General features: G+C 60.7%; 55 protein-coding genes (2 of these 55 running past the window's edge). 28 read left to right on the top strand and 27 right to left on the bottom strand.

Annotation, left to right across the window (positions count from 1 at the left end; translation table 11 throughout):
* Positions 1-24, top strand: partial view of a cell wall hydrolase gene (locus J2Y90_RS21450; protein WP_253502922.1) — the 3' end only. The gene continues 597 nt to the left of window position 1, outside the view; only the last 24 of its 621 coding nucleotides appear in the window; the start codon falls outside the window, past its left edge; the stop codon is at positions 22-24.
* Here J2Y90_RS21450 and J2Y90_RS21445 read toward each other — a convergent pair.
* Entirely contained in the window at positions 21-734 is a 714-nt protein-coding gene (locus J2Y90_RS21445; RefSeq protein WP_064363540.1) for a murein L,D-transpeptidase catalytic domain family protein, read from the bottom strand. The genes J2Y90_RS21450 and J2Y90_RS21445 overlap by 4 nt on opposite strands.
* Positions 735-887: 153 nt before the next feature.
* Between J2Y90_RS21445 and J2Y90_RS21440 the strand changes: the two genes are divergently transcribed.
* Complete coding sequence (locus J2Y90_RS21440) at positions 888-2,504, top strand: L,D-transpeptidase family protein (protein ID WP_253502919.1); 1,617 nt, start codon at positions 888-890, stop codon at positions 2,502-2,504.
* An 86-nt stretch (positions 2,505-2,590) separates the two neighbouring features.
* Here the strand turns inward: J2Y90_RS21440 and J2Y90_RS21435 are convergent, their stop codons facing one another.
* The 4 genes from J2Y90_RS21435 to J2Y90_RS21420 all read right to left on the bottom strand — a co-directional run bounded on the left by J2Y90_RS21435 (position 2,591) and on the right by J2Y90_RS21420 (position 6,732).
* Positions 2,591-3,433: an NAD-dependent protein deacetylase gene (locus tag J2Y90_RS21435; protein WP_253502917.1), complete on the bottom strand. Its 843-nt coding sequence runs from the start codon at positions 3,431-3,433 to the stop codon at positions 2,591-2,593.
* Positions 3,434-3,487: 54 nt separating this feature from the next.
* Positions 3,488-4,534 carry a class I SAM-dependent methyltransferase gene (locus tag J2Y90_RS21430; protein ID WP_253502914.1) on the bottom strand — a complete coding sequence of 349 codons (1,047 nt, stop codon included), beginning with the start codon at positions 4,532-4,534 and terminating at the stop codon, positions 3,488-3,490.
* 150 nt (positions 4,535-4,684) lie between these two features.
* The gene (locus tag J2Y90_RS21425) at positions 4,685-5,995 is read right to left on the bottom strand and encodes an ATP-binding protein (RefSeq protein WP_253502911.1); all 1,311 of its coding nucleotides are present in this window, start codon (positions 5,993-5,995) and stop codon (positions 4,685-4,687) included.
* Entirely contained in the window at positions 5,992-6,732 is a 741-nt protein-coding gene (locus tag J2Y90_RS21420; protein WP_253502908.1) for a response regulator, read from the bottom strand. The genes J2Y90_RS21425 and J2Y90_RS21420 overlap by 4 nt, the downstream gene beginning before the upstream one ends.
* Positions 6,733-7,029: 297 nt before the next feature.
* On the opposite strand from J2Y90_RS21420, the gene J2Y90_RS21415 reads away from it, so the two are divergent.
* The 3 genes from J2Y90_RS21415 to J2Y90_RS21405 all read left to right on the top strand — a co-directional run bounded on the left by J2Y90_RS21415 (position 7,030) and on the right by J2Y90_RS21405 (position 9,010).
* Positions 7,030-7,293: a DUF2790 domain-containing protein gene (locus J2Y90_RS21415; RefSeq protein ID WP_016775158.1), complete on the top strand. Its 264-nt coding sequence runs from the start codon at positions 7,030-7,032 to the stop codon at positions 7,291-7,293.
* Between the two features lie 33 nt (positions 7,294-7,326).
* Positions 7,327-7,707, top strand: a complete 381-nt coding sequence (locus J2Y90_RS21410; RefSeq protein ID WP_253502905.1) for a hypothetical protein — start codon at positions 7,327-7,329, stop codon at positions 7,705-7,707.
* 91 nt (positions 7,708-7,798) lie between these two features.
* Positions 7,799-9,010: a cytochrome c biogenesis protein DipZ gene (locus J2Y90_RS21405; RefSeq protein WP_253502902.1), complete on the top strand. Its 1,212-nt coding sequence runs from the start codon at positions 7,799-7,801 to the stop codon at positions 9,008-9,010.
* Positions 9,011-9,026: 16 nt separating this feature from the next.
* On the opposite strand, the gene J2Y90_RS21400 is transcribed toward J2Y90_RS21405, so the two are convergent.
* Positions 9,027-9,488: a GNAT family N-acetyltransferase gene (locus J2Y90_RS21400; RefSeq protein ID WP_253502899.1), complete on the bottom strand. Its 462-nt coding sequence runs from the start codon at positions 9,486-9,488 to the stop codon at positions 9,027-9,029.
* Positions 9,489-9,718: 230 nt separating this feature from the next.
* On the opposite strand from J2Y90_RS21400, the gene J2Y90_RS21395 reads away from it, so the two are divergent.
* A complete protein-coding gene (locus J2Y90_RS21395) occupies positions 9,719-10,531 on the top strand; it encodes a class I SAM-dependent methyltransferase (protein WP_253502896.1) in 813 nt (270 codons plus the stop codon).
* A 127-nt stretch (positions 10,532-10,658) separates the two neighbouring features.
* Here the strand turns inward: J2Y90_RS21395 and pcsA are convergent, their stop codons facing one another.
* Complete coding sequence (gene pcsA, locus J2Y90_RS21390) at positions 10,659-11,375, bottom strand: phosphatidylcholine synthase (protein ID WP_253502893.1); 717 nt, start codon at positions 11,373-11,375, stop codon at positions 10,659-10,661.
* A 259-nt stretch (positions 11,376-11,634) separates the two neighbouring features.
* Between pcsA and J2Y90_RS21385 the strand changes: the two genes are divergently transcribed.
* The gene (locus J2Y90_RS21385; RefSeq protein WP_253502891.1) at positions 11,635-12,372 is read left to right on the top strand and encodes a tellurite resistance TerB family protein; all 738 of its coding nucleotides are present in this window, start codon (positions 11,635-11,637) and stop codon (positions 12,370-12,372) included.
* Positions 12,373-13,022: 650 nt separating this feature from the next.
* Here J2Y90_RS21385 and J2Y90_RS21380 read toward each other — a convergent pair.
* Entirely contained in the window at positions 13,023-13,481 is a 459-nt protein-coding gene (locus J2Y90_RS21380; RefSeq protein WP_253502888.1) for an REP-associated tyrosine transposase, read from the bottom strand.
* A gap of 194 nt (positions 13,482-13,675) precedes the next feature.
* Between J2Y90_RS21380 and ligD the strand changes: the two genes are divergently transcribed.
* Complete coding sequence (gene ligD / locus J2Y90_RS21375) at positions 13,676-16,297, top strand: DNA ligase D (RefSeq protein ID WP_253502885.1); 2,622 nt, start codon at positions 13,676-13,678, stop codon at positions 16,295-16,297.
* Here the strand turns inward: ligD and J2Y90_RS21370 are convergent, their stop codons facing one another.
* The 3 genes from J2Y90_RS21370 to sodC all read right to left on the bottom strand — a co-directional run bounded on the left by J2Y90_RS21370 (position 16,298) and on the right by sodC (position 17,742).
* The gene (locus tag J2Y90_RS21370) at positions 16,298-16,699 is read right to left on the bottom strand and encodes a hypothetical protein (RefSeq protein ID WP_253502883.1); all 402 of its coding nucleotides are present in this window, start codon (positions 16,697-16,699) and stop codon (positions 16,298-16,300) included.
* Between the two features lie 80 nt (positions 16,700-16,779).
* Complete coding sequence (locus J2Y90_RS21365; protein WP_039762352.1) at positions 16,780-17,094, bottom strand: DUF2388 domain-containing protein; 315 nt, start codon at positions 17,092-17,094, stop codon at positions 16,780-16,782.
* 126 nt (positions 17,095-17,220) lie between these two features.
* On the bottom strand, positions 17,221-17,742 hold the full coding sequence (sodC, locus tag J2Y90_RS21360) for a superoxide dismutase [Cu-Zn] SodC (protein WP_253502880.1): 522 nt from the start codon (positions 17,740-17,742) through the stop codon (positions 17,221-17,223).
* A 244-nt stretch (positions 17,743-17,986) separates the two neighbouring features.
* Here sodC and J2Y90_RS21355 point away from each other — a divergent pair, with 244 nt between their 5' ends.
* Positions 17,987-19,600, top strand: a complete 1,614-nt coding sequence (locus J2Y90_RS21355) for a methyl-accepting chemotaxis protein (protein ID WP_253502877.1) — start codon at positions 17,987-17,989, stop codon at positions 19,598-19,600.
* A 153-nt stretch (positions 19,601-19,753) separates the two neighbouring features.
* Here J2Y90_RS21355 and J2Y90_RS21350 read toward each other — a convergent pair whose 3' ends face one another.
* Positions 19,754-20,185, bottom strand: coding sequence for a nuclear transport factor 2 family protein (locus tag J2Y90_RS21350; RefSeq protein WP_253502874.1), 432 nt, complete (start codon positions 20,183-20,185; stop codon positions 19,754-19,756).
* A gap of 523 nt (positions 20,186-20,708) precedes the next feature.
* On the opposite strand from J2Y90_RS21350, the gene mqo reads away from it, so the two are divergent.
* Complete coding sequence (gene mqo, locus J2Y90_RS21345; protein WP_064363529.1) at positions 20,709-22,355, top strand: malate dehydrogenase (quinone); 1,647 nt, start codon at positions 20,709-20,711, stop codon at positions 22,353-22,355.
* Positions 22,356-22,448: 93 nt separating this feature from the next.
* Here mqo and J2Y90_RS21340 read toward each other — a convergent pair whose 3' ends face one another.
* A complete protein-coding gene (locus J2Y90_RS21340; protein WP_253502871.1) occupies positions 22,449-22,877 on the bottom strand; it encodes a nuclear transport factor 2 family protein in 429 nt (142 codons plus the stop codon).
* A 32-nt stretch (positions 22,878-22,909) separates the two neighbouring features.
* Here J2Y90_RS21340 and J2Y90_RS21335 point away from each other — a divergent pair, with 32 nt between their 5' ends.
* The gene (locus tag J2Y90_RS21335) at positions 22,910-23,221 is read left to right on the top strand and encodes a hypothetical protein (protein ID WP_253502869.1); all 312 of its coding nucleotides are present in this window, start codon (positions 22,910-22,912) and stop codon (positions 23,219-23,221) included.
* A 93-nt stretch (positions 23,222-23,314) separates the two neighbouring features.
* Entirely contained in the window at positions 23,315-24,124 is an 810-nt protein-coding gene (locus J2Y90_RS21330) for an OBAP family protein (RefSeq protein ID WP_429461780.1), read from the top strand.
* 133 nt (positions 24,125-24,257) lie between these two features.
* Here the strand turns inward: J2Y90_RS21330 and J2Y90_RS21325 are convergent, their stop codons facing one another.
* Entirely contained in the window at positions 24,258-25,028 is a 771-nt protein-coding gene (locus tag J2Y90_RS21325; RefSeq protein ID WP_253502866.1) for an alpha/beta hydrolase, read from the bottom strand.
* A 112-nt stretch (positions 25,029-25,140) separates the two neighbouring features.
* On the opposite strand from J2Y90_RS21325, the gene J2Y90_RS21320 reads away from it, so the two are divergent.
* A complete protein-coding gene (locus tag J2Y90_RS21320) occupies positions 25,141-26,100 on the top strand; it encodes an aldo/keto reductase (protein ID WP_253502862.1) in 960 nt (319 codons plus the stop codon).
* 6 nt (positions 26,101-26,106) lie between these two features.
* Here J2Y90_RS21320 and J2Y90_RS21315 read toward each other — a convergent pair whose 3' ends face one another.
* Positions 26,107-27,000 carry a LysR family transcriptional regulator gene (locus J2Y90_RS21315; protein WP_253502858.1) on the bottom strand — a complete coding sequence of 298 codons (894 nt, stop codon included), beginning with the start codon at positions 26,998-27,000 and terminating at the stop codon, positions 26,107-26,109.
* Between the two features lie 97 nt (positions 27,001-27,097).
* On the opposite strand from J2Y90_RS21315, the gene J2Y90_RS21310 reads away from it, so the two are divergent.
* Positions 27,098-27,574, top strand: a complete 477-nt coding sequence (locus J2Y90_RS21310) for a (R)-mandelonitrile lyase (protein WP_253502855.1) — start codon at positions 27,098-27,100, stop codon at positions 27,572-27,574.
* Between the two features lie 209 nt (positions 27,575-27,783).
* On the opposite strand, the gene paoC is transcribed toward J2Y90_RS21310, so the two are convergent.
* The 4 genes from paoC to J2Y90_RS21290 all read right to left on the bottom strand — a co-directional run bounded on the left by paoC (position 27,784) and on the right by J2Y90_RS21290 (position 33,596).
* Positions 27,784-29,982: an aldehyde oxidoreductase molybdenum-binding subunit PaoC gene (gene paoC, locus J2Y90_RS21305; protein WP_253502852.1), complete on the bottom strand. Its 2,199-nt coding sequence runs from the start codon at positions 29,980-29,982 to the stop codon at positions 27,784-27,786.
* Positions 29,979-30,935 (bottom strand): FAD binding domain-containing protein, encoded by a 957-nt coding sequence (locus J2Y90_RS21300; RefSeq protein ID WP_253502849.1) that lies wholly within the window; start codon positions 30,933-30,935, stop codon positions 29,979-29,981. The genes paoC and J2Y90_RS21300 overlap by 4 nt, the downstream gene beginning before the upstream one ends.
* Complete coding sequence (paoA, locus tag J2Y90_RS21295; protein ID WP_253502795.1) at positions 30,932-31,555, bottom strand: aldehyde dehydrogenase iron-sulfur subunit PaoA; 624 nt, start codon at positions 31,553-31,555, stop codon at positions 30,932-30,934. The genes J2Y90_RS21300 and paoA overlap by 4 nt, the downstream gene beginning before the upstream one ends.
* A 286-nt stretch (positions 31,556-31,841) precedes the next feature.
* Positions 31,842-33,596 carry an L-lactate permease gene (locus tag J2Y90_RS21290; RefSeq protein WP_253502792.1) on the bottom strand — a complete coding sequence of 585 codons (1,755 nt, stop codon included), beginning with the start codon at positions 33,594-33,596 and terminating at the stop codon, positions 31,842-31,844.
* Positions 33,597-33,840: 244 nt separating this feature from the next.
* On the opposite strand from J2Y90_RS21290, the gene J2Y90_RS21285 reads away from it, so the two are divergent.
* On the top strand, positions 33,841-34,047 hold the full coding sequence (locus tag J2Y90_RS21285; protein ID WP_253502789.1) for a hypothetical protein: 207 nt from the start codon (positions 33,841-33,843) through the stop codon (positions 34,045-34,047).
* A 53-nt stretch (positions 34,048-34,100) separates the two neighbouring features.
* Here the strand turns inward: J2Y90_RS21285 and J2Y90_RS21280 are convergent, their stop codons facing one another.
* Positions 34,101-34,382: a hypothetical protein gene (locus J2Y90_RS21280; RefSeq protein ID WP_253502786.1), complete on the bottom strand. Its 282-nt coding sequence runs from the start codon at positions 34,380-34,382 to the stop codon at positions 34,101-34,103.
* A 237-nt stretch (positions 34,383-34,619) separates the two neighbouring features.
* Here J2Y90_RS21280 and J2Y90_RS21275 point away from each other — a divergent pair, with 237 nt between their 5' ends.
* The 4 genes from J2Y90_RS21275 to J2Y90_RS21260 all read left to right on the top strand — a co-directional run bounded on the left by J2Y90_RS21275 (position 34,620) and on the right by J2Y90_RS21260 (position 38,093).
* Positions 34,620-35,702: a hypothetical protein gene (locus J2Y90_RS21275; protein WP_253502783.1), complete on the top strand. Its 1,083-nt coding sequence runs from the start codon at positions 34,620-34,622 to the stop codon at positions 35,700-35,702.
* Between the two features lie 2 nt (positions 35,703-35,704).
* Positions 35,705-36,076 (top strand): DUF1428 domain-containing protein, encoded by a 372-nt coding sequence (locus J2Y90_RS21270; protein WP_253502782.1) that lies wholly within the window; start codon positions 35,705-35,707, stop codon positions 36,074-36,076.
* Positions 36,077-36,200: 124 nt separating this feature from the next.
* Positions 36,201-37,697 carry a helix-turn-helix transcriptional regulator gene (locus tag J2Y90_RS21265; protein ID WP_253502779.1) on the top strand — a complete coding sequence of 499 codons (1,497 nt, stop codon included), beginning with the start codon at positions 36,201-36,203 and terminating at the stop codon, positions 37,695-37,697.
* A gap of 138 nt (positions 37,698-37,835) precedes the next feature.
* A complete protein-coding gene (locus J2Y90_RS21260) occupies positions 37,836-38,093 on the top strand; it encodes a DUF1652 domain-containing protein (protein ID WP_253502776.1) in 258 nt (85 codons plus the stop codon).
* Positions 38,094-39,165: 1,072 nt separating this feature from the next.
* Here the strand turns inward: J2Y90_RS21260 and J2Y90_RS21255 are convergent.
* The 4 genes from J2Y90_RS21255 to J2Y90_RS21240 form a co-directional block, all read right to left on the bottom strand.
* A complete protein-coding gene (locus J2Y90_RS21255) occupies positions 39,166-39,933 on the bottom strand; it encodes an SDR family oxidoreductase (RefSeq protein ID WP_024013283.1) in 768 nt (255 codons plus the stop codon).
* Positions 39,934-39,970: 37 nt separating this feature from the next.
* A complete protein-coding gene (locus J2Y90_RS21250; protein WP_253502772.1) occupies positions 39,971-41,038 on the bottom strand; it encodes a phosphotransferase family protein in 1,068 nt (355 codons plus the stop codon).
* 163 nt (positions 41,039-41,201) lie between these two features.
* A complete protein-coding gene (locus tag J2Y90_RS21245) occupies positions 41,202-42,170 on the bottom strand; it encodes a 2-hydroxyacid dehydrogenase (RefSeq protein ID WP_039763156.1) in 969 nt (322 codons plus the stop codon).
* 156 nt (positions 42,171-42,326) lie between these two features.
* On the bottom strand, positions 42,327-42,710 hold the full coding sequence (locus J2Y90_RS21240; RefSeq protein WP_253502769.1) for a tautomerase family protein: 384 nt from the start codon (positions 42,708-42,710) through the stop codon (positions 42,327-42,329).
* Between the two features lie 249 nt (positions 42,711-42,959).
* On the opposite strand from J2Y90_RS21240, the gene J2Y90_RS21235 reads away from it, so the two are divergent.
* From J2Y90_RS21235 to J2Y90_RS21225, 3 genes are all read left to right on the top strand, one after another.
* The gene (locus J2Y90_RS21235; RefSeq protein ID WP_253502766.1) at positions 42,960-43,154 is read left to right on the top strand and encodes a hypothetical protein; all 195 of its coding nucleotides are present in this window, start codon (positions 42,960-42,962) and stop codon (positions 43,152-43,154) included.
* A gap of 50 nt (positions 43,155-43,204) precedes the next feature.
* On the top strand, positions 43,205-43,375 hold the full coding sequence (locus J2Y90_RS21230) for a hypothetical protein (protein ID WP_253502763.1): 171 nt from the start codon (positions 43,205-43,207) through the stop codon (positions 43,373-43,375).
* Between the two features lie 254 nt (positions 43,376-43,629).
* On the top strand, positions 43,630-44,910 hold the full coding sequence (locus tag J2Y90_RS21225; protein ID WP_253502760.1) for an HAAAP family serine/threonine permease: 1,281 nt from the start codon (positions 43,630-43,632) through the stop codon (positions 44,908-44,910).
* 171 nt (positions 44,911-45,081) lie between these two features.
* Here J2Y90_RS21225 and acnB read toward each other — a convergent pair whose 3' ends face one another.
* The gene (gene acnB / locus J2Y90_RS21220; protein ID WP_253505285.1) at positions 45,082-47,691 is read right to left on the bottom strand and encodes a bifunctional aconitate hydratase 2/2-methylisocitrate dehydratase; all 2,610 of its coding nucleotides are present in this window, start codon (positions 47,689-47,691) and stop codon (positions 45,082-45,084) included.
* Positions 47,692-48,159: 468 nt separating this feature from the next.
* On the opposite strand from acnB, the gene J2Y90_RS21215 reads away from it, so the two are divergent.
* Positions 48,160-48,630 carry a DUF1289 domain-containing protein gene (locus tag J2Y90_RS21215; RefSeq protein WP_217849210.1) on the top strand — a complete coding sequence of 157 codons (471 nt, stop codon included), beginning with the start codon at positions 48,160-48,162 and terminating at the stop codon, positions 48,628-48,630.
* A 104-nt stretch (positions 48,631-48,734) separates the two neighbouring features.
* On the opposite strand, the gene J2Y90_RS21210 is transcribed toward J2Y90_RS21215, so the two are convergent.
* Positions 48,735-49,598, bottom strand: a complete 864-nt coding sequence (locus J2Y90_RS21210) for a universal stress protein (RefSeq protein ID WP_253502757.1) — start codon at positions 49,596-49,598, stop codon at positions 48,735-48,737.
* 160 nt (positions 49,599-49,758) lie between these two features.
* Here J2Y90_RS21210 and J2Y90_RS21205 point away from each other — a divergent pair, with 160 nt between their 5' ends.
* The 3 genes from J2Y90_RS21205 to J2Y90_RS21195 all read left to right on the top strand — a co-directional run bounded on the left by J2Y90_RS21205 (position 49,759) and on the right by J2Y90_RS21195 (position 52,628).
* Positions 49,759-50,367, top strand: a complete 609-nt coding sequence (locus tag J2Y90_RS21205) for a tRNA-(ms[2]io[6]A)-hydroxylase (protein ID WP_122612531.1) — start codon at positions 49,759-49,761, stop codon at positions 50,365-50,367.
* 266 nt (positions 50,368-50,633) lie between these two features.
* Complete coding sequence (locus J2Y90_RS21200) at positions 50,634-51,341, top strand: response regulator (RefSeq protein WP_253502754.1); 708 nt, start codon at positions 50,634-50,636, stop codon at positions 51,339-51,341.
* Positions 51,342-52,628 carry an ATP-binding protein gene (locus J2Y90_RS21195; RefSeq protein WP_253502751.1) on the top strand — a complete coding sequence of 429 codons (1,287 nt, stop codon included), beginning with the start codon at positions 51,342-51,344 and terminating at the stop codon, positions 52,626-52,628.
* A gap of 123 nt (positions 52,629-52,751) precedes the next feature.
* Here the strand turns inward: J2Y90_RS21195 and J2Y90_RS21190 are convergent, their stop codons facing one another.
* On the bottom strand, positions 52,752-53,240 hold the full coding sequence (locus J2Y90_RS21190) for a GFA family protein (protein WP_253502748.1): 489 nt from the start codon (positions 53,238-53,240) through the stop codon (positions 52,752-52,754).
* Positions 53,241-53,379: 139 nt separating this feature from the next.
* Between J2Y90_RS21190 and glsB the strand changes: the two genes are divergently transcribed.
* Positions 53,380-54,288, top strand: coding sequence for a glutaminase B (glsB, locus tag J2Y90_RS21185; protein WP_042609378.1), 909 nt, complete (start codon positions 53,380-53,382; stop codon positions 54,286-54,288).
* A gap of 182 nt (positions 54,289-54,470) precedes the next feature.
* Positions 54,471-55,426: the 5' portion of an aldehyde dehydrogenase family protein gene (locus J2Y90_RS21180; protein ID WP_253502745.1), read on the top strand. Its footprint extends 547 nt past the window's final position; only the first 956 of its 1,503 coding nucleotides appear in the window; the start codon lies at positions 54,471-54,473; its stop codon lies off the right edge, out of view.

The raw sequence follows: 55,426 nt of genomic DNA, 5'->3' as shown, positions 1-55,426 counted from the left end.
CCTGCCGGCGGCGACGCGCGTTAACTGGCGTGGGTGTTGAGAATGCTCGCCACCTGCTGCGGCTGGCAGTTCAGGTACGGTGACTTTTGCAGCCAGCGCTGATCCGGGTACCAGGAAAACATGAACTGGCCGTTCTTCAGGCGATCGATCACCTGTTTGGCGATCTGCGGCCGCACGGCGGGGCAACCCTGACTGCGGCCGATGCGGCCCTGACGCTTGCTCCACAACGGGTTCACGTAACTGGCGGCATGAATCACGATCGCGCGATCGCGGGCCAGATCATTGAAGCCGGGCTCGAGGCCGTCCATGCGCAGCGAATAACCGTGGGTGCCTTCGTAGCTTTCCTGGGTGCGGAACAGGCCGAGGCTGGACTGATAACTGCCTTCGCGGTTGGAAAACTGCGTGGCGAAGTTTTCCCCGGAATTCGAACCATGGGCAACCAGATCGCGCAGCACCAGCTTCTGTTTGCTCAGGTCAAAGATCCACAGTCGACGTTCGGTGGACGGTTGCGAATAGTCGATGATCGCCAGATGCCGCGAGGGCTTTGCGCCGTTGTTGACCGCGCACTGCATGGCGTTCAATGCGCCTTTGAGCGCTTGGGGATTGAGTTCCGGCGCGGCGTGGGCGAGGCTGTTGTAGAGAACCGGCGATGGCTTGCCGGCGGCAAATACTGGGCTGGTCACGGCGACAAGGGTCGCGGTGCTCAACAGAAGTCGGCGCAAAAACGTCAACATTTTATAAAGTGTCCTCAACTTGCTACATAAACGGCACTTTGGCTCCTGACTCCCAGTCAATACCCGCAGGCTCCGAGGCTGGAGCCTGACTGTTCAGCGCACCTGATGTAAGGTTGGCCGTCATCTGGACGGCCATGGATTGGAGTAAAGCAGTTGTTCAAAAAGTACGCATGCTACTTGAGCATTTGTTTGCTCGCTGCGCCGTTTGTCGCTTGCGCCGATGAGCCGCTGCCCCCGCTGGAAACCCTGCCGACGCCTGAAACGCAACTGCCGGTAGAGCCGCGCAGCCCGTTGCAGGCCGTGTTGATCAGCCTGGCGCAGTCGTGCCCGACGATTGCTCCGCGCCTCAACGGCCCGGCGCTGAGTCAATTGCAGGCCTTCTATGAGCAGCACGACTGGATGCCGGTGTGGGCGGGCGAGTCTGCACGATTGCCGGCATTGCGCGCGCAATTGCAGCTGTTGGCGGATGATGGGTTGAATCCGAGTCGCTACGCCGTGGCCACAACACCGCCGCAGGATGGCGAGTTGTGCGCCGACATCGACATCAGCCGCAACTACCTGCAGGCCTTGCAGGATCTGCATTACGGCCGTCTGTTGCAATCGCATTTCGAGCCGCTGTGGCGTGTCGACGGCCCGCCGACCGATCGTCAGGCGCAATTGCTCAGCATTGCCGTGCCGGGCATGAACGATATTGCTGCGGCGTTCGACCTGGCGCGTCCGCATCTGCCGCAATATCAAAGTCTGCGTCAGCTGTATGCCGCGCAACGCTTGCAGGCCTTGCCGCAATGGCAACCGGTGGGCAATGGTCCGCTGCTGCGCCCGGCGATGGAAGACCCGCGCGTGCCGGAACTGGCGCAGCGTCTGTACAGCGAAGGCTATCTGGCCCACGCGCTGGTGACGCCGGACAACGCCTACGATGACGTCCTGGTGGAGGCGGTGAAGCATTTTCAGGCCAGTCACTCGTTGCAGGCTGACGGCGTGGTCGGACCGGGCACGATTGCCGAGCTGAACATCAGCCCGCTGACCCGCCGCGATCAGTTGCGCGTCAATCTCGAACGTTTCCGCTGGATGGCCCAGGACTTGGAGCCCAGTGGGCTGGTGGTCAATGTCGCGGCCGCTGAGCTGACGCTGTATCAGGGCGGTCAATCGGTCTGGCAGACTCGCACCCAGGTCGGCCGCGCGGAACGCCAGACACCGCTGCTCAAGTCCCGTGTCACTCGACTGACGCTGAACCCGACCTGGACCGTGCCGCCGACCATCTGGAAAGAAGACAAACTGCCGGAAATCCGCAAGGACCAGACCTTCCTCAGCCGCCAGAACCTGCAAGTCCTCGACGCCAACGGCCAGCCCCTGGCGGCAGCGGACATCGACTGGGACAATCCCGGCAACATCCTCCTGCGCCAGGACGCCGGCCCGCGCAATCCGCTGGGGCAAATGGTCATCCGTTTCCCCAACCCGTTCTCGGTGTACCTGCACGACACGCCGAGCAAGGCGCTGTTTGACAAAGGCCCAAGGGCGTTCAGCTCCGGTTGCGTGCGGGTCGAGCACCCGCTGCAACTGCGCGATCTGCTGCTGTCCCCGGCAGAAAAGACCCGCACCGATACTTTGCTGGCAACCGGTACCACTCATGAATTTCGCTTGTCGGCACCGGTGCCGATCCTGATGACCTACTGGACGGCGCAGGTCGACAGCAGCGGCCATGTGCGTTACGCGCCGGACATCTACAGCCGCGACAGCGCGTTGCTGGCGGGGCTGGATCGGGCGCATTGAGTCAGAACACCTCGGTCAGTCCCCTCTCCCTCGGGAGAGGGCTAGGGTGAGGGGCCGATTTCAAGCCGAACCCAATACACAAAATTTCACCGCCCCAGCTTCTCCACCAACCAAGGCAAAAGCGCCTCACACGACCCTTCAATCTTCAAATCCAGCAAATCATCCGCCCGGGTCTTGCCCAGATTGATCGCCATCAACGGCTTGCCACGCTCGGCAATCACCCGGCACAAACGAAACGCCGAATACGCCATCAACGATGATCCCACCACCAGCAACCCCGCCGCATTCTCGGCAGCGGCCATGGCCCGCGCCGCCGTCGCTTGCGCCACGTTCTCGCCGAAAAACACCACATCCGGTTTCATCCGCTCACCCGCGCAATGCGGGCACTGCGGCACCAGGAAGCGCGCTTCGAAGGCAGGGTCGAGCAAGGTATCGCCATCCGGCGCCTGCACCGCATCAACGCCACTCAGATAGGGATTCTGTGCCTCCATCTGGCGCTGGATCTCGTCGCGCTCGCTGCGTTGCCCGCAATCCAGGCACAGCACTCGATGCAGGCTGCCGTGCAGTTCGATCACATCGTGGCTGCCGGCCTGATCGTGCAAGGTGTCGACGTTCTGCGTGATCAAGTCGCTGATCCGGTCACGCTGCTGCAATGTCGCCAGCGCCTCATGCGCTGCATTCGGCCGGGCCTGACGCACGCGCGGCCAGCCGAGCATGGCCCGCGCCCAATAGCGACGGCGCGATTGTGGGGCAGAAAGGAATTCCTGATACATCATCGGTTGCCGCCCGCGACGTACGCCGTCGCTGTCGCGGTAGTCCGGAATTCCCGATGGCGTGCTGATGCCGGCGCCGGTCAGGACGAGAAACTTATCCTCGGCCATGGCCTGCAACAGCGTATCGAGGTGTTCGCGGATCGGACTATCGAGCATGCTCAGCACTCCAGAATGGGCAGTGCTCGCAGGTTAGCACGCGATCCGCGCGGGTTACTTGCGCGCCTCCAGTATCAGGTTGAACGGTGTCTGCGTGGCGCGACGGAACTGCTTGAACCCGGCCTCGGTGAAGACTTTGCGCAGGCGCAGTTCACCGGCCTGTGCACCGAGTCCGAGGCCGACTTCCTGTGACAGCGAATTGGGTGTGCAGATAAACGTCGAAGCCGCATAGAACAGGCGCCCGACAGCGTTGAGATTGTCGTCGAGTTTGTCGTTGGCGAACGGTTCGACCAGCAACACCGTGCCGTCGTCTTTCAGTGACGCATAAGCGTGGCGGGCGGCGCCGACCGGGTCGCCCATGTCGTGCAGGCAGTCGAAAAAGCAGATCAGGTCGTAGTCGCCGCCGGGATAGTTTTTTGCCGTGCCCTCGAAAAATCTGGCGCGGTTGCCCACGCCACCTTCTTCGGCGCGTTGCGTGGCGACGGTGACGGAGGGCGCGTGGAAGTCAAAGCCGACAAACTGCGACCTGGGAAACGCCTGGGCCATGATCACCGTCGAGGCGCCGTGGCCGCAGCCGATGTCGGCAACCTTGGCGCCGCGCTCCAGTTTGGCTACCACGCCGTCCAGCGCCGGCAGCCATTCGGCTATCAGGTGACCTTTGTAGCCGGGGCGGAAAAAACGTTCGGTGCCGCTGAACATGCACGGATGGTGATCGCCCCAGGACAGCGCGCCATTGCCGCGCATGGCCTTGACCAGTTTGTCCTTGTCATGGAAAAACGATGCGACCACGCCGAGTCCGCCGGCGACATACACCGGCGAATCCTCCACGGCCAGCGCCAAGGCCTGTTCTTCCGGCAAGCGAAACTGACCGTCAAGGTGCTCCATGTAGCCGGACGCGGCGTGGGCGCTGAGCCATTCGCGCACCAGGCGGGGATTGCAGGTGGTTTTTGCTGCAAGGGCTTCGGGGCTGATCGGTTGGCTGTCGGCCATCGCGCGGTACAGACCGAGTTCTTCACCGACGATGACATTGGCCAGCATCGCCGCGCCGCCCATGTCGTTGACCAGTTTGCCCATGAATTCGTTGAGCTTCGCCTCATTCATCACGTGTGCTCCTGAAACAGGATCACCGTCCGGCGGCGTTGAATGTCGAGGCAGGCGCCACCGGGCGGTGGTCACGGATAGGGGCAGGGCACAGCAGAAGTCCTGCGGCCCCCTCGACTGGGTAATGAATGAGTCTAGTCGGTGTTTTTCTCAGCGTGGCAGCGGCAACCTCAGTTCCGCGCACAACCCGCCGCCTTCACGATTGCTCAACAGCAGCGAGCCACCCAGCGCCAGCGCCAATTGCTGGGCGATCGCCAGCCCGAGCCCGGTGCCGCCGGTGTCGCGGTTGCGCGAATTTTCTACGCGGTAGAACGGTTCCAGCACCTGCGCCAGTTCGGCCTCGGCGATGCCCGGGCCGCGATCGAGGACTTTCACCGACAGGCTGTTGCCCTGCGCTTCGACCTGCAGCTGCGCGGCACCGGCGAATTTCAGGGCGTTGTCGGTCAGGTTCACCAGGACCCGGCGCAGCGCTTGCGGACGGGTTTCGATCACCGCCTTGCTCTTGCCGCCGAGCTGCACGTCCTTGCCCATGTCCTGATAGTCGAAGACCAGGCTGTCGAGGAACGAGTCAAGATCGGTGCGCCGGCTCTCTTCGGTGGCGCCGTGCACGCTGCGGGCATACGCCACACCTTCGCGCACCAGATGTTCGATCTCGCCGAGGTCGCTGCTCAGTTTGTCTTTCTCCACCGAGTCGTCCATGAACTCTGCGCGCAATTTCATCCGCGTGATCGGCGTTTGCAGGTCGTGGGAAATCGCGGCGAGCAGTTGCATGCGTTCTTTCAGGTAGGCGGCGATGCGCGTTTGCATGGCGTTGAACGCCCGTGCGGCGTGGACGACTTCGGTCGGCCCTTGCTCGTCGAGTTTGATCGGGTGGGCGTTGGGGTCGAGGGTTTCCACCGCATTGGCCAGGCGGGTGAGGGGACGAATGGCGATGCGCACGGCCAGCCAGGTGCAGAGGATCAGCAGCGCCAGTTGGCCCAGCAGCACCACCGGCAACCACGGTGACAGTGGCACCATCGCCGGACGGATGTCGATGGTCACCGGGCTACCGTCGCTCAGGCGCAGATGGCCCTGGAAATGTCGTCTCGGACCGCCGGGAACCTCGGTAAACACTAATGGATAAGTGTCGCCGATGGCCGCGGTAATCGAGGCAATGGCAACGGACTCTTCAGCCGAGGTCACCGGCATGCCCGGTTCGCCCTCATTGAGCAGGTAGCCGTAATTGCGCCGGGCCAGGCGCGGTAACCAGGCCTCGCGCTCGGCGGCGGGCAGGCGATCGAGGATCGCCATCGAGGTCGAGACGTCGGTTTCGAGGTTACCGAGCATGGTGGTTTTGGCACTTTGATAACGCTCGTAATACTGCGCGCCGAACGACAGGCCCTGCGCGAGGATCAGCCCGATCAGGAAAATCAGCGACAGGCGCGAGGCGAGGGTGCGCGGCCATTGCAGTTTGAGTTTCATGCCGGCGCCCCGAGCAGCTCGACCGGCAGCGAAAACACATAACCTTCACTGCGCACGGTCTTGATATAGGCCGGCTCGCGGGCATCATCCAGCAGGCGTTGGCGCAAGCGGCTGACCAGCAGATCGATGGAGCGGTCGAACAGATCGGCCTCGCGGCCCTGGGTCAGATTGAGCAGCTGATCGCGGCTGAGCACCCGTTGCGGATGGTCGAGAAACACCCGCAGCAAGCGGTATTCGGCGCCGCTGAGGGCGACCATGGTGCCGTCGCTGTCGAGCAGATGCCGGGCCGAGGTGTCCAGTTGCCAACGACCGAAGGCCAGCAGGCGTCCGGCTTCGGTGACCACCAGGTTCGGCGGCAACATGCGGGTGCGGCGCAACACCGCGTTGATCCGCGCCAGCAACTCACGTGCGGCGAAGGGTTTGCTCAGGTAATCGTCGGCGCCCATTTCCAGACCGATGATGCGGTCGGTCTCATCGTTGCGCGCGGTGAGCATCAGCACCGGCGTCGCCTTGTGTTTGCCCACGCGCAATTCGCGGCACAGCTGCAGGCCATCGTCGCCAGGCATCATGATGTCGAGCACGATCAGGTCGACCGTATTGGCATCCAGGAAGCTGCGCATCTGCCGGCCATCGGCGACCACTGTCGTGCGCAGGCCGTTTTTCTTCAGGTAGTTGCCTACCAGTTCACGGATCTCGCGGTCGTCATCGACGATGAGAATGTGATCGACATGTTCCATCGGTTCAAGCCTCTGTCAAAGGGGGAATGCCGTGCAGTCTATAGCGCCGTTGACCGCACGCCTGCCTGCCTTTGTATTGCAGTGTATCTGCCCTGACGGCGGATACACGCCGACGCAAAAACGCGATTTTCTGCGGGTTTTGTATCGCTGTGTATCTACACAAGGCGTGGATACACAACGAGTGATTCTCGTCGTTTCCTGACACAGACGCGATACCTCGGGGGCCTCAAATAGGCTCCATCGAGGCACACACAGATCGCCTCGGCTCAAACCCACTGAAGCCTTGAGGACACCACCATGAACAACAAATCCGTATTCGCCGCCTGCCTGTTCGCCGCTCTGAACATCTGCACCCTGTCGGCCCACGCCGAAGCTGACGTCAGCCGGCAAACCTACACCTACGGCACCCATCTGGATATCCAGAAAGTGCTGTCGATGACTGAAGACACTTCAGTGACCTGCGGCATCACCGAGGCGCGCATGACCTACCTCGATTCCGCTGGCAAAACCCGCGAGCTGGATTACAGCAAATTCGCTGACGGCTGCAACAACCAGAACTGAGTCATCCTCACTTTTTCTGCAAGGAGTTTTGCCATGAACAACGTCTCGCGCTTTCTGACCGCAGCAGCCTTTGCTTTCACCGGTGCCGCCGCCCACGCCAACAGTGCCGTGGAGCAGAGCAGTTGCGCCAGCAGCACCTGCTTCCAGCTGAGCACAGTGGCGAAGGAGGGCAGCGATGCACTGATCGCCGCTGACGGCTCCAGCCGCACGCCGCAGGGCCAGACCCTCGCCGCTGACGGATCGAGCCGTACACCGCAAGGCCAGATGGTTGCCGCTGACGGCTCCAGCCGTACACCGCAGGGCCAGACGCTTGCCGCTGACGGTTCCAGCCGCACGCCGCAGGGCCAACTGGTCGCGGAAAACGGTGCCAGTCGCACGCCACAAGCGCAGTTGCTGGACGGCCAGAACGCATGAGCCACGGCGTAAATAAAGCAGGCTAGCGAGGGCGCGTTTCCCTCGCTGCCTGGTTGCGTGCCCAGCCCCCCACATTCAAGGTGACCCCGTCATGTACCTCATCGCATTTCTCGGCGGTCTGCTGACCGTCCTCAGTCCGTGCATCCTGCCGGTGGTGCCGTTTCTGTTCGCTGGCGCCAACCGTACACGTTCCTCGATCCTGCTCACCCTCGCCGGCATGGCGCTGACCTTTGCGCTGATCTCCAGCCTAGCCGTGGTCAGCAGCGAGTGGGTGATTCAGGCCAGCAACACCGGCCGCCACGTTGCTTTGTTCGTCATGGTGCTGTTCGCCCTGTCGCTGATCTCGGCCCGCGTCGGTGACTGGCTGACCAAGCCCTTCGTGGCGCTGGGCAATCGTCTTGATCCGGACACCCGTAAACGTGCGGGACCGATGGGCTCGATCATGCTCGGCGTCGCCACCGGTCTTTTGTGGGCGCCGTGTGCCGGGCCGATCCTTGGAGTGATTCTCACCGGCGCGATGCTGCAAGGTGCCAATGCGCAGACCAGTCTGTTGCTGCTGGCTTACGGCGCTGGCAGTGCGTTGTCGCTGGGCACGTTGATCTTCGCCGGGCGCGGTCTGGTCAATCGGCTGAAACCATCGATCCCGTTCAGTGGCTGGTTGCGCCGTGGTGCCGGAGTTGCGGTGCTCGCTACAGTCGCGGTGATAGCAACGGGCGTCGACAAGACTTTGCTTGCCAGCACCTCTTCGGAAGGCGTGGCCAGCGTCGAGAAAAACGTCCTGGAGAACGTGCCGAAAGTGGTCGACTACTTTGTCAGCAAGGTCCGCGCCGATTCGATGACGGACCAGGCTCAAGGCACAATGCCTTCGCTGTCAGGCGCTGTGCAGTGGCTCAACTCACCGGAGCTGAACGCCGAATCCCTGCGCGGCAAAGTGGTGCTGGTGGACTTCTGGACCTACGACTGCATCAATTGCCAGCACACCCTGCCGTACGTCAAGGACTGGGCGCAGAAATACGAGAAGGACGGCCTGGTGGTGATCGGCGTGCATACGCCGGAGTATGGCTACGAGCGGATCATCGACAACGTCAGGGATCAGGTGAAAAAACTCGGCATCACCTACCCGGTAGCGATCGACAACGACTATGCGATCTGGCGCAACTTCGACAACCAATACTGGCCGGCGCATTACCTGATCGATGCCAAGGGGCAGGTGCGTTACAGCCACTTCGGTGAAGGTCGCTATGCGGAGCAGGAGCAGATGATCAAGCAGTTGCTGGAGGAGGCGAAAGCACCTGCAGCCTGATCAAAAAAACAATGGCTCACAGGTCGCGGACCATGAGCCATTGTTGTTTTTCCCACGCGTGGAAACGCTCCAATAGCTGCCAACCGCGTTTGCCGTAGTAGTCGTGTTTGTCTTGCGTGTGCAAGTACAAACGCGACACCCCACGCTGCTTTGCTGCGTCGCAAATCCCTTCAATCAGTTGCTCAGCCAGGCCTTGCCCGCGCGCCTCAGGGTCGACGAATACGCAGGCAAGCCATGGGCCGAGATCGGCGCGATCGGCCAAGTCGTTGCGAGCGAGTGCAGCACCACCGAGCAGTCGTTCGCCGTCCATGGCAATCAGGCACGACCATTCGCCGTTGCTTTGGCCTTCGGCAAATTCGCGCTGCCATTGAGCCAGGGGCTGGTCGGCGTACTCGTAGTGGAATTGTTGGTGAATCCACGCCGCGTAGCGATCGCTGTGTTGCATGTGCGCGGCGAGCCAGTCGAGGTGCAGTGACATCGGTCGAGTCCTTTGCGTAGGCGAGCCCGCATCAGAAACCAATCCCGCGACGCTGGCAATGCGCAAGGTGTATCAGGGGCTTGACAGATTCCCGCCGCTCATCGGCAAAGTGCCCGGTTTACGGGGTTGCCGGACGATTGACAGGGACGCCGGGCAGCCTCGGCGCGATAGTGAGCAAGCACGGTCCGCGTCGCAGCCTGTGCATTCTCTCTGCCACGGAGCTCGCTGTCATGAGTACCCCGATTGATCTCACTGCCCTGAAGGAACGTCAGAAAGTCGCTTGGGCCAGTGGCGACTACGCCGTGATCGGCACCACATTGCAAATCGTCGGCGAAAGCCTCGCCGAGGCCTGCGATCTGCGCTGCGATGAACAGGTGTTGGATGTCGCTGCTGGCAACGGCAATGCAACCCTGGCAGCGGCGCGGCGCGGGTGTGTAGTGACCTCGACCGATTACGTGGCGGCGCTGCTGGAGCGTGGTCAGGATCGCGCCCGGGCCGAGCATCTGGAGGTGATTTTTCAGGTGGCCGATGCCGAGGCGCTGCCGTTTCCCGATGAAAGCTACGACGCCGTGTTGTCGACGTTCGGCGTGATGTTCGCGCCTGACCAGGTCACCGCCGCTGCCGAGCTGGGGCGGGTCTGTCGTCGGGGCGGGCGGATCGGTATGGCGAACTGGACGCCGGAGGGCTTCGTCGGGCAGATGTTCAAGATCCTCGGTCAGCATCTGCCACCGCCTGCGGTTGCACAGCCTCCCTCGAATTGGGGCTCGGATGCGTGGCTGCACAAGCAGTTCGATGATCGCGATTTTGTCGTACGCGTGACGCGCAACCACTTCAACTTCCGTTACCGCTCGGCAGCGCATTTCATTGACATCTTTCGGCACTGGTACGGGCCGGTGCACAAGGCTTTTGCGGTGTTGTCGCCGGAGGCTGGGCAGGCGCTGGAGGATGATCTGATGGAGTTGCTCAATCGCTCGAATCGGGCGGGGGACGAGTCGCTGGTGGTGCCGAGTGAATATCTGGAAGTGGTGATTACCAAACGTTAGTTCTGGAGAAATGAACATCCCCTGCAGGAGTGAGCCTGCTCGCGATAGCGGTGTGTCAGCTGAACATCATTCGACTGACACACCGCTATCGCGAGCAGGCTCACTCCTACAGGGGGAGGTGTTTATTTCAATGGCCGCGATCAAACCACTCCAGCGCCGTGCGCCAGATGCAGATCCCCAGGAAGTAAGCCGACATCAGCAACCACAAACCCATCACCATCGGGTTGACCACCGGGTGATTGAGCACCAGCGACAAACTGCACAGCAGCCAGATCGCGGTGACGGCAATGTTGATCGGCATGAAGCGGCGCACGCGGAACGGGTGCAGGAACTTCATCCGTGTCACCGTCAGCAACGCCAGACCTATCACTGTCAGGAAGGTGATCCACGGCCCCGGGCCAATGATGTACAGACACAACGCAACCACGTTCCATGCCGCCGGGAAACCGACAAAATAGTTGTCCTTGCTCTTCATGTTGACGTTGCAGAAGCAGAACAGCGACGACACCAGAATCACCGATACCGTCAGCAACAGGGTGTAATCGGGCAGGGGAATGTAGCGGTAGATAAACAGTGCCGGGATGAACACATACGTCAGGTAATCGATCACCAGATCGAGGACCGAACCGTCGAAACTCGGCAACACCGATTGCACGTTGACCTTGCGTGCCAATGCGCCGTCGAGACCGTCGACGATCAGGGCCACGCCCAGCCACATCAAACAATGGATCGGCTGGTTCTCCAGCAGAGCGAGGGTCGCGAGGAAGGCGGTGACCACGCCGGTCGCGGTAAAACCATGGGCGCCCCATGCTTTCAGCCTGGCGATGTGTACGGTGGATATCACGGGGGCGTTCTCCAGAAAGTGAAGCAAGCCGGGTATCGCCCATCGTCAGGAAGGGCGTCGGCAAACCGGGTCGGGTTGCAGCTATCGACCGGTTTCGCCGGGATAAGGTTCACCACCCTTGAATCTTAGCTGGCTTGCGGAAAATTTCTCGGGTGGCAATTCATCGATTATCCGGCGTCAGCCCAACGGTGCTGGCGCGATGGCCGCGTCGGTCTATCGTTGCCTGACGCAATCGGGCCGGGGCCCTGAGGATGACATCATGAACACCAGCGATTTGCTTGAACAACTGCTGCGAGGCCAGGCCTCGGCGGGGCAACAACGAGGGGCTTCGGCCCCAGATGGTCTGGGCGGATTGCTCGGTGGCCTGTTGGGCGGCGGCAGTCCGACCGGCGCGGGGGGCGCGGCTGCTTCGGGTGGCCTCGGTGGTCTGGGTGGTTTATTGGGTGGCTTGCTCGGCGGTGGCGGGTTGGGAAGCGCCCTCGGTGGCGGCAGCCGCAGCCGTTCCGGCGGCACCCATTACGCGGCCCTCGCTTCGCTGGGCATGATGGCCTACAAAGCGTATCAAGCGTGGCAACGCAGCCAGGCCAGCAAGGCGCCGCAAGAGCTGCCACAGACCGCCGACCTGCTCGCCGGCCCGCAAATCGAAACCCACAGCCACGCGGTACTGCGCGCCTTGATCGCCGCTGCCAAGGCCGACGGACGTATCGACGACGCAGAGAAGCACCTGATCGGCAGCGAAATCGGCAAACACACCGCGGATCCGCAGTTGCAGCAATGGCTCGACGCCGAAGTCGCCAAACCGCTGGACCCTGGTGAAGTCGCGCAATCTGCCGAAGGCGATCCCGCCGTAGCCGCCGAAATGTATCTGGCCAGCGTCATGCTGGTGGACGACCAACAGGATGCCGACCGCAGCTATCTCGACGAGCTGGCCGCGGCCTTACAGATCGATCCAGACCTGCAGGTGCATCTGGAAAAACAGGCGAAAGGACAAGCCTGAAGCAACGTCAAAAGATCGCAGCCTTCGGCAGCTCCTACATTTGGAATACGGTGCACCTGTAGGAGCTGCCGAAGGCTGCGATCTTTTGATCTTCAGAGCCAAATGGCATCACCAAAAGGTTAATCGCCCAGGCGCGCAACAAAACCAGCTCGCACAGTATTCCTGCCGCACAAAGCGCAGCGTTTTCACGGTCCAGAAAGATCGCAGCCTTCGGCAGCTCCTACCTTTGAAATACGGTGCACCGGTAGGAGCTGCCGAAGGCTGCGATCTTTTGATCTTCAGAGCCAGGTGGCATCACCAAAAGGTTAATCGCCCAGGCGAGCAACAAAACCAGCTCGCACGGTATTCCTGCCGCACAAAGCGCAGCGTTTTCACGATCCATAAAGATCGCAGCCTTCGGCAGCTCCTACCTTTGAAATACGGTGCAACTGTAGGAGCTGCCGAAGGCTGCGATCTTTTGATCTTCAGAGCCAGGTGGCATCACCAAAAGGTTAATCGCCCAAGCGAGCAACAAAAACAGCTCGCATAGTATTCCTGCCGCACAAAGCGCAGCGTTTTCACGGTCCAGAAAGATCGCAGCCTTCGGCAGCTCCTACATTTGGAATACGGTGCAACTGTAGGAGCTGCCGAAGGCTGCGATCTTTTGATCTTCAAAGCCAGATTGCGTCCCACAGCGGGTAGTCCCCGAGGCGCGCCACCAGACCGGCTCGCACAGGATTCTTGACGACGTAGAGCGCAGCGGCTTTGAGATCTTCATCCCGCCTCAAGGCGCGGTCGTAATACCCTCGCTGCCATAATCGTCCCTGGCGGCCATGTCTTCGGTTGTACGCCTGGCAACTTCGCGATTTAACGCGACAAATCAAATCTGCAAGCGAGCCCTCATTAAGCTCAACGAGCCAATGCAGGTGGTCTGGCATTACGACCCAAGCCAGAGAGGTGGCTAACCCGGCTTCACTGCACCGTCTCAAGTCGTTTACCACCAATCTACCGTCGTGCCAGTTGGCAAAAACACGCTCACGTTGATTAACCACTGCTGTAAGCAGATAAATTCTTCCGGTTTCAGAGTACCGTCCCTTTCTCAGACGACAGGCTTTTGCAGCAGCAGGCATTCCATAGCCTCCCTTTCAAGATCCTGAAAAAACCTTAGCGTCTGTACCCTGTTTAGCCAGCCCAGGCAATTACTGGGTGTGTCGTTACAAGCCCCGGCCGCTCCATCCGTCCGGGGCTTTTTTACGTCGATTGAATTTTTCCGCCGCCGTGTCGCTCTTCTGCATAACAGAACCCGTTTGCCATCGGTGTGCTCATGAACAGGAACCTCGACGATTACAACCGCATGCGTGATTTTTCCGCGACTTCGGAACCGGCTGCGGTCAAGCGCCCGGGGCGTAAGTCTGCCAAGGATCACGCGTTGCAGTTCTGCATCCAGAAGCACGACGCTTCGCACCTGCATTACGACTTTCGCCTGGAACTCGACGGCGCGCTGAAAAGCTGGGCGGTGCCGAAGGGGCCGTCGCTGGATCCCAAGGTCAAGCGTCTGGCGATCCATGTCGAGGATCATCCGCTCGATTACGCGACGTTCGAAGGCAGCATTCCCGAGGGGCATTACGGCGCCGGCGATGTGATCGTCTGGGATCGCGGCGTGTGGATTCCGCTGGAGGATCCGCACAAGGCCTATGCGAAGGGCCGGCTCAAGTTCGAGTTACAAGGCGAGAAGCTCGGCGGCGTGTGGAATCTGGTGCGTACGCACATGCCGGGCAAGAAAGAACAATGGTTTCTGATCAAGCATCAGGACAATGCCGCACGCCCGCAGGATGATTTCGATGTGCTGGTCGCCGAGCCCGACAGCGTGCTCAGCGAACGCACAATTGTCGGCAAACCCACGCTGGCTGCGGAACAGGCGAAACCGGTCAAGAAGGCTCCGGCCAAGGCGCGCAAACAGGCCTCGGGCCAGCTCACCGGCGCTCGCAAGGCCAAACTACCGGCGCTGATCAAACCGGAGCTGGCGACGCTGGTCGATAGCGCACCCGAAGGGCAGTGGAGCTATGAGATCAAATTCGACGGTTACCGAATCATGGCGCGGATCGACCATGACGAGGTACAACTGTTCACCCGCAACGGCCACGACTGGACGCACAAATTGCCTCAGCAGGCCAAGGCGCTGGCGGCGCTGGGCCTTGAATCGGCTTGGCTCGATGGCGAGATGGTGGTGGCCAACGAGCAGGGGGTGCCGGATTTTCAGGCGCTGCAGAATGCCTTCGATGCCGGGCGTAGCGGCAACATTGTTTATTACCTGTTCGACTTGCCGTTTCTCAACGGTGTCGACCTGCGTGATGTGCCGGTCGAAGAGCGCCGTGCGGCGCTGAGCACCATCCTCGGCGCACAGAAAGATTCTTCACCGCTGCGCTTCTCCGAAGCTTTCGAAGAAACCCCGGATGCGTTGCTCAACAGCGCCTGCCAGATGCAAATGGAAGGCCTGATCGGCAAGCGTCTTGGCTCGCCTTATGTGTCTCGGCGCAGCGGCGACTGGATCAAGCTCAAGTGCAAGCACCGGCAGGAATTCGTCATCGTTGGCTACACAGATCCCAAAGGTGCGCGCAGTGCTTTTGGCGCGTTGCTGCTGGGCCTGCACGACCGTGACAGCGGCGAGTTGCGCTATGCCGGCAAGGTCGGCACCGGATTCAACGAAACCACGTTGAAAAGCATCCTTGCCCAGCTCAAGCCGTTACAGACCAAGAGCGCGGCGGTGGTCAATCCGCCGAGTGGTTTCGAGGCCAAGGGCGTGCATTGGCTGAAGCCGAAACTGCTGGCGGAAGTAGCGTTCGCCGAGATGACCAAGGACGGCTCGGTGCGCCACGCCGTGTTCCATGGTTTGCGCGATGACAAACCGGCCAAGGACATTACAGAGGAGCGAGCGAAGCCTGTGAAAGCTGCCAAATCCGAAAAATCCGAGAAGACCGAAAAAACCAAACCCGCTGCGAAGAAACCGGCGAAGAAGGCTGCTGCCAGCAAAGCCGAAACCGCGCCGTCGCAAGCGGGACTGGCCGGCGGCAAGGTGCGCATCACTCACCCTGATCGGGTGATCGACGCGGTCAGCGGCACGACCAAAATGCAGCTGGCGCAGTATTACGCCAGCGTTGCCGAATACATCCTGCCGCAACTCAAGGATCGCCCGGTGGCGCTGGTGCGTGCGCCGGACGGCATCGCCGGTCAACTGTTTTTTCAGAAGAACGCCGATCGCCTGGCCATTCCCGGCATCACTGCTCTGGACAAGGATGTCACCGGCCAGCCAGTGATGATGATCAACAACCCCGAAGCGCTGGTCGGCGCGGTGCAGATGAGCACCGTGGAGCTACACACCTGGAACGCCACGACGGTGGATCTGGACAAGCCCGATCGCTTCGTCCTCGACCTCGACCCGGATCCGGCGCTGCCATGGAAGAGCATGGTCGAAGCCACCGCGCTGACCCTCACCGTGCTCGATGAGCTGGGGCTCAAGGCCTTCCTGAAAACCAGCGGCGGCAAGGGTATCCACCTTGTCGTGCCACTGACACGCAAACATGGCTGGGACGAAGTGAAGGACTTCAGTCACGCCATCGTCAGCCACATGGCCAACCTGCTGCCCGATCGAATTTCAGCAGTGTCGGGGCCGAAAAACCGGGTCGGACGGATCTTCATCGATTACCTGCGCAACGGTCTCGGCGCAACCACCATTTGCGCCTATGCCGCGCGGGCCCGTGAAGGCATGCCGGTATCGGTGCCGGTGTATCGCGAGGAGGTCGCTGAGCTCAAGGGCGGCAATCAGTGGAACATTCACAATGTTCACGAGCGTCTGGCCGAGGTTGGTGAGGAACCGTGGGCAGACATGAAGAAAACCCGTCAGACCATCACTGCCGAAATGCGCAAACGGGTCGGCATGAAAAAGTGATCAGGTGTCGCGCAGCAAGTCGTGGGCGTTGAGCAGTTCGAAGGCGATTTGCGGGTGATTTTCCAGGCCTTTGCGAATCGCCGCAGGGATCGCCGCGCGGGTCTTGCGGCACAGCCCCGGCAGATCGTCGATCTGAATGGCAATGCCGCGCATGGTGCGCACTTCGTTGAAACCGGGCGCGACGTCGACGCGAATGCCCAACTGCTCATACATGCGCTGTTGCAGGCGTTTGAGATCGTCGAGGTTTTTGAGTTGTTCCAGACGCGCCAGGAGGATTTTCTCCTCGGCACGAGTCAGGCGCAGAATGCGCAAATCGGCGCCGGGCGTTTCCAGCAACGGGTCGCGCCCGCAGATGCAGGCGCCGGGTGGGCAGGGTGAGCGCAAGGGCACGGTCGTCGTCATGGCCTCCATCATAGAGGCCGTCGGACATATTTGCCTATGCGCACTCAGCGGCCGTCCATCGGCCGCTGCTTCCCTCATGACTACTGATGCACGCCTTCGTATTGCACCAGAATGGCGTTGGCCAGGTCTTCATCGCTGGCGTTCAAGCCAGGGTTGGCCTGACGCACCTGTTGCAGTACCGACTCAAGATAAACCCCACGAATGGCCCCACCGCTGGCGACAAAGGCAGACACGTCGTCACGGGCCGGAATCACCATTTTGTCATCCTTGAAGGTCGAGTACAGCGACGCGGAGACACCTGCGGAGGTGGCGACGTCACCCGCGTCAACGCGGGCCAGCGCCGAACCGACTGGCAGGCAAAGCATTAAAGAAGAAATCAGGACTAACTTGCGCATGACGTGTTCCTCCACAAGCGCGAAGCAAAAAGAGAAGGGACTACATAGTTTCAGAGATAATCGGCGCGCTGGAGTTCCGTGAGCGGAAAAAAGCCTTGGGTCAGGGCATTATCCCGCTCAGTCGGATCAGATTACCCCGCAGGCCATGCGGTCGCCGCCACCGCCCAGTGGCTTGGGCATGTCGGAATGGTTATCGCCGCCGGCGTGAATCATCAGGGCGTGGCCCTTGATCTCGGAGATTTTCTTCAGCCGCGGCGCCAGCACCGGATAGTTGGCGACACCGTCAGTCGTCACATATACCGCTGGCAGATCACCCAGATGCCCGTCCGCGTACGGGCCAAGATGCTTGCCGGTTTTCGCCGGATCGAAGTGCCCGCCAGCGGCCAGTGCCGCGCCTTTGACGCCATCTTTGGTGCCCGCTTCGCAACTGCCGTTTTCATGGACATGGAAGCCGTGAATGCCGGCCGGCAATGATTTCAGCTCAGGGGTAAACAGCAGACCGTAAGGCGTTTCGCTGACCGTGACCGAACCGATCGTCTGCGGCGCACCGTCGGCGCTGACCAGATTGATCGCGACTTTCTCCGTTGCCGCCTGTGCGGTGCCGATTGCCAGGGCGCCGAGCAGGCCAAACCACAGTGCGCGTTTCATAAGCGTTTCCTTCAGCTGCATGAATGTTCGAAGCGATGGATTCATAGCCCGCCAGGGTTAACCGGCGATGAAAGCGTAATCCATCGGCGCTGCAAAGTCTGACTGGGCCTGCGCTTGAAAAGTTTTGCCGGATTCAAGTCGCCACTGACATCAGCCGATACGCTCTGTGTCGGCAGTTCTATCCAGATAGGCTTAACTGAAATCCGACAAGCGCAATCCAGCGTGCCCACGGGGAGATTCCACGGTGTCGATCAAACTGCGTTTGGTGTTGCTGATTGCGACCAGTCTGCTGACGGCGCTGATCGTGAGTCTGGTCAGTTACGTCGGCAATTTGCGGATGGCCACGGCGGTCAGCGATAACACGGTGAGCATGAGCGCGCTGCGCAATCACATGGAAGCCGACATGATGCACGACGCCCTGCGCGCCGATGTCTATTCGGCGATGCTGGTGGGTTTGGGTAAAAGCACCGGCACCGCCACCGAAGTGCGCGATTCGCTCAGCGAGCACGCTGGGCATTTTCGTGAAGTGCTGGATGACAACCTGAAGCTGCCGATCAATCCGCAGGTGCGCACGGCGCTGGAGCAGATCAAGCCGAGCCTCGATACCTACATCAAATCCGCCGAGCAGATCGTCGGCGTGGCGCTGGACAATCCGGATGCCGCCCAGCAGCAGCTTGGTACTTTCAATAGCGCCTTCACTCAGCTCGAAGAGCAGATGGGCGCGCTCAGCGAACTGATCGAAAACAACACCCTGCACACCAGCGAAGGCACCGAAGCGGCCATCCGCCACGCCAATCTTGCGCTGGGAGTGGTGCTGGTCGTCAGTCTGTTGCTGCTGCTGATTCAGGGGCGCTGGGTGATCCTGAGTATCATGGGGCCGCTCAAATCCGCCAGCCACATCGCCGAAAGCATCGCCCATGGCAATCTCAGCGAACCGATTGTCGAGCCCAGCGGCAAAGACGAAGCCAGTGCCTTGATCCGCACGCTGGCGACGATGCAGCGCGATCTGCGCAATATGATCGACGTGGTGCGGCGCAACGCCCACGGCGTCAGCGGCATGAGCGAGCAGCTCAGCCTCGGCTGCCATCAGGTCGCGGACAGCAGCCAGCAACAAAGCGTCGCCGCCGGGACCATGGCCGCCGCCGCCAGCCAGATGACCGCCAGCATCGAAGAAATCACCCGCCACGCCGAACGCGCCCTGAGCATGGCCAATCAGGCGGAAAACCTGGCCAAGGAGGGCGGGGGAGTGATTCACCAAGTGGTCAGCGATATGGACGACATCGCCCGCTCGGCGCAGCAGTCGGCGCAGGTGATCCGCACACTGGATCAGGAATCCGAGGCGATCTTCAATATCATTCAAGTGATCAAGAGCATCGCCGACCAGACCAATTTGCTGGCCCTCAACGCCGCGATCGAAGCGGCGCGGGCGGGTGAACAGGGCCGAGGATTCGCCGTGGTCGCGGATGAAGTGCGCAGTCTGGCCGCGCGCACCAGCGCCTCGACTCAGGAGATCGCCGCGATGGTCGCACGTATTCAGAACAGCACGCGCGAGGCGGTCAGCAGCATGGAGGCGGGTGTGGCGCAGGTCGACAAGGGCATGGCGGTGACGGCGGAAGTCGAGCGAGCGATTCGGGAAATCCTTGATGCCACGCTGAGTACCACACAACTGGTCAACGACATCACTCGCACGATTGGCGAACAGAGTATGGCCAGTAACGAAATCGCCCATCAGGTGGAGATGATTGCCGGAATGAGCGAGGGAAATAGCCGTGTCATCGGGCAGACCGCGACGACCACGGACGAGTTGTCGAATCTGGCAGGGCAGTTGGCGCGGTCGGTGGATCGGTTTCGGTTGTGATATTCAGATGAGGGTTTTTGGTTGTCTGGACTGGCGCTATCGCGAGCAGGCTCGCTCCTACAAAGGACTCGACACCGCCGAACCCTGTGGGAGCGAGCTTGCTCGCGAAGAGGCCAGCTCGGGCAACACTGAATCAGGCCAATGTGCCCTCAATCAAAATTTGAACGCCTGCCGTCCCACCAACAGCCACTTCCCGCCTTGCTTCTGCCAGATCTGAAAATTCTCGATCTCGGTCGGAATCACCTCGGTCCCTTTCAACGCCTGCGCGGAAAAGTGGTGGCGCACCAGGGCGGTATCGCCGGACAGGGTGATAGTCTGCTTCTGCATCTCCAGCGCCTTGAATGCGCTGCGGCCGGTTTCGATGTCGGCGATGAATTCCTGCTTGTTCTGAATCTTGCCGCTGGAGTGGCCGTAGGTCAGGTTCGGCGCGGTGAGAGCGTTCAGTTCGGCGATGTCTTTGTGCAGCATCGCTTGGGTCAGGTGGTCGACTGCCTGGGCAACTTCCTTTTCCGCCGGGGCAGGGGCGGCCATGGCATATGCGCTGAAGGCGCAGAGAAAACCGATCAGGAGGCGGGACTTGGTCATGTTGTTTCCTTGTTGTTATCGGGTTGGAAGGACTGAAGAGAATTCATCAGTCATCGTACAACGTAGCAGAATATGTTCTTGATGGATAACGAGCCGTAAGGATTGATTCAGCGCATTGCGATAATGGGCCCGCGAAAGTGTGTGTGAGATGCGTAATTGACATCATGTTTCGCACCCGACGGCCGATAAGTTCATCAGCGAAAGAACTCTTGGGGCGGGAACAGACGCGCGGGTTTGCCTGACGTGATATTCTCCGCGCCAATTTGCTTTGACCTAATTCGGTTGGTCTGCCTTTGAGGCGGGCCGACGGGATCCCTGTCGCTCAAGCAGCTGAAGCCAATAACGATAAGAAGTCAGTTCAGAAGGGACATTAACTGAGGTCGATGCCACATGTCGGCCTTGTGTGCCCACCCGTCAATATTGAAGTGTGCCGGATTGCGCGACGCCAGCCTGAGCGTCAACAAAGCGCAACGCAGACCGATAACAACGACGGGCGGAAGGCGTTTTATCATAGGTGCAACAGATGTTTAAGAAAGTGAACACAGCCTTGCTGGGGCTGGCTTTGGCGATGGGGATGTCGTCTGCCAATGCTGCCGAAGCGAAGAAAGTTGACGTCCTGCTGATCGGCGGCGGCATCATGAGCACCACCCTGGGTGTGTGGATCAATGAGCTGGAACCGAGCTGGTCGATGGAGATGGTCGAGCGCCTCGACGGTGTCGCCCTGGAAAGCTCCAACGGCTGGAACAACGCCGGTACCGGTCACTCGGCCCTCGCCGAGCTGAACTACACCCCGGAAGACGACAAGGGCAACGTAACGATCCCGAAAGCCGTCGAGATCAACGAAGCGTTCCAGGTGTCGCGTCAGTTCTGGGCGTGGCAGGTTCAGCAGGGCGTGCTGAAGAACCCTCGCTCGTTCATCAACACCACACCGCACATGAGCTTCGTGTGGGGCGATGACAACATCAAGTTCCTGAAAAAACGCTACGAGGCCCTGCAGGCGAGCCCGCTGTTCGCCGGCATGCAGTACTCCGAAGATCCGGCGGTGATCAAGAAGTGGGTGCCGCTGATGATGGAAGGGCGTGACCCGAACCAGAAAATCGCGGCCACCTGGAGCCCGCTGGGTACGGACATGAACTTCGGCGAAATCACCCGCCAGTTCGCCGCTCACCTGCAGACCAAGCCTAACTTCGATCTGAAACTGTCGAGCGAAGTCGAAGACATCACCAAGAACGCCGATGGCACTTGGCGTGTCAGCTACAAAAATCTTAAAGACGGCAGCAAAACCGAAACCGACGCCAAGTTTGTGTTCATCGGCGCTGGCGGCGGTGCCTTGCACCTGCTGCAGAAGTCGGGCATTCCTGAAGCCAAGGAATACGCAGGCTTCCCGGTTGGCGGCTCGTTCCTGGTAACCGACAACCCAAGCATTGCCGAGCAGCACCTGGCCAAGGCCTACGGCAAGGCTTCGGTTGGCGCGCCACCGATGTCGGTTCCGCACCTGGACACCCGTGTTCTGGACGGCAAGCGCGTCATTCTGTTTGGCCCGTTCGCGACCTTCAGCACCAAGTTCCTCAAGGAAGGTTCGTACTTCGACCTGCTGACCAGCACCACCACCCACAACATCTGGCCAATGACCAAGGTCGGCATCAAGGAATACCCGCTGGTCGAGTACCTTGCCGGTCAACTTATGCTGTCGGATGAAGATCGTCTGAACGCGCTGAAGGAATACTTCCCGAACGCCAAGGCCGAAGACTGGCGCCTGTGGCAAGCCGGCCAGCGCGTGCAAATCATCAAGCGTGATGAAGCCGCTGGTGGCGTGCTGAAACTGGGCACCGAGATCGTTGCTTCGCAAGACGGCTCGATCGCCGGCCTGCTGGGCGCATCGCCAGGCGCGTCGACTGCTGCACCGATCATGCTGAGCGTGCTGCAGAAAGTCTTCAAAGACAAAGTCGCGACTCCTGAGTGGCAGACCAAGCTGCACCAGATCGTGCCGAGCTACGGCACCCAGCTGAACAGCGATCCGGCCAAAGTGGCTGCCGAGTGGGCTTACACCGCGAAGATCCTCGAACTGCCGACGCCTCCAGTGATCGGTCAGGTAGCTGCTCCAGCGGCACCTGCGGCTGATAAAGCCGTAGCGCCGAAGGAAAATGCTGCACGTGACATGGCTCTGTAACCGGAACCCTGACACACAAAACCCACTGAACCGGCAACGGTCAGTGGGTTTTTTTGCTCGTCAGCTCCTACGGTCCTACGGTCCGGCGGGGACTCAGGCTTTTGCCGACGCGAGATAGGCCCCCAAGCGCCGACCCATTTCTTCGCCCAGTGCCTGCAATCCGCTCAGCGGCCGCACCATCACTTCGAACTCGACGATCTTGCCGCTGGCGTCGAAGCGGATCATGTCGATGCCTTTCAGCTCCCTGGTGCCGACTTTGGCGCTGAACTCCAGAATCACATTCAGACCATCCGCCGTCGCCAACTCGCGGTGATAAGCGAAATCTTCAAACACCTCGAACACTGTGTTGAGGATCATCGCCACCACGGGCGCGCCGGGGTAGGGCGTGTGGGCCATCGGCGAGCGGAACACGGCTTGGGCATCGAGCAATTCGGGCAGGGCTTCGAGATTGCCGCTGCGGATCATCTCGTGCCAGCGCTTGAGGGATTCGGCAACATTGGGCTGCAAGGCGAGTTCGGGCATGGTCACTCCGGTTTTTATTGTGGTTGGCGGCAATGACTGTAGATCAACCCGGCGCAGAGTGGATCGTCAACTTTCAAGCTGAATACCGGTCCATGCCCGAAGCGGATCAGATGCGCATCTGCTCCGTATTTTTCTGTTTCATCTGCCTCTGTATTCAGTACAGCCACAGCCTCAGAATGCCCGGGCAGTGCGGACATTCACCCCCCGACCTCATCCCGAAGCGTCCGGTGCACCGCACACTCAGCATCAAGGAGCGCAACATGTACAAGATGGCAATTTTCCTCGGCGGCTTTCTGACCTTGACCATCCTGATCGGCGTACTGGCGACGATCTCTCCAGTGTGATCCGCGCGTTTTTTTTCGAACTCCGCCGTTCTCCTGCTTTCAGTTGCAGAACAGGGCCCAAGCGCCCGTCACTGAATGTCCGAGGAGCGAAAAATGCGTAATACAACCTTGCAGGGACGTTGGGTTCCCGTCGGTTTGATGGTCGCCGCGCTGACCGGTTGTGCGATGAGCAACACCGAGTCACCGGTGCAGACACCGGGCCAGGCCAAAGCCTCCGACACTGAAATGCTCGAAGTCGGCGCGCAATGGTTGCAGGACAAACCGCCGATCCGCGCATTGAACATGTACCTCGATGGCTTCCATTTCTACAGCGGCCATCCCGGCGCACAGATGGAAGCGCATCACTACTGCTCGGCGCTCAACGAGGAAGTGTTCCAGTGCGTGATCTACGACGGCAACACCGCTGAAGCGAAGCTGATGGGCGTGGAATACATCATCAGCCAGCGCCTCTTCACGCAATTGCCGGCGAAGGAAAAAGCTTTGTGGCATAGCCACGCGCACGAAGTCACTTCTGGCCAGTTGGTCGCACCGGGCATTCCGCAAGTGGCGGAAACCCGTCTGATGGAAAAGCTCGCCAACACCTACGGCAAGACCTGGCACACCTGGCACACCGATCAGGACAAGCAGCTGCCACTGGGCGTGCCGCAGTTGATGATGGGCTTTACGGCTGACGGTCAGGCGGATGCGCAAATGGTCCGTCAGCGCGATCAGCGTCTGGGCATTGACAGCGCCGAGAAGAAAAAGGCCCGCGCCGAGATCAAAGCGGCGCCTGTCGCATCAGGGGCCGATGCGTGGCAGAAGGGTAATGCCGTGCAACTCAACGACCCGACCGGGCATCAGCACGTCACGCCGCGCCCGGCCACCTCTGGCGATGAAAATGCGCGGAGCGGCAGTCAGCCTTAGCTTTGGACAGTAGCTGGAAATGGTGTTGTCTGTACCGGCGTCATCGCGAGCAGGCTCACTCCTACATTTGAAATGCATTCCCCCTGTAGGAGTGAGCCTGCTCGCGAAGGCGTCTCCATGATCGCTACACCTTTCAGCGATTCAACACATCCCCCATCCACCGCAAATACTCCCCTCGCTCAGAAATCGAGTTATGCCCCGAGTCCGGCACCACCTTCAGCGTCGCCACCCCCGCAGGAAAGTTCTCGAACAACCGCTGCGTGCTGCTGCGTCCAATCACCTCGTCATCACTCGCTGCCAACAGCAATGTCGGCACGCGAATGTGCGCGGCGTACTTGCCCGATTCGAAAAGATCCTTGAGCAGCCACTTCACCGGCACCCACGGGTATTGCCGTTCAGCGATTTCCTCGAGGCTGTTGAACGGCGTTACCAGGATCAGGTTCTGCACCGGCCGCTGACTGGCCAGGCGCGCCGCCACACCCGAGCCAAGGCTGCGCCCGATCACTGCAATCTGCGGATGACTGGCGTAGACCTGATCGAACAACGCCAGCGCATCTTCGGCAATCGCCGCTTCCGATGGCGAGCCAGTACTGCCACCAAAGCCCCGGTAGTGCAGGAAATACAGCGCGTAGTCCGGGAACGCCTCGGTGAACTCCGGCAGATTGCGCGAGACGTCCTCGGCATTGCCGCCGAAATAGATCAGCGCCCGCGTCCCGCTGCGCTCTCTGGTAGTCACCCAGACTTCGGCGTCCGGCATCGACAGCTGCACTCGCGAATCCGCTGAAACCACGGCGGCAGGCTGGGGAAACCAGATCAGCGAACGCTGAAACACGAACAGCGCGGCGCACAGCACCAGGTACACGGCAACGATGAAAACGACGAGTGACATCAGGGTTCGGGACATTCGGCTACTTTTAACGGGGTGGGAGGTTGGCTGTGGCAGTGTAGTTCAGCGACTGCGCCTGACAGCCTGCGCACACACCATGCAACAGATCCCGCGCAGCAGGAGGACTCGCATGCGCCACACTGAGGGTTACTCTCGTCGCCGCTTGCTTACGCTGGCTGCTCAGGCAGCGGCGATGTTGACGATTGATCGGGCGTTGGCCAGCGGCACGCCGCCGCCCGTCACTGCGCCGCACACGGCAGGAGACCAGACCATGCAGACCCGCGCCATCCCTTCCAGCTCCGAGGCACTGCCCATGGTCGGATTGGGCACCTATCGCGGTTTCGACGTCGGCCCGGGCGATCCGGTTTACCGGCAATTGCCCGCCATACTCGAAGCGCTGTTCAGGAAGGGCGGCACACTGATCGACAGCTCACCGATGTACGGCCGCGCCGAGCAGACCACCGGTGAATTGCTGTCGATCCACGAACCGCGCTCGCCGGCCTTTCTCGCCACCAAGGTCTGGACCCGCGGGCGCGAGGAGGGTATCGCGCAGATGGAGCAGTCGTTCAGCCTGCTGCAAACCGAGCGCATCGACCTGATGCAGATTCACAACCTGCTCGACTGGCAAACCCACTTGCCGACCCTGCGCGAATGGAAGGAGCAGGGGCGGATACGCTACATCGGCATCACCCATTACACCTCGTCGGCCTATGACGAAGTCGAAGCGGTGCTGAAGGCCGAGAAGCTGGATTTTCTGCAGATCAACTACGCCCTCGACGACCGAGGCGTGGAAAAGCGCATCCTGCCGCTGTGCCGCGAGCGCGGGGTCGCGGTGATCTGTAACCGGCCATTTGGCGGCGGCGATCTGCTCGCCCGGCTCAAGGGCAAGCCGTTGCCGGCGTGGGTCTCGGATGTACAGGTGAACAGCTGGCCGCAACTGGCGCTGAAGTTTCTGCTGGCGCACCCGGCTGTGACCTGCGTGATTCCGGGGACCAGCAATCCGCGCTACATGGCTGACAACGCCGGAGCCGGTTTCGGGCCGATGCTCACCGATGCGCAGCGGCATCAGCTGATTGCGTTGCTGGGCTGAACCGGGTCAAACGCGATAGCGCAACGCCTCCAGCAACAACGCAAACGCCGGCGCTGCCTGGCGTCGGCTCGGATAGTACAGGTGATAACCGGAAAACGCCGGGCACCAGTCTCCGAGCACCTGGATCAAGCGGCCGTCGGCCAGAAACGGCGCGACCACGTTTTCCGGGATGTAGCTCAGACCGAAACCGTCCAGCGCGGCGTCGAGCAACGGGTAGACGCCATTCAGGGTGATCTGCCCGGAGACGCGAACCTTCAGGCTTTCGCCGTCCTTTTCGAACTCCCACGAATACAGCCCGCCATTGGTTGGCAGACGCAGGTTGTTGCAGGCGTGCTCGGTCAGGTCGCGCGGGGTCTGTGGCGCAGCGCGCCGGGCGAAGTAGGCGGGCGAGCCGACCACCGCCATGCGCATGTCCGGACCGATACGGGTGGCGATCATGCCTTGGGCGACGTCTTCGCCCAGGCGCACACCGGCATCGAAGCCTTGGCCGGCGATGTCGACGAAGCCATAGTCACAGCAAACCTCGACGGACACATCCGGGTACTGCGGCAGGAAATCCTGCAACACCGGACGCAGGAGCCAGTTCAGCGAATGGTCGGTGGCGCTGATGCGGATCTTTCCCGCCGGGGTCTCGCGCAGGTTGCTCAGGGCGGCCAGTTCCACCTCGATCTCCTCGAAGCGCGGGCCGATGGTTTGCAGCAAGTGTTCGCCGGCCTCGGTCGGCGAAACACTGCGCGTGGTGCGGGTCAGCAGGCGCAGGCCGAGACGTGCCTCGAGACTGCGAATGGTGTGGCTGAGCGCCGATTGCGACACGCCGAGTTTGGCCGCGGCCTTGGTGAAACTGCGTTCACGGGCAACGGCGAGAAAGGCGAGCAGGTCGGTGGCATTTTCCCGGAGCATTGATGATTGTCCTGCATAAGTTTTTTCGGATTCTAGACGATTATTTAAAGAGTGCAGATCGCTACAGTGGTTGCATTATTCATCCGGAGGAACCGCCATGAACCCGATCGCTGCTTCTGCGCTGACGTTCTCGCTGCTGGCCGGCGAGGTGCAGGCCACCGAAACCCCGCGTGTCACGGTCACGCCGAACGGCTCTCAACCCTCGGCCAAAGGGCCCGCTGACTGGTTTACCGGCACGGTGCGGGTGGATGCGCCGTTCAAGGGTACCGACGAGGCCCGCGTCAGCGGCGCGACCGTAACGTTCGAGCCGGGCGCGAGAACTGCGTGGCACACCCATCCGTTAGGACAGACATTGATCGTCACCGCAGGAGCAGGGTTCGTCCAAGAATGGGGCCAGCCGGTTCGCGAAATCCGTCCGGGCGATACCGTGTGGATTGCGCCGGGTGCCAAACATTGGCACGGAGCGGCACCGACGACGGCGATGAGTCATATCGCAATTGCGGAAGTGCTGGATGGCAAGGTGGTGGACTGGATGGAACAGGTCAGTGATGAGCAATATCCAAAGACCGAGTGAAGCCATTTCCCCTCACCCCAGCCCTCTCCCGAGGGAGAGGGAGCCGACTGAGATGTCTTGCGATGTGCATCGACCTGAATGTGCCGTTGCGATTATGGATTCACAGAAAGACTTTCAAGTCGCTGCACATCCTGACTATCCCCGGTTCGGTCCCCTCTCCCTTTGGGAGAGGGTTAGGCGGGCGGCGTTCCGATGAGGGGCTTTTGACTTCAAATCATCTCCGGTAATGAATCCAGAATCTTGTCCAGCGTAATCGGGTACTCCCGCACCCTCGCGCCGGTGGCGTTGTAGATCGCATTCGCCACTGCTGCACTCACGCCGCAAATCCCCAATTCACCAACACCCTTGGCCTTCATCGGCGAAGAAATCGGGTCGGTTTCCTCGAGGAAGATCACTTCCTGATGCGGAATGTCGGCGTGCACCGGCACCTCGTATCCGGCGAGGTCATGGTTGACGAAAAAGCCCAGGCGCTTGTCCACCGCCAGCTCTTCCATCAATGCCGCGCCGACGCCCATGGTCATCGCGCCGATGACCTGACTGCGCGCCGAGGTCGGGTTGAGAATCCGTCCCGCCGCGCAAACCGCCAACATGCGTCGCACACGCACTTCGCCAGTGGCGGCATCGACGGCGACCTCGACGAAGTGCGCGCCGAAGGTCGATTGCTGATACTTCTCGGCCAGATCACCGAACTCGATGCTGTCCTCGCCAACCAGCGCGCCGCCCTCAGCGGCGTTGCGCAAAGGCAGGCTTTTGCTGCCGACGCGCACCTGACCATCGGCAAACTCGGCCTGACCCGCCGCCAGCCCCAGCTTCTGCGCCACCGCTTCGCGCAATTTCACGCACGCCGCGTAGACCCCGGCGGTCGAGCAGTTGCCGCCGAACTGGCCGCCGGAGCCAGCCGAGACCGGGAAGTCCGAATCGCCCAGACGCACCACCACATCATTCAGGCCCACACCCATCATCTCGGCGGCTGTCTGCGCGATGATCGTGTAGCTGCCGGTGCCGATATCGGTCATGTCGGTTTCGACTACGACCTTGCCGTCACGCTCCAGGCGCACGCGGGCGCCGGACTTGACCAGCAGGTTGTTGCGAAACGCCGCCGCCACGCCCATGCCGATCAGCCAACGTCCTTCGCGGCGAGTGCCCGGTTGCGCCTTGCGCTGATCCCAACCGAATTTTTCTGCGCCGATCTGCAGGCATTTGACCAGTTGGCGTTGCGAGAACGGCCGCTCGGTCTTCACCGGATCGACCTGAGTGTCGTTAGCGATGCGGAACAGCACCGGGTCCATCTTCAGCTGTTCGGCCATTTCGTCCATGGCGATTTCCAGCACCATCAGCCCCGGCGCTTCACCCGGCGCGCGCATGGCGTTGCCTTCAGGCAGGTCAAGCGGGGCGAGGCGCATGCTGACGCGGCGGTTTTCTGCGGCGTACAACAACTGACTCGGCTGCGCGGCCAGTTCGACCTTGCCGTCGGCGAGGTTGCCCGACCAGCCTTCATGCGCGATGGCGGTCAGCTTGCCTTCCGCCGTGGCGCCCATGCGGATGCGCTGAATCGTGGCCGGGCGATGGGTGGTGTTGTTGGCCATTTGCGGGCGGGCGAGGGCGACTTTCACCGGCCGGCCAGCCATGCGTGCGCCGAGGGCGGCGAGGATCACGTCGGCGCGGATGAATAGCTTGCCGCCGAAACCACCGCCGATGTACGGAGAAACCAAACGGACTTTTTCTTTCGGCAGGCCGAGGGTTTTTGCAATGTCGCCGACACTCCAGGCGACCATCTGATTCGATGTCCACACGGTCAACTGATCGCCTTTCCACGCGGCCAGTGTGGCGTGCGGTTCCATCATCGCGTGGGACTGGTCCGGCGTGGTGTAGCTCTGATCGAACTGCACCGGCGCGGCGGCGAAGGCCTTGTCGAAGTCGCCGTGATTGACGTCGGGCAGCTCGTCTTTCGGCTCGACGCCGAGGTCTTTGACGCTGGCCAGATCGAACTTGCCCTCAGTGGTTTCATAATCGACCTTGACCAGTTGCGCCGCGGCGCGCGCCTGTTCAAAGGTTTCGGCAACCACCAGCGCAACGGCTTGCTGGTAATGCTGCACTTCGGGGCCGGCGAGTAGATGCGCGGCGTTGTAATCGCCCTTGTCGAGCTTGCCGGCATTCTCTGCAGTGACAATCGCCAGCACGCCGGGTGCGGCTTTGGCCTCGTCGAGATGAATGGCTTTGATCCGCCCTTTGGCGATCGCCGAGTCGACCATGAAACCGTAGGCCTGATGGGCAGCCGCTTCATGTTGCTCGTAGGCGTAAGTCGCTTGGCCGCTGGTTTTCAACGGGCCTTCGATGCGCTCGGTGGGCTGGCCGACGACCTTCAGGCGGTCGATGGGATTGGTGGTGGCGGGCGTGTCGAATTTCATGCGGTTTCCCTCGCTTGCGCCAACACCGAGGCCAGCGTGCGCTCGACCAGTGTCAGTTTGAATTGGTTGTCCTCGGTGGGCGTCGCGCCTTCGAGCAGGCGCTCGCTGACTGCTTTGGCTCCCTTGGGCAGCAGCTCTTCAGCGGCTTCGACCCGCCACGGTTTCGGCGCAATGCCGCCAACGGCGACGCGGCCGGTGCCGTCCTTTTGCAGGATCAGCCCGACCGATACCAGCGCAAAGGCGTAAGACGAGCGATCGCGGACCTTGTGATAAATGTGCGTGCCGCCGACCGGCGCCGGCAGGGTCACGGCGGTGATGAACTCACCGGGTGTCAGGCTGGTTTCGATGTTCGGCGTATTGCCGGGCAATTGATGGAAATCGGCCATGGCAATGCTGCGGGTGCTGCCGTCGGGCTTCACCGTTTCGATCTGCGCATCGAGGGCGCGCATGGCGATGGCCATGTCGCTCGGGTGGGTGGCGATGCAGGCGTCGCTGACGCCGATGATCCCCAGTTGTCGAGTGACCCCGCCGATCGCCGCGCAACCGCTGCCCGGATTGCGTTTGTTGCAGGCCTGATGGGTGTCGTAAAAGTAAGGGCAGCGGGTGCGTTGCAGCAGGTTGCCGGCGGTGGTCGCCATGTTGCGCAACTGTCCGGAAGCGCCGGCGAGCAGGGCGCGGGAGAGCAGGGCATAGTCCTTGCGCACGCGGGCGTCGGCGGCCAGATCAGTGTTGCGCACCAGGGCGCCGATACGCAGTCCGCCCTCAGGCGTGGCTTCGATCTGGTCGAGGCCGAGGTGGTTGATATCGATCAGGTGCACTGGGGTTTCGATGTCGAGCTTCATCAGGTCGAGCAGGTTGGTGCCGCCGGCGATGAACTTGGCGCCTTCGACCTGCGCAGCCTGGGAGGCGGCTGCCGCAGGCGAGTCGGCGCGGCTGTAATTGAAGGCTCTCATGCCGGCACCTCCGCGACTTCAGTGATGGCTTCAATGATGTTCGAGTACGCGCCGCAGCGGCAGATATTGCCGCTCATGCGTTCCTGCAGTTCGGCGGCGATCAGCTTCGGCGGCTCGGTCAGGCTCGGGCTGACGTGGCTGGGAATACCGTCGCGGATTTCCTTGAGCACGGCGACCGCCGAGCAGATCTGCCCGGGCGTGCAATAGCCGCACTGATAACCGTCGTGCTTGATGAACGCGGCCTGCATCGGGTGCAGCTTGTCCGGCATGCCGAGGCCTTCGATGGTGGTGACTTCGCTGCCTTCGTGCATCACCGCCAGGGTCAGGCAGGAGTTGATCCGCCGACCGTCGGCGATCACCGTGCAGGCGCCGCACTGGCCGTGGTCGCAGCCTTTCTTGGTGCCGGTCAGGTGCAGGTGTTCGCGCAGGGCGTCGAGCAGGGTGGTGCGGGTGTCGACTTCGAGGGTTTGTGGTTTACCGTTGACTTGCAGGGTGATTTTGCTCATGGCCGGTTGCTCCAGACTGGCCGCGTAGGCCTTGAGGCTGATAAAGGGGGGCATTGCGAACGCCGTCGCGGTTACGGCGCCGAGGATCATGAAGTTGCGTCGGGAAATCGGCATGGTTCGATTCCTTTTCTCTCATCGGGCGGCAGGATTGCAAAAGGCCCAAAAGGGCGCGCCGGCATGCATGCCAGTCTCGTAAAAGGAGTGACCGCCGGAGAGGGGAAAAGGTTTTGTCGGATTTGCGCTATAGAGTTATGTGCTGAGCTCATCAATTGGCAGATCACACCAAACCCCTGTAGGAGTGAGCCTGCTCGCGATTACGGTGTGTCAGTCAAATCAGTATCAACTGACAGACCGCTATCGCGAGCAGGCTCACTCCTACAGTGGAGTTGTCTTTCTTCAGTTATGGCCCACCTACAACCATCGAGGTAAACGGCGCGACATACGCCTGCAACGTCACCAGCCCGCCGACGAGGATCGCCAGCACGATCGAGTGGAAGAACACGTAACGCAGGATCTCGCCCTCATGCCCATACCAACGGGTCGCGGTGGAGGCGACGACGATCGACTGCGCGTCGACCATTTTGCCCATTACCCCGCCGGAACTGTTCGCCGCGGCCATCAGCACCGGGCTGATGCCCAGTTGTTCCGAAGTCACCCGTTGCAAGCCGCCAAACAGCACGTTCGACGCGGTATCCGAGCCGGTCAGCGCCACTCCAAGCCAGCCGAGCAGCGTGCCGAACATCGGATAGAAAATCCCCGTCGCCGCGAACGCCAGGCCCATGGTCGCATCGAGCCCCGAATAGCGGGTGAGAAACCCCAGCGCCAGCATCGCCGCAATCGTGATCAGGGAAAACCGCACCACCCAAAGCGTGCGCAGGTATTGCTTGATCAGTTGCGGGATCGAGTAGCCCATCAATAAACCGCCAACAATTGCCGCCAGCAGAATCCCGCTGCCGGTCGCGGTCAGCCAAGTGAACTTGTACACCGCTTCCTCGGCTTTCGGCGCCGCAACCACGGGTGGGACTTTTTCTATTTGCAGATGCAGGCTGGTGAAAGTCACTGACGGGGCGAAAATCGGATTGGCCTCGCGCACCGGTTTGCCTTGCGGGTCGAGCTTGGCCGATTGCGTGACCGGATCGATCACCGGGCGCGTGTCGAACATGTTCTTGAAGCCCTGCGTGCCCCAGGCGAACACGAATATCGTGAGAATGATCCACGGCATCCATGCGCGCATTACTGCCGGGCGCGCCTGATCGCTGAACGCGGCGCTGGCGGTGACTGTTTCTTCGTCGACCTTGGAGTTGTCGACGCGACCGGACAGCGCTGCCGAGGTGTGAATGGTCGCCGGTTTCCAGACCTTGAGGAACAGCGTCAGGCAGGCCATGGAAATCAGCGCGGCGATCACGTCCACCAGCATCGGCCCGTGGTAGTTCGACACGAGGAATTGGGGGATGGCGAAACTCACCCCGGCCACCAGAATTGCCGGCCATACCTCGAGCATCTTGCGCCATCCGGCAAAGGCCCAGATCAGCCAGAACGGCACCAGCACCGAGAAGAACGGCAACTGCCGACCGACCATCATCGACAGCTCCATCTCATCCAGCCCGGTGACTTTGGCGAGGGTGATGATCGGCGTGCCCAGTGCGCCAAATGCCACGGGTGCGGTGTTGGCGATGAGTGCCAGACCGGATGCGGCCAATGGCGAAAACCCCAGGCCGATCAGAATCGCCCCGGTCACCGCTACCGGCGTGCCGAACCCCGCCGCGCCTTCGAAGAACGCACCGAAGCAGAACGCGATCAGCAGCAGTTGCAAACGCCGGTCGTCGGTGATGCGTGCGAGGGAATCCTGCAGCACTTTGAACGAGCCGTTCTCGGTGGTCAGGCGATGCAGAAAGATGATGTTGAGAACGATCCAGCCGATCGGCAGCAAGCCATTCGCCGCGCCGAACAACGCCGCCGAACCGGCCATGCCCGCTGGCATGTCGAAGGCGAAGATCGAGATCAGCAGGGCGGACGCCAGTGCCAGCAGCGCCGCCAGATGCGCCTTTACGTGGAAGAACGCCAGCGCCGCGAGCATCACCACTACCGGCACCGCGGCCATCAGCGTGGAGAGCACCGGATTGCCGAACGGGTCGTAGATTTGCTGCCAGACCATGGTCCACCTCTGCTTGTTGTTATTGAGGGTGCAGATCCATTGCATGGGGGTTGGTTGCAAGCAGTATAGGTGGCATTACGCCGCCGTTCGGCCGTGGCGAACGGGCCGACCAACGGTCGATGGTGGCCACTGAATCAACCTGCTTTTACCCGGTCGTATCTGCGGCTGCGCGCACGGCGTCCTGAAGACGCGGGCAGCGCGGCGATTTCCGTCGTCAAGACCTTGGGTTTTAGGGAAGTGTTGAATGAAGCAAGCGACAACGATGCTGCTCACTGTGACCGCCGCCGTATTGCTCAGCGGCTGTATTGCGGATTTTGATGATGACCACCGGCATGGCCGGCATTACGACCGCGATCATGGCCGCTATTACGACCATGACCGGCGCTGGGACGACCGCGATGACGACCGCCGCGATGGCCGTCGTTATTACCGTGATCGCGATGATGACTGACTGAATGAGCAGAGGGCGTTCCCGCAACAGGAACGCCCTCTGTGCATCAGCCCTCAGTTGAAAAAACGAGCGTTCGCCTGGACGCGGGATCGCGCAGGCACCGGGGCCTCGTGATCGAGCAAATGGGTGGCGAGTATGTCGCTCAGGAAGCGGAACTGATCGTTGAGGCCGACCACTTCATTGCTGAAGTGATTGCTGGCGGCGGGCATCAGCAGATCGTCGAAATCTTCGTTGAACACCAGCGTCTGCGCCTTGCGCGGCACGACGTGCTGTTGGTAGTAGTTGCTGCCGAACACCGGGAAACTCACGGAGAGGGTGACTTGGGTATGCATCATGATGTGAACGCCTCGTTGTGTGTCGGATGAGTCAATCGTGCCTTTCATGAGCCAGGCGCGGAAGGCAATCGTGGCGATGGTGGATATCGATGGTGGTGATGGTTGAGGTTTGCGGTGACGCTGAAGGCCCCTTCGCGAGCAAGCTCGCTCCCACAGAGGCCAGAACATGCGGCACACCTCTTGCTCACCTGCCTATACTCAAACCTGCACCTCCCCAAGCCAAAGGACGCCACCACCGTGAACCCGCGCGCGCTGGTCGTTGCCGCACTGTTTCTGCTGGCCGGCTGCGCCACCTCGGCCCGGGCACCGGTGAGTGCGCCGCGAGCCGTGGTGGTATCGGCGCAAACCTGGCAGCAGATCGATCGCGAAATCCTTGGCGCCTCGCAGCAGGCCACCGAGCAGGTCAAGCTGTTCGCCCGTGGCTCGATGGAACATTGGCGCACTCGGGTCTATCAGCAAACTGAAGAAAATTTCATCCCGTGGTTCAGCAGCTACTGGACCCAGGAATGGCTGTCGATGAAGGTCAGTTGGTACACGATCAGCGCTGGCGGCGAGCAGGATGCTTCGGCGAAACGGCTGGCGGCGTATCTGCTTGAGCAATATCAGGAAAGGGTACTGGCGCCGGTCGCGGTTGAGGTCGATCCGGATGCGATTCTGGCTCAGGCCACAGCGTTTTATGCGCAGTTGATGGCGCAGCAGATGCCGCTCATCGCCCAGCGTCATGGCGTACCGATTGCGCAGCTCAACGGACACTTGCAAAAAATTCCGGCCATCGCCCTTGGCCCGCCGCCCGCGCGGGATGCTTCGCTATTCCAGGTCATCAGCACCGAACCGCTGAACACCCTGCCGGCGTACGCCGCGCTGATCGCCAAGATCCACACCGATGGCGGCGCCAGGGGCATTTCTTCCACCGACGCGGCCATGGCCCCGGTGGCCAAACGCGCCAGCCAGCGCATCGAAGCGGAAATGGCCCCGCGTGGCGCCGCCAGTGCGGTGGCAGCAGCGGCGGGGAAACTGGCCGGGGCGATGATTTCAGTCGGCGTGGCCGGCATTCGCGCAATCATCCAGGCCAACGACCGCCCCGACAGCGAAGCGCTGATCCGCAGCAGCCTGGGTAACACATTCGACAAGGCCTGGCTGAAGCTGCTGCAGAATCCGACCACCGGGGTGATGGCGGGCACACTGCACATGGCCGGGCAGGTCGAGGGCAATCTTGGGGCGAGTGACGAACCGCCGGTCGGGCTTGGCGTGAATCGTGTCGAATGGCGCCAGCCGCAATCGACCAGTCAGCAGATCGAACCCATCCTGAAAGGAGAATGAATATGGCCTACATCGATATCTTCGTGGCACCCGTGCCTGACGCCAATCGTGAACAGTACAAAAAACACTGTGAGATCGCCGCCCGGCTGTTCAAGGAATATGGCGCCGTTGATGTCGTCCAGTGCTGGGGTGACGATGTGCCTGAGGGCAAGCTCACCTCATTCCCGCTGGCGGTGAAACTCAGGGAAGGCGAGACCGTTTCTTCCGGCTGGCTGATCTGGCCGGACAAGGCCACCCGCGACGCAGGCATGGCGAAAATGATGGAAGATCCGCGCATGCAACCAGACGTCAATCCCATGGGCTTTGACGGGCAGCGGATGATTTTTGGTGGGTTCAAAAATCTTTTTGACGGCGTTGTGCCGCGGGACAAGTGAACTGGCACAGATTGCAGCTCACGCACTCCCACAGAGGGCTTTTCGGCGATTTTCATGGCGTGGCACGATCCCGAGTCGTCGCGGTCGTACTCTTCACCTAGCCGCATCACAGTGTGGAGATCCAATGAGCCAGGAAGTCCTGACCACCGAAACCAACCGTCGCCAGTTGCAGCAGATCATCGCCGGGCTGTCGGACGGGGTGATTCTGCTGGAGCTCGACAAAAGCATTCTCTGGGCCAATGAAGCGGCGCTGACCATGCATGGCGTCAGCACCATCGGTGACCTGGGCACCAACGCTGACGAGTACGCCAAACGCTTCGTCCTGCGCTATCGCAATAACCATGTGTTGTCGCCCGAGAACTACCCGATCAGCCGCGTGGCGCGTTGCGAGGCGTTCAGTGACGTGCTGATCGAGATCTCGCCCGTGGACGACCCGGAGCGTGTCTGGGTGCACAGTGTGCGCAGCATGGTGCTGACCGACCGCGTCGGACAGCCCGAGTCACTGGTGCTGATCATGAGCGATGTCACCGACTGGGCCAACGCCGAGCTGCGCTTCGAAAAAACCTTCAACGCCAACCCCGCGCCGGCGGTGATCTGCCGGCTCAGCGATTTGCGTTACATCAAGGTCAATCCGGGTTTTCTGGAAATGACCGGCTACACCCGCGATCAGGTGATCGGCACCTCGGCATACGAAATCGATATCTTCGAGCAGGCCGATAAACGCGATCTGGCTATCCAGCGCTTGCGCGATGTCGCGACCATTCCGCAGATGCAGGCGGAACTGCGCCTGCCTGACGGCGGCAGCAAACAGGTGATCGTTGCCGGCCAGCCGCTGCTGCTCAATGACGAGAATTGCATGCTGTTTTCCTTTGTCGACATGGAGCCCAGGCGTCGGGTCGAAGTCGCATTGCGCCAAAGCGAGGAGCGCTTTGCCAAGGCTTTTCGCCTGACACCGGTGCCGATTCTGATCTGCACCGCTGACAGGCAGGAGGTCATTGACGTCAACCAGGCATTTCTGGACACCCTGGCCTACGACAGCGATGAAGTGATCGGTAAAACCGTGACGCAGTTGAGCTTCATCCACGATGACGGTGCGCGCACGCGGTTGTTGTCCGCGCTGGCCAAGAATGGTCGGGTGGATCGCGTGGACGTGCCGGTGCGCAAGAAGGATGAGGAGTTGCTGGAATGCGCGGTTTCGGCCGACACCGTGAATATTCACGATGTTTCCTGCTATCTGCTGGTGTTGATGGACATGACCGAGCGCAAGCGGACCGAGCTGGAATTGGTCGCGGCTATCGAAGAGGTGATGAAGGATGCTTCGTGGTTCAGCCGCACCTTGATCGAAAAGCTGGCCAACGTGAAGAAGATCAACTCGCCGCAACTGCCCAGCGCCTCGTTCACTGACCTGACGGCCCGCGAGCGGGACGTGCTGGGGTTGATCTGCGAAGGTCTGGCGGACAAGGAGATTGCCGCACGGTTGAAGCTCGCGCCCAATACCGTGCGCAATCACGTGGCCACGGTGTATTCCAAACTGGATGTGCACAGCCGCAGCGAGGCGATTGTCTGGGCCAGGGAGCGTGGATTGTTCTCTGGAGAATGGGGCACAAAGGGGCAGCGCTGAGGGTGCAAATGCACTAGTTACAAGGGTGCAAATTCATGTATTGGCCGGGGGCGTGTGTTCTTAGGCTGGTGGGGTGCGGTGTGAGCTATTTGCGGCTTGCGATCGCGCCCCTTTGAAACAGCCATAGGAACGATGTCCATGATGAATCTTGCCCAGTTGCGCGCTCGGCTCGAGCACAGTTTTGCGCCGCTGGCTTGTGATTGTTCGGTGGATGGTGATCATTCGCTGACGGTCAGGTTGTATCACCCGGATTCGGGGCAGGTGGATCTGGTGATCAGTGGCCTGGATCTGGCTTCGCTGCGTACGCCGGAGGCGGTTGAGGCGTTGGTGGGTGAGTTGCGGTATGAGCTTGAGAGCAATTCTTTGCGGTCTTCGCGGGATCCGGATTTGGCTTAGCGCGCTTTGGGCTTGGCGGCCTTTGTGCCGACCATGCTTTGGGGGGTTGGGTGTATATCCGTTTTTTGGGGTGTTGCGGATGGCGGTTCCTCCCTTACGGCGGGTCACTTTTGGCAAACGCCCCAAAAGTAACCAAAAGGTCTTCGCCCTGACGTTCGGCCCGCTCGCTGAGGCTCGGGGTTCCTTCGCTGCGGGATCGATCCTGGCGCAGCGGCTCCGGTTTGCTTCGCTGCACCTCCTTCCGCTGTGTACGACTGCGTCGTACGGTCGCTGCGCTCCCACGCCCGGATCAATCCCTCCACTCAGCCTGCCGACGGGCTCCAGGATCAAAAGCTTTACTCGAGCTAACGCTCATCGTGTTATGTGGTGGGTGGCGGGGCGGCTTGCTTGCTTTTATTTTGCTTTTCTGTGGGAGCGAGCTTGCTCGCGAAGGCGGCCTGGCAGCCGACCTGGTTGTTACTGAATTCACTCGATCAAAACTGTAGGAGTGAGCCTGCTCGCGATGAGGCCCTCGCCGACAACCATAATCCCAATCCAGACTTCTGCTGGAAAATCTGCGCAAAACCGACAGCCCAAACCAGCCAATCACCCCAATCCACTGGCGCTGACAACGCGCTCAGCTATAAAGAATGAGTGGTCAGGTCTTCCGCGGCCGGTTGGGTTGCGGGAGTTTGTCTCTCTTTACCGCGGGTCGTCCTATGAATAATCCTGGGAAACGCGTATTGCCGTTGGCTGTTCTTGCAGTGCTGTTGGCCGGTTGTGCCAGTCCACCACCCCCTGCGCCTGTCGCGCCGCCGCCACCGCCGGAGCGCCGCTGCGAGGTGTTGGAGAATACTGAGGTGGTTGGGGACATGTATGTGGATGGGCAGGTGACGCGCCAGATCACGACTACCCGTTGCATCACACAATAAGACTCGCGATTCCTCGATTGCACGAGGCCTGGAATCCAGCAGTGACTCTGTGGGAGCGAGCCTGCTCGCGAAGGCGGGGTATCAGTCGAAACACAGCTGACTGACACGACGCTTTCGCGAGCAGGCTCGCTCCCACACGGGCTAGCAATTTGCCTGGGAAATCAGGACAGGAAGCCGCCGTCCACGTTCAGCGCCACACCAGTGGTGTAACTCGACGCGTCGCTGGCCAGATACAACACCGCGCCAGCCATTTCGCTTGGATCGGCCACGCGCTTGAGTGGGATCTGTGTCAGCGCCTGCTTCAAAATTGCATCGTTCTTCACCAGCGCCGAGGCGAATTTGGTGTCGGTCAGGCCCGGCAGGAGAGCGTTGCAGCGGATGCCGAATTGCGCGCATTCCTTGGCAAAGACTTTGGTCATGTTGATGACCGCCGCTTTGGTCACCGAGTAAATGCCCTGGAAGATGCCCGGGGAGATGCCGTTGATCGAGGCGACGTTGATGATGCTGCCGCCACCGTTTTCGCGCATCAGCTTGCCGGCTTCCACCGACATAAAGAAATAGCCGCGAATGTTCACATCGACGGTCTTCTGGAACGCACCCAGATCGGTGTCGAGCACGTTGCAGAATTGCGGGTTGGTCGCGGCGTTGTTGACCAGAATGTCGAGGCGGCCGAATTGTTCCTTGATGCCGGCGAAGACCTGGCTGATCTGTTCCATTTCACCGATGTGGCAGGCCACTGCGGTGGCTTTGCCGCCAGCGGCAGTGATCGCGTCGGCGACGTGCTGGCAACCTTCGAGCTTGCGGCTCGAGACGATCACGTGGGCGCCTTGCTGGGCCAGCAGTTTGGCGATGGCTTCGCCGATGCCGCGGCTGGCGCCGGAAACGAAAGCGATTTTGCCATCGAGGTCGAACAACTGAGTCTTGGACATGGGATTCCCTTGTGAAAAGTCTTGTTATCGGCCCGGATCAGAGGCTGGATTTCTGAATGACCTGCAGGCTCATCTGCTCCAGCAGTTTGTTCATGTGAATGAACTGCGCGAAGCGTTTGTCCTGGGTCTGTCCATGGTAGAAGCGGTAATAGATCTGCTGCACGATGCCGGCCAGGCGGAACAGGCCGTAGGTGTAGTAGAAATCGAAATTGTCGATGCGGATGCCCGAGCGCTCGGCGTAGTAGTCGACGAATTCGCGGCGCGTCAGCATGCCCGGTGCGTGGCTCGGCTGGCGGCGCATCAGTTGTACCGGTGCCGGGTCGCCGGCTTCGATCCAGTAGGCGAGGGTGTTGCCCAGGTCCATCAGCGGGTCGCCGAGGGTGGTCAGTTCCCAGTCGAGCACGCCGATGATCTGCATCGGGTTGTCGGGGTCGAGGATGACGTTGTCGAAGCGGTAGTCGTTGTGGACGATGCTCGACGTCGGGTGGTCGGCCGGCATCTTGTCGTTGAGCCACGCTTTCACTGCTTCCCAGTGCGGCGCGTCCGGGGTCAGGGCTTTTTCGTACCGCTCGCTCCAGCCTTTGATTTGCCGCGCGACGTAGCCTTCGGGCTTGCCCAGGTCGCCGAGGCCGCAGGCGTTGTAATCGACCCGATGCAGCTCGACGAACCGGTCGATGAAGCTTTTGCACAGCGCTTCGGTTTTCGCCGAATCCAGACCCAGCTCCGGTGGCAGCTCGGCGCGCAGGATGATGCCCTTGACCCGCTCCATCACATAGAACTCGGCGCCGATGACGGTTTCGTCGGTGCAGTGCACGTACGCTTTCGGGCAATACGGGAAGCCGTCGCGCAGTTGATTGAGAATGCGGAATTCGCGGCCCATGTCATGGGCGGATTTGGCCTTGTGGCCGAACGGCGGGCGGCGCAGGACAAACTCCTGCTCCGGGTATTCCAGCAGGTAGGTCAGGTTCGACGCGCCGCCAGGAAACTGGCTGATCTGCGGAGTGCCGGTGAGGCCGGGAATGTGCGCCTTGAGGTACGGATCGATCAGGCCGGCATCGAGTTCTTCGCCAGAGCGGATCCGGGTGGACTGGTCAGTAAGCGCCATGCTTATCCCTTCTGCTTATTTTGGAGGCCAGACATCATTGGCTAATCTAATGGCGCGCTCGGGTGCTCACAAGCGCGGGTCGGTCTTATAGGTTAGCGTGTTGCCGGATAATCAACTTTGAGAATGGGGCGAGGAGCGGCGCGGACCGCGGATCCCGCGCGCCTTAATGCACGCGCTGGTTAGTCAGTTTCGGTGGCAGCGCGACGGGAGTCAGCACTGGTTGTCCGGAGAAAAACGCCATCAGATTCTGGCCCACCAGTTCCACGGTGCCTTGTGTGGCCTCGGGAGAAAGCCCGGCGACATGCGGCGTCAGCACAACGTTGCCGAGGTTCTTCAGTGTATCGGGCACCTCGGGTTCATGATCGAACACGTCCAGCGCGGCACCGGCGATCCGTCGTTGTTCCAGTGCGGTGATCAGATCAGCCGTCGCGACAACGCTGGCCCGCGCAATGTTGACAATAAAACCCTTGGGGCCGAGCGCATCGAGCACCGCTCGCGTTACCAGATGCTGGGTGCCGATGCCGCCGGGCGTGGCAACCACCAGGAAGTCCGAAGCCCGGGCCAGATCGGTCGGTGTCGAACAGAACGCGTAAGACACGTCGCTGCGTATCTGGCGATTGTGATAACTGATCTGCATATCGAAGCCCAGCTCGGCGCGCTTGGCGATGGCCATGCCCACAGCGCCCAGCCCGAGGATGCCCAGACGCTTGCCCGCCAGCGAAGGGCGCATGATTTTCGGCCATTCACCGCGGCGCACGGCTGCATCACAGCGCGGGATGTCGCGCACCAGTGCCAGCAGCAGCGCCATCGCATGATCGGCGACCGACGAAGCGTTGACCCCGGCACCATTGGTGACGGTGATCCCTCGGTCACTGGCCGCTTGCAGGTCGACCTGTTCATAACCGGCGCCGATCACCGTAATGATTTTCAGGGCGGGCAGGGCGCTGATCTCGTCGGCAGTCAGGCCCAGCGGGCCGCGAGTGAGCACGGCATCGATGCGACTGCCATGGGTGGCGATGGCTTGCGCGCGTTCGGCTGGCGTTGGTGCAAGGATCAGGTGGAATCCCTGATGTTCAAGAATCGGCAGATAGTCATTGATCGTTTCAACCAGTACCAGAACGGTTGCGGGCATTGCGCGGCTCCTGTGATTGGCGGCGGGTGGGTCGCGAAAGTCGGCTCAGAGTGCTGAATCCGCAGCGGCTTGGCAATCGTTGCATTCGCGCAGTGTTGCTTTGATTCTGGACGGCTTCGCGGAACAAGCAAGCACGCAGGCATGGCGCACCGCCAATCAGCTGACATATTGCGCGACGCCGTTGCCGAACGACCAGTTCTCCTTTTTCACCTCCACCAGATTGATGAACACATCCTCCAGGCGAATGCCCAATTGCGCATGCAGGCTTTCGGCGATGGTTTTGAACAGCAATTGTTTCTTTTCCACGCTGCGCCCTTCGCTGATGGTGATCTGGATGAACACCACGCCGTCGCTGCGCTGGATGCCAAGGTATTGCGGGTCATATACGAAGTGCTGGCCGTCGTGCTCGTTGAGGACCTGGAAATTGTCGTGCTCGGGCACATCGATACAGGTGCGCAGGGCGGTGTAGATCTGTTCGCCGATGCGCCTGGCGAAAGTGGGATCGGGATTTTGCTGGATGTCGACGCGGACCAGTGGCATGTGGGGGCTCCTAGGATTATGGCTTCTCTCACGCTAGATCAAAGGCAGAATTCTGGCAGGTAGTTGGTCTGGAATATTGCGGATTACTCGTATGAGGAGGCTTACGTGACTCGCGGATTTTGCCTACGGGGATGGCAGATGCGTCTGCTGGTCAGCGTGAATGGAAAAGTTTGATGATAAGGGCATGACGAGAGCCGTTGATGTGCATACAAGTGCTGGCCCCAGTCCGCCAGCAGCCAAGGAGGGCAAATGTTTCATAACGATCGCGAAAATCTGGAACTCGACAGGCTCGAAAATGAATCACGGAAACTCGTGGCCGAATGGAAAAAGCTCCAGGCTGAGGAGAAGAAGCTATCAAGGGAGACGAGCCTTTATCCAATTGCGGTGTTTGGCGGAGTGTTGACTGCGATCACCGCAGTCGCAGGCGTTTTCTTCAAGTTTTGAGTATTCATGCTTGAGATTACTCAGGCGCATTATCCAAGGGATAAATCTGTATGAGCACATATGACCGCAAGGCAAGACTGGAACGAATTGAACGGGAGTTTGCAGAATACGAGGAAAAGGTGCGCCAGAAAGATAAAAGGGAGAATGGCAAGCTCTGGTTGCTCTTCTGTTTCGGGCTGTACTGCATTTTATTGGGATTTATGCTCGGCATATCGCTGTGAGCGCGTTCGATGAAGCATGGCTTGATCGCAAAACATATCCGTATGCGGCATCTGACGTACCCATTTGCGACCTTGTTTTTCCCATAAACGACTACCCATCAATCTGCTCCGCACAACCATTCCTCAGCTAAGTCTTTGCTTGCGTTGATTTATCACGGAGAATCGCGCCCCTGTTTCGGCCGAGCATGTCTGTCGGTTTTTTCCGACGCGTCCCGACCGAGTGGCAAGTGACCGGAATGCGGAGATCCGACCGGATGAATGATCAGGCCAATAGCCTCGAAAAGCGTTTCGACGCAGCAGCACCCGCTGAACTTTCGAGCTGGAATCGCCAGGACACCACCTGGATGCTGGGACTGTTTGGGACGGCCATTGGCGCCGGCACCCTGTTTTTGCCGATCAACGCAGGGCTGGGTGGCTTCTGGCCGCTGGTGATCCTCGCGCTTTTGGCATTCCCGATGACGTTTTATGCACACCGTGGCCTGACCCGTTTTGTGCTGTCCGGTCGCGAAGGCGCCGATATCACCGAAGTGGTCGAGCAGCATTTCGGCATCAAGGCCGGCGCGTTGATTACGCTGTTGTACTTCTTCGCCATCTTCCCGATCCTGCTGATCTACAGCGTCGGCCTGACCAATACGGTCAGCAGTTTTCTCGAACATCAACTGCACATTACGCCGCCACCGCGCGCGCTGCTGTCGTTCGCGCTGATACTCGGCCTGCTGGCTGTGGTGCGTTGCGGTGAACAGGTCATCGTCAAGGCCATGAGCCTGATGGTCTATCCGTTCATCGTCGCGCTGCTGTTCCTCGCTGTGTACCTGATTCCGCACTGGAACGGCGGCATCCTCGCCACCGCCTCGCAAGTGCCGGCGCCATCAGCGCTGCTGCATACGTTGTGGCTGGCGATTCCGGTGATGGTGTTCTCGTTCAACCATTCGCCGATCATTTCGGCGTTCGCAGTTGATCAGAAGCGCCGTTACGGTGTGCACGCGCAAGAGCGCAGCTCGCAGATCCTTTCGCGCGCTCATGCACTGATGGTCATCATGGTGCTGTTCTTCGTATTCAGTTGCGTGTTGACCCTGTCGCCGGAGCAATTGGCTGAGGCGAAAGACCAGAACCTGTCGATCCTTTCTTATCTGGCCAACCACTTCAGCAATCCGACCATCGCTTTCGCAGCGCCGTTGATTGCGTTCGTGGCGATCTCCAAGTCCTTCCTCGGTCATTACATCGGTGCCAGCGAAGGTCTCAAGGGTTTGATCGTCAAGAGCGGTAAACGCCCGGGCGCCAAGGCGCTGGATCGCATCGTGGCGGCGTTGATGCTGGTGATCTGCTGGATCGTTGCGACGCTCAATCCGAGCATTCTCGGCATGATCGAAACCATTGGTGGCCCGGTGATCGCGGCGATTCTGTTCCTGATGCCGATGTATGCGATTCGCAAGGTGCCGGCGATGGCGCGTTATCGCGGTCAGGCGTCGAACGTGTTTGTTACGGCGGTCGGGCTGGTGGCGATTTCGGCGCTGGTTTACAAGCTGGCTGTGTAATGACTGATCGTTCCCACGCTCTGAGTGGGAATGCCTCTTGTGACGCTCTGCGTCACGCTTGGGGACGCAGAGCGTCCGGGGCTGCATTCCCACGCGGAGCGTGGGAACGATCAGAATAAAAAAAACGCCGCTCATCTTTCGATGGGCGGCGTTTTTTATTGCCTTGCAGCGTTAGGCTTGAACGACCGGGATGTTGGCGTTCGCAGCCGCTTCACGGAACTCGGCGATCTGGTCGAAGGACAGGTAGCGGTAGACATCGGCCGCCATGCTGTCGATCTTGCCAGCGTATTCCATGTACTCCTCGACGGTCGGCAGGCGACCCAGGATCGAAGCAACGGCAGCCAGCTCGGCCGAGGCCAGGTAGACGTTCGCGCCGTCGCCCAGACGGTTCGGGAAGTTACGGGTCGAAGTCGAGACCACGGTGCTGTTCGGCTCAACGCGTGCCTGGTTACCCATGCACAGCGAGCAGCCTGGCATTTCCATGCGTGCGCCGGCCTTGCCGTAGATGCCGTAGTAGCCTTCTTCGGTCAGTTGGTGAGCGTCCATCTTGGTCGGCGGCGACAGCCACAGACGGGTTGGCAGCTGACCCTTGACCTGATCCAGCAGTTTACCGGCGGCGCGGAAGTGACCGATGTTGGTCATGCACGAACCGATGAACACTTCGTCGATCTTCTCGCCAGCAACGCTGGACAGCAGACGGGCGTCGTCCGGATCGTTTGGCGCGCACAGTACGGGCTCGTTGATCTCGGCCAGATCGATTTCGATGACTTCGGCGTATTCGGCGTCGGCATCGGCTTCCATCAGTTCAGGGTTGGCGATCCAGGCTTCCATCGCTTGAGCACGACGTTCCAGGGTACGCGCATCGCCGTAGCCTTCGCCGATCATCCAGCGCAGCAGGGTGATGTTGGACTGCAGGTACTCGGTGATCGATTCTTTCGACAGCTTGATGGTGCAACCGGCAGCCGAACGTTCGGCCGAGGCGTCGGACAGTTCGAACGCCTGCTCCAGGGTCAGACCTTCCAGACCTTCGATTTCCAGGATGCGGCCGGAGAAGGCGTTTTTCTTGCCTTTCTTCTCGACGGTCAGCAGACCGTTCTGGATAGCGAAGTACGGAATGGCATGAACCAGGTCACGCAGGGTGATGCCAGGTTTCATCTTGCCTTTGAAACGCACCAGGATCGATTCCGGCATGTCCAGCGGCATGACGCCGGTGGCTGCGGCGAACGCGACCAGACCGGAACCGGCCGGGAACGAGATGCCCATCGGGAAACGGGTGTGCGAGTCACCACCGGTACCAACGGTGTCCGGCAGCAGCATGCGGTTCAGCCACGAGTGGATGATACCGTCGCCCGGACGCAGGGAAACGCCGCCGCGGGTCATGATGAAGTCAGGCAGGGTGTGGTGGGTGGTCACGTCGATCGGCTTTGGATAAGCCGCGGTGTGGCAGAACGACTGCATCACCAGATCAGCGGAGAAGCCCAGGCACGCCAGGTCTTTCAGTTCGTCACGGGTCATGGGACCGGTGGTGTCCTGAGAACCCACGGTGGTCATCTTCGGTTCGCAGTAAGTGCCAGGACGCACGCCCTGGCCTTCTGCCAGACCGCAAGCCTTGCCGACCATTTTCTGCGCCAGGGTGAAGCCCTTGGTGCTTTCAGCCGGTGCTTCCGGCTTCTTGAACAGGTCGAACGGCGGCAGACCCAGCTCGGCGCGAGCCTTCTCGGTCAGGCCACGGCCGATGATCAGCGGAATACGACCGCCGGCACGGACTTCGTCCAGCAGCACCGGGGTTTTCATTTCGAAGGTGGTGATGACTTCGTCGGAACCGTGCTTGCAGACCTTGCCAGCGTGCGGGTACAGGTCGATCACGTCGCCCATGTTCATGTTCGACACGTCGAACTCGATTGGCAGGGCACCGGCATCTTCCATGGTGTTGTAGAAGATCGGAGCGATCTTGCTGCCGAAGCAGAAACCGCCAGCGCGCTTGTTCGGCACGTACGGGATGTCGTCGCCGAAGAACCACAGCACCGAGTTGGTGGCCGATTTGCGCGAGGAACCGGTACCGACCACGTCACCGACGTAGGCGATCGGGAAGCCCTGACCGCGCATTTCTTCGATCTGCTTCATCGGGCCGGTCTTGCCTTGCTCGTCCGGCACGATGCCGTCACGGGCCATTTTCAGCATGGCCAGGGCGTGCAGCGGGATGTCCGGACGCGACCAGGCGTCTGGCGCCGGCGACAGGTCGTCGGTGTTGGTTTCACCGGTAACCTTGAATACGCGCAGGCTGATCTTGTCGGCCAGCACCGGGCGCTTCTTGAACCACTCGCCGTCAGCCCAGGATTGCAGCACGGCCTTGGCGTGAACGTTACCGTTCTTGGCTTTTTCCGCGACGTCGTGGAAAGCATCGAACATCAGCAGGGTGTGCTTGAGTTCTTCGGCGGCGACTGGGGCCAGCTCGGCGTCGTCCAGCAGCTCGACCAGGGTGACGATGTTGTAGCCGCCCTGCATGGTGCCGAGCAGCTCGACAGCGCGTTTCTTGTCCAGCAGAGGGGAGGAGGCTTCGCCCTTGGCCAGGGCGGACAGGAAACCGGCCTTGACGTAGGCGGCTTCGTCCACTCCAGGCGGTACGCGATTGGTGATCAGGTCAACGAGGAAAGCTTCTTCGCCAGCCGGAGGGTTCTTCAGCAGCTCGATCAGGCCTGCTGTTTGTTCGGCGTTAAGCGGCTGGGGAACGATACCCAGGGCTGCACGCTCTTCGATATGTTTGCGGTAGGCTTCAAGCACAGTTATTACCCTCATCAGTGGTCCCAAATGGGTGTCCGGGACGCTCATCCCGAAATTGCCGTACTCATGCTCCTCACGACGTTGTGGGTCGTTTGGCCAGAATTACCGGCAATTCCTTACAGAAGCTGCTTTCAAAGTTTTACGCCTGCAGAACGGGGAGCTGATGAGGGTTGGCGTTGGGCTTTTCCCCGCTGGAAAAACCCTTCGCCAACACCGCTCTGAAGGAACGACTGTGCTCGTGACGCTTTGAAAACAGCTTCTAACGGACATTGGCGCCTTAAAAGGCTGGCTGATTCTACGGCAAAAAAAATTTAAAGGTAAGTCGCGTGCTATTGGACTTTCGTGGCAATCAGCGCGGGCCGCGGCCAACCTGCAACGCTGGCGAGACCCTGCTGTTTGAGGGGTGATCAATGCCCGACAAAGGGCTAACATGCCGGCCTGTTCCGCGTTTCAGTGTTTTGCCAATTTATGCCCAATCAGACCATCAAGACCCCCTGCGTCGGCCTCTGCTCCACCGTTTACGGTGACCTGGTATGCCGTGGCTGCAAGCGTTTCCACCACGAAGTGATCCATTGGAATGGGTACAACGAGGAGGAAAAGCGCGCGGTGTGGCTGCGGCTGGAGCAATTGCTGTCGCAAGTGATGGCGAGCAAGGTCGAGATCTTCGACCCGGCGCGTCTGCGCGAACAGCTGGAACAGCGCAAGATCCGCTTCGTCCCGCATCAGTCGGAATATTGCTGGGCCTATCAGCTGATTGCCCGGGGCGCGCGGGTAATCATTAATCTTGAGGCATACGGGATGGTGCTGCTGCCGGAGTTTCGCGACTGGAACTTGCCGGAACTGCGTGATGCCATTGATCGGGAATTTTTCCTGCTGTCGGAAGCGCATTATCAGCGCTATATCGCCCCCGGCTTCCTCAAGGATGCCTTTCAATTGTAGGAGTGAGCCTGCTCGCGATTGCGTTGTGTCAGTCAACGCATCATTCAATGATCCACCGCTATCGCGAGCAGGCTCACTCCTACAAGGGGCCGCATTCCAGATGCTTAATGTTTCACCGTCAACTCCACCAGATGATCCTCAACCTCCTGCGGCTTGAGTACCAACACATCGCTTTCCAACGTATCCAGCACTGCTTCAGCGGTATTGCCGATCAACGCGCCTGACAAGCCACTGCGCGCCACCGTGCCAATCACCGTTACCGCCGCCTGCAGCTTGTGCGCCGTGAACGGAATCAGTACATCCGCCGGGCCTTCCTCGACGTGCAGGTGCTCATCATCGACATCGAACTCCGCCTGAAACGCCCGGCATTGCTCGCGGTATTTCGCTTCTATGGTCGATTTGAGCTGAAACGTCGGGTCTGCCGCCGACAGCATCGGCGACGGGTGCGCGGTGATCACATGCAAATGCGCCTTGGCCAGACTGGCGATGTCGTAGCCGTGATCGATGATGGTGCTGTGCAGATGCCGATGCTCACCATCGGCATTGCCGACATCGACGGCGGCGAGAATCACTTTGTCTTTCCACGAACCGGCGGTTTTCACCAGCAGCACCGGGGTAGGGCAGTGGCGCAGGATTTTCCAGTCGGCCGGGGTCAGCAGGGCCTTTTTCAGCGAGCTGTCGGGGAAGTGCTGCTTGATCACCAGGCCGCAACCCTCGGCCTGCTGCACATCGATGATGGTTTCATGCAGGCTCTCGTTCCATGCCTGTTCGGTGGTCACGCTGTAGCCTTCGGCGAGCAACGCAGCCTTGAGCACGCTGAGCAGGCCGGCGTGGTCATGCTTCTTGTCGCACACCAATAGATGCAGGTGGGCCTGGGTGACACCGGCGATCAGCTTGGCGCGCTTGAGCGCCAGGCTTTCTGCATGTTCAGGTTCGATGACCACCAGAATGCTGCGAATGGCTTGCATGAGCGGAGTCTCCAGCAAAGAAAAGGCACGGCGTTGCACAACTATAGTTGCTACCCGAACGTCTGCGACTTGATGCATATCAACAGCCGCCGCTGGTGGTCTGCGGGCAGGCCGGTATAATCGGCGCCCTTCGCTCGAACACCTTTTTACCGTGAGCCCCATGATCCTTCCCGAAATCCACGAATTCCTTGGCTGCCGCACGCCCGACGCCTGGGTCCAGGCGGCACTGGCCGATCAGGAAACCCTGCTGATCGACCACAAGAACTGCGAGTTCAAGGCCGCCAGCACTGCGCTGAGCCTGATTGCCAAGTACCACGCCCACGTCGACCTGATCAACATGATGTCGCGTCTGGCCCGGGAAGAACTGGTGCACCACGAGCAAGTCATGCGCATCATGAAGCGGCGCAAGATCGAGCTGCGTCAGCTGCACGCCGGCCGCTACGCCTCGGGCCTGCGCAAAGTGGTGCGCAGCCACGAGCCGGTAAAACTGGTCGATACACTGGTGGTCGGTGCGTTCATCGAAGCACGCAGTTGCGAACGCTTCGAAGCACTGGTGCCGCATCTGGACGAAGAGCTGGGCAAGTTCTATTTCGGTCTGCTGAAGAGCGAGGCGCGGCATTTTCAGGGTTATCTGAAACTCGCCTATCAGTATGGTGATGCCAAGGATGTCGCGCAGGTGATCGAGCGCGTCCGTGCAGCCGAGCAAGCACTGATCGAGTCGCCGGACGAGGAATTCCGCTTCCACAGCGGTGTGCCGGTCGCCGCATGATCGGGTAGGAGCTGCCGCAGGCTGCGATCTTTTGATCTTGTTTTTACAAATCGAAAATCAAAATCAAAAGATCGCAGCCTTCGGCAGCTCCACAGAGGTCCGCAATCCAATCGGGCATCATCGTCTGATTGTTAAAAACTTTTAAGAGTATGAAACATCACCGAAAACCGGCCCGCGTGGCCGGTTTTTGCTGTCTGGCGTCATCGCTTGACCGACGATTGCCCGCATAATGCGGCCCTTCCACGTTTGGCTTGGCAACGGTCGTTATGGATAACCTGGGTTTTGGCACAGTCCTGCTGGTTGAAGACGATGAGCGTCTCGCCGCACTGATCGCACACTTTCTTGAACAACACGGCTACGAGGTGCGCACGGTGCATCGCGGCGATCTGGCCGTGGCTGCGTTTCTCGAGTTCAAGCCGAAGGTGGTGGTGCTCGACCTGATGTTGCCGGGGCAGAGCGGTTTGCAGGTGTGCCGGGAAATTCGTAGCGTGTCGGACACGCCGATCGTGATCCTCACTGCCAAGGAAGACGATCTCGATCATATTCTCGGCCTGGAATCCGGCGCTGACGATTACCTGATCAAACCGATCAAGCCGCCGGTATTGCTCGCCCGGCTGCGCGCGTTGCAACGGCGGCAGATGCCGGACACCAGCGTGGTCAGTTTTCTTGAATTCGGGAGATTGAGCATCGACCGCAGTTGCCGTGAAGTGCGCCTGGCCGGTGAGATGGTCGAGCTGACCACCATGGAGTTCGAATTGCTCTGGTTGCTCGCCAGCGCGGCGGGCAAGATTCTCTCGCGCGATGACATTCTCAACCGCATGCGCGGCATCGCCTTCGATGGCCTCAACCGTAGCGTCGACGTCTACATCAGCAAATTGCGCAACAAACTCAAGGACAATCCCCGCGAGCCGGTGTGTATCAAGACCGTGTGGGGCAAGGGCTATCTGTTCAATCCGTTCGCGTGGGAGTTGTAGATGCTGCGCTTGTTCCTCGGCCTGTTTCTGGTAATGACGGTGGGGCTGGTGCTGGCCTTGCAGACGGTCGAACACACCTTCAACGCGCTGCTCGACAGCCAGATGCAGGACTACAACCGTGAAGCCGTGCGCGGCCAGGCGTGGTCGCTGGTCGATCATCTGCAAGGCCACCAGGGTGCGGAGCGTGAACAGAAACTTGATTCGTTGCGCGCCCATTACGGTCTGTCGCTGAGTCTGGTCGAGGCCGATCAACTGGCCCTGACACCCCAGGAAAAAGCCGAACTGGCGCGGAATCTGTTGGTGATCCGTGATGATTACACGCAATTCATCAGCAACATCGATGGCGGCTCGCAGCTGCTCAGCATCAAGCTGCCGCCGGAGCCGAGCCTGATGCCGTTCTACATCACCGCGGCGTACATGATGCTCGCAGTGTTGATCGGCATCGTGCTGTTTTTCTGGGTGCGCCCGCACTGGCGCGATCTGGAAAAGCTGCGGCTGGCCGCCGAGCGTTTCGGCGACAACGATCTGTCGGTGCGCATCCAGTTGTCGCGGCGCTCGAACATCCGCGATCTGGCCGAGCACTTCAATCTGATGGCGGCGCGCATCGAAGGGCTGATCGCCAATCAGCGCGAACTGACCAATGCCGTGTCCCACGAACTGCGCACACCGATCGCGCGACTGTCGTTCGAACTCGATCAGCTCAAACAGCAACCGGACCCGAGCCAGAATCGCGAACTGATCGCCGACATGTACGCCGACCTCGGTGAGCTGGAGGAAATGGTCTCGGAGTTGCTGACCTACGCCAGCCTCGAGCACGGCGCGACCGTGATCAAACGGGAGAATATTCACGCGGCCGACTGGCTCGACAGCGTTGTCGGCAGTGTGGCGCTGGAGGCCGAAGCGGCGGGGGTGCAGTTGTCGATCGGCGATTGCCGGGTCGACACGGTAAGCATCGAACCGCGCTTCATGGCGCGGGCCGTGATCAATCTGCTGCGCAACGCCATCCGCTACGCCGAGCAGCGCGTAGAGGTGTCGCTGCTGCGTAACGGCGATGACTATGAAGTGCGGGTCAGCGATGACGGACCGGGCGTGCCGCTGGATGGACGGGCGAAAATCTTCGAACCGTTTTCGCGACTGGATGCCAGTCGTGATCGGCGTACGGGTGGTTTTGGATTGGGCCTGGCGCTGGTGCGGCGGGTGTCGCAGTCCCATGGCGGGCAGGTTGAGGTGGGTGACTCGGTGTGGGGTGGGGCGTTGTTCAGGATGACCTGGGCGCATCTGGATTGAATGATGTGCCTGAGCCGGCCCCTTGTAGGAGTGAGCCTGCTCGCGATAGCGCTAGGTCATTCAATGATGAGTCGACTGACACAACGCTATCGCGAGCAGGCTCACTCCTACAAGGGCCGGTGTTCAGCGGGTCACACCGAGCCGCTCATGCCACTGAGCAATGGACTCTTCAGGATATTCATCAAACTGCTGATCCTTCGCCTTGGCCTCAACTTCAACCCAAGACGCTTTCGAGCCCAGCATCAGGTGTGTGTGTTCCGGCGGCACCGGCAGCGGCGTATCGATCGCCGAGGCGAACGGATGAATCAGCTCCGGCCACTCCGGGCTGAACAGCCACAGGCCGCTGCCGCACAGTGAGCAGAAGTGGCGTTCGGCGCTACTGCGATGGGCGCGCTTATCGCCGTCGGCTTTCATTTTTGCGTGGTAGATGCTGATGTTTTTGCGCCCGCGAACCTTGAGGCTGGTCGCGTCGCCGCCGAGGTTGATCGCATACCCGCCGCCGCCCTGGGTCTTGCGGCAGATCGAGCAATAGCAGCGTTGATAAGGGTAGGGGTGGGCGCTGTCGAGGCTGAACGTGACTTCGCCGCAATGGCAGGAGCCTTCGAGGTGCATGGTGCTCTCCTGTGTCTGAATGGTCCGGTTCAGCCTAGAACACTTTGCGTAGCGCTTGCCGGTGTGATGCGACCGGCGGGCGCAGCGTCTAGCCCCAGTGTCCCCGCGATTCCATGGGGCGAGACTTTCGGAACCCGGCATGCAAGCGCTGTTGAACGAGATCCTTGACGCGGTCCGGCCCCTGATCGGGCAGGGCAAGGTCGCTGACTATATTCCCGCCCTCGGCACGGTGCCGGCCAACCAATTGGGCATCGCCGTGTACGGCAATGACGGTGAAATGTACTTTGCCGGCGACGCCGAAACGCCATTCTCGGTGCAGAGCATTTCCAAAGTGTTCAGCCTGGTCCAGGCCATCGATCACTCCGGCGAAGCAATCTGGGAACGGCTCGGCCACGAGCCGTCCGGCCAGCCGTTCAACTCGCTGGTGCAACTGGAATTCGAGCGCGGCCGGCCGCGCAATCCGTTCATCAATGCCGGGGCGCTGGTGATCTGCGACATCAACCAGTCGCGCTTCGCCGCGCCGACGCTGTCGATGCGTGACTTCGTCCGGCGTCTGTCGGGCAATCCGCAGATCATGATCGACGGCAAGGTCGCCGACTCCGAATACCAGCACCGTGCGCGCAATGCGGCGATGGCCTATCTGATGCAGTCGTTCGGCAATTTTCATAACGATGTCGAAGCGGTGTTGCGCAGCTATTTCAGCCATTGCGCGTTGCGGATGAACTGCATCGATCTGGCCCGGGCGTTCTGCTTTCTGGCCAATGATGGTTTCTGCAAACACAGCGGCGAGCAGATCCTCACGCGCCGCCAGACCCAGCAGGTCAACTCGATCATGGCCACCAGCGGTTTGTATGACGAAGCGGGCAACTTCGCCTATCGCGTCGGTCTGCCGGGCAAGAGCGGGGTGGGTGGCGGGATCGTCGCGGTGGTGCCGGGGCAATTTACGGTATGCGTGTGGTCGCCGGAGTTGAACGCCGCCGGCAACTCGCTGGCGGGCATGGCGGCGCTGGAGTTGCTGAGCTCAAGGATTGGCTGGTCCGTCTTCTGAACACACACCACGATTTCCATTGTGGGAGCGAGCCTGCTCGCGAAGAGGCCGGTACATCCAGCATCGATGTCGTCTGACCGGACGCTTTCGCGAGCAGGCTCGCTCCCACAGGGTGCAGTGTTGCTTTGCAGGATCGTGTTCTATACATTTTCCGGCCGCCCTCTGCATGGTGAATCCGCTTCATGTCTCTTGCGCTCGAACGTCTAGTCGCTGGCACGCCGATCCCTTTCGCTGGTAACCGCGTCACCGTGGTCAGCCCCGAACTGGCTGCGCGGTTTCAGCCCGGTGACCATTTGCTGGTCGAGCAGGTCAGTGGCGAGTTGTTGCTGATCCCCGTGGCCGATCAGCAGGCCGCCTCGGTGGCAATCGAGCGTGCGGCTGCGGCATTCACCGCGTTGTCGGCCGTGTCCGATGAAGCCATCAGCCAGTTCTTCGACCTGTTTGCCCAGCGCCTGGAAAATCCTCAGTGCTGGACGCAGATCGAAGCCGCCAACCGCGCCGACATCGAGCGGGCCAAGGCGCGCGGCCGCTCGACCACACGCTTGCTCGCCGATGAACGCATGCGCCGCGACATGATCGCCGGCTTGCGGGCGTGGCGTGATGCGCCACCGACGCGGGGCAAAGTGATCAGCAGTGTCGAGCACGACGGCTGGAAGGTCGAGCAAGTGGTCTCGCCGCTGGGCATCGTCGCCTTTGTCTTCGAAGGCCGGCCCAACGTATTTGCTGACGCTGCCGGGGTATTGCGCACCGGCAATACCGCTGTGCTGCGCATCGGCAGCGACGCATTGGGCACCGCGCAAGCCATCGTCACTCACGCTTTGAACCCGGCGCTGGCCGAAGCCGGTTTGCCGGTGGGTGCGGTGTCGTTGGTCGAAAGCGTCAATCACGCCGCCGGTTGGGCGATGTTCGCCGATCGACGTCTGTCGCTGGCGGTGGCGCGGGGTTCGGGCCGTGCGGTCAGTCAGTTGGGCAGCATCGCCCAGCAGGCCGGCACCGCCGTCAGCCTGCACGGCACCGGCGGTGCGTGGCTGATCGCCGACCGTGACGCCGACGCCAAACGCTTTGCGGCAGTGGTGCGCAACTCGCTGGACCGCAAGGTCTGCAATACCCTGAACGTCTGCCTGATCCAGCGCGAACG

Origin of the sequence: Pseudomonas koreensis, assembly GCF_024169245.1 — a bacterium.
Taxonomy (GTDB): Bacteria; Pseudomonadota; Gammaproteobacteria; order Pseudomonadales; family Pseudomonadaceae; genus Aquipseudomonas; species Aquipseudomonas koreensis_F.
Note: the sequence above shows the minus strand (reverse complement) of the source record. Positions and strands in the feature narration are given on the sequence as shown.

Excerpts from the sequence above, each read along its gene's own strand:
- J2Y90_RS21445 (WP_064363540.1), bottom strand. The coding sequence starts at position 734 with ATGTTGACGTTTTTGCGCCGACTTCTGTTGAGCACCGCGACCCTTGTC.
- J2Y90_RS21435 (WP_253502917.1), bottom strand. The coding sequence starts at position 3,433 with ATGCTCGATAGTCCGATCCGCGAACACCTCGATACGCTGTTGCAGGCC.
- J2Y90_RS21430 (WP_253502914.1), bottom strand. The coding sequence starts at position 4,534 with ATGAATGAGGCGAAGCTCAACGAATTCATGGGCAAACTGGTCAACGAC.
- J2Y90_RS21425 (WP_253502911.1), bottom strand. The coding sequence starts at position 5,995 with ATGAAACTCAAACTGCAATGGCCGCGCACCCTCGCCTCGCGCCTGTCG.
- J2Y90_RS21420 (WP_253502908.1), bottom strand. The coding sequence starts at position 6,732 with ATGGAACATGTCGATCACATTCTCATCGTCGATGACGACCGCGAGATC.
- J2Y90_RS21415 (WP_016775158.1), top strand. The coding sequence starts at position 7,030 with ATGAACAACAAATCCGTATTCGCCGCCTGCCTGTTCGCCGCTCTGAAC.
- J2Y90_RS21410 (WP_253502905.1), top strand. The coding sequence starts at position 7,327 with ATGAACAACGTCTCGCGCTTTCTGACCGCAGCAGCCTTTGCTTTCACC.
- J2Y90_RS21405 (WP_253502902.1), top strand. The coding sequence starts at position 7,799 with ATGTACCTCATCGCATTTCTCGGCGGTCTGCTGACCGTCCTCAGTCCG.
- J2Y90_RS21400 (WP_253502899.1), bottom strand. The coding sequence starts at position 9,488 with ATGTCACTGCACCTCGACTGGCTCGCCGCGCACATGCAACACAGCGAT.
- J2Y90_RS21395 (WP_253502896.1), top strand. The coding sequence starts at position 9,719 with ATGAGTACCCCGATTGATCTCACTGCCCTGAAGGAACGTCAGAAAGTC.
- J2Y90_RS21385 (WP_253502891.1), top strand. The coding sequence starts at position 11,635 with ATGAACACCAGCGATTTGCTTGAACAACTGCTGCGAGGCCAGGCCTCG.
- J2Y90_RS21380 (WP_253502888.1), bottom strand. The coding sequence starts at position 13,481 with ATGCCTGCTGCTGCAAAAGCCTGTCGTCTGAGAAAGGGACGGTACTCT.
- ligD (WP_253502885.1), top strand. The coding sequence starts at position 13,676 with ATGAACAGGAACCTCGACGATTACAACCGCATGCGTGATTTTTCCGCG.
- J2Y90_RS21370 (WP_253502883.1), bottom strand. The coding sequence starts at position 16,699 with ATGACGACGACCGTGCCCTTGCGCTCACCCTGCCCACCCGGCGCCTGC.
- J2Y90_RS21365 (WP_039762352.1), bottom strand. The coding sequence starts at position 17,094 with ATGCGCAAGTTAGTCCTGATTTCTTCTTTAATGCTTTGCCTGCCAGTC.
- sodC (WP_253502880.1), bottom strand. The coding sequence starts at position 17,742 with ATGAAACGCGCACTGTGGTTTGGCCTGCTCGGCGCCCTGGCAATCGGC.
- J2Y90_RS21350 (WP_253502874.1), bottom strand. The coding sequence starts at position 20,185 with ATGACCAAGTCCCGCCTCCTGATCGGTTTTCTCTGCGCCTTCAGCGCA.
- mqo (WP_064363529.1), top strand. The coding sequence starts at position 20,709 with ATGTTTAAGAAAGTGAACACAGCCTTGCTGGGGCTGGCTTTGGCGATG.
- J2Y90_RS21340 (WP_253502871.1), bottom strand. The coding sequence starts at position 22,877 with ATGCCCGAACTCGCCTTGCAGCCCAATGTTGCCGAATCCCTCAAGCGC.
- J2Y90_RS21335 (WP_253502869.1), top strand. The coding sequence starts at position 22,910 with ATGACTGTAGATCAACCCGGCGCAGAGTGGATCGTCAACTTTCAAGCT.
- J2Y90_RS21330 (WP_429461780.1), top strand. The coding sequence starts at position 23,315 with ATGCGTAATACAACCTTGCAGGGACGTTGGGTTCCCGTCGGTTTGATG.
- J2Y90_RS21325 (WP_253502866.1), bottom strand. The coding sequence starts at position 25,028 with ATGTCCCGAACCCTGATGTCACTCGTCGTTTTCATCGTTGCCGTGTAC.
- J2Y90_RS21320 (WP_253502862.1), top strand. The coding sequence starts at position 25,141 with ATGCGCCACACTGAGGGTTACTCTCGTCGCCGCTTGCTTACGCTGGCT.
- J2Y90_RS21315 (WP_253502858.1), bottom strand. The coding sequence starts at position 27,000 with ATGCTCCGGGAAAATGCCACCGACCTGCTCGCCTTTCTCGCCGTTGCC.
- J2Y90_RS21310 (WP_253502855.1), top strand. The coding sequence starts at position 27,098 with ATGAACCCGATCGCTGCTTCTGCGCTGACGTTCTCGCTGCTGGCCGGC.
- paoC (WP_253502852.1), bottom strand. The coding sequence starts at position 29,982 with ATGAAATTCGACACGCCCGCCACCACCAATCCCATCGACCGCCTGAAG.
- J2Y90_RS21300 (WP_253502849.1), bottom strand. The coding sequence starts at position 30,935 with ATGAGAGCCTTCAATTACAGCCGCGCCGACTCGCCTGCGGCAGCCGCC.
- paoA (WP_253502795.1), bottom strand. The coding sequence starts at position 31,555 with ATGCCGATTTCCCGACGCAACTTCATGATCCTCGGCGCCGTAACCGCG.
- J2Y90_RS21290 (WP_253502792.1), bottom strand. The coding sequence starts at position 33,596 with ATGGTCTGGCAGCAAATCTACGACCCGTTCGGCAATCCGGTGCTCTCC.
- J2Y90_RS21285 (WP_253502789.1), top strand. The coding sequence starts at position 33,841 with ATGAAGCAAGCGACAACGATGCTGCTCACTGTGACCGCCGCCGTATTG.
- J2Y90_RS21280 (WP_253502786.1), bottom strand. The coding sequence starts at position 34,382 with ATGATGCATACCCAAGTCACCCTCTCCGTGAGTTTCCCGGTGTTCGGC.
- J2Y90_RS21270 (WP_253502782.1), top strand. The coding sequence starts at position 35,705 with ATGGCCTACATCGATATCTTCGTGGCACCCGTGCCTGACGCCAATCGT.
- J2Y90_RS21265 (WP_253502779.1), top strand. The coding sequence starts at position 36,201 with ATGAGCCAGGAAGTCCTGACCACCGAAACCAACCGTCGCCAGTTGCAG.
- J2Y90_RS21260 (WP_253502776.1), top strand. The coding sequence starts at position 37,836 with ATGATGAATCTTGCCCAGTTGCGCGCTCGGCTCGAGCACAGTTTTGCG.
- J2Y90_RS21255 (WP_024013283.1), bottom strand. The coding sequence starts at position 39,933 with ATGTCCAAGACTCAGTTGTTCGACCTCGATGGCAAAATCGCTTTCGTT.
- J2Y90_RS21250 (WP_253502772.1), bottom strand. The coding sequence starts at position 41,038 with ATGGCGCTTACTGACCAGTCCACCCGGATCCGCTCTGGCGAAGAACTC.
- J2Y90_RS21245 (WP_039763156.1), bottom strand. The coding sequence starts at position 42,170 with ATGCCCGCAACCGTTCTGGTACTGGTTGAAACGATCAATGACTATCTG.
- J2Y90_RS21240 (WP_253502769.1), bottom strand. The coding sequence starts at position 42,710 with ATGCCACTGGTCCGCGTCGACATCCAGCAAAATCCCGATCCCACTTTC.
- J2Y90_RS21235 (WP_253502766.1), top strand. The coding sequence starts at position 42,960 with ATGTTTCATAACGATCGCGAAAATCTGGAACTCGACAGGCTCGAAAAT.
- J2Y90_RS21230 (WP_253502763.1), top strand. The coding sequence starts at position 43,205 with ATGAGCACATATGACCGCAAGGCAAGACTGGAACGAATTGAACGGGAG.
- J2Y90_RS21225 (WP_253502760.1), top strand. The coding sequence starts at position 43,630 with ATGAATGATCAGGCCAATAGCCTCGAAAAGCGTTTCGACGCAGCAGCA.
- J2Y90_RS21215 (WP_217849210.1), top strand. The coding sequence starts at position 48,160 with ATGCCCAATCAGACCATCAAGACCCCCTGCGTCGGCCTCTGCTCCACC.
- J2Y90_RS21210 (WP_253502757.1), bottom strand. The coding sequence starts at position 49,598 with ATGCAAGCCATTCGCAGCATTCTGGTGGTCATCGAACCTGAACATGCA.
- J2Y90_RS21205 (WP_122612531.1), top strand. The coding sequence starts at position 49,759 with ATGATCCTTCCCGAAATCCACGAATTCCTTGGCTGCCGCACGCCCGAC.
- J2Y90_RS21200 (WP_253502754.1), top strand. The coding sequence starts at position 50,634 with ATGGATAACCTGGGTTTTGGCACAGTCCTGCTGGTTGAAGACGATGAG.
- J2Y90_RS21195 (WP_253502751.1), top strand. The coding sequence starts at position 51,342 with ATGCTGCGCTTGTTCCTCGGCCTGTTTCTGGTAATGACGGTGGGGCTG.
- J2Y90_RS21190 (WP_253502748.1), bottom strand. The coding sequence starts at position 53,240 with ATGCACCTCGAAGGCTCCTGCCATTGCGGCGAAGTCACGTTCAGCCTC.
- glsB (WP_042609378.1), top strand. The coding sequence starts at position 53,380 with ATGCAAGCGCTGTTGAACGAGATCCTTGACGCGGTCCGGCCCCTGATC.